The 57,671-nt window shown below is 51.8% G+C and carries 53 protein-coding genes and 1 riboswitch (2 of these 54 cut by a window edge); of the genes, 19 read left to right on the forward strand and 34 right to left on the reverse strand.

The window, feature by feature from the left end; translation table 11 throughout:
* From C6I21_RS00195 to putP, 9 genes are all read right to left on the reverse strand, one after another.
* Positions 1 to 142, reverse strand: partial view of a 5-oxoprolinase subunit C family protein gene (locus tag C6I21_RS00195; protein WP_105957409.1) — the 5' portion only. The gene continues 785 nt to the left of window position 1, outside the view; only the first 142 of its 927 coding nucleotides appear in the window; the start codon lies at positions 140 to 142; the stop codon falls past the left edge of the window.
* Positions 139 to 906 (reverse strand): LamB/YcsF family protein, encoded by a 768-nt coding sequence (locus tag C6I21_RS00200; protein WP_105957410.1) that lies wholly within the window; start codon positions 904 to 906, stop codon positions 139 to 141. Before C6I21_RS00200 ends, C6I21_RS00195 begins: the two co-directional genes overlap by 4 nt.
* A complete protein-coding gene (gene pxpB, locus C6I21_RS00205) occupies positions 881 to 1,585 on the reverse strand; it encodes a 5-oxoprolinase subunit PxpB (RefSeq protein ID WP_105957411.1) in 705 nt (234 codons plus the stop codon). Before pxpB ends, C6I21_RS00200 begins: the two co-directional genes overlap by 26 nt.
* Entirely contained in the window at positions 1,582 to 3,399 is a 1,818-nt protein-coding gene (locus C6I21_RS00210) for a sensor histidine kinase (RefSeq protein ID WP_105957412.1), read from the reverse strand. The genes pxpB and C6I21_RS00210 overlap by 4 nt, the downstream gene beginning before the upstream one ends.
* Complete coding sequence (locus tag C6I21_RS00215) at positions 3,396 to 4,412, reverse strand: BMP family ABC transporter substrate-binding protein (protein ID WP_105957413.1); 1,017 nt, start codon at positions 4,410 to 4,412, stop codon at positions 3,396 to 3,398. The genes C6I21_RS00210 and C6I21_RS00215 overlap by 4 nt, the downstream gene beginning before the upstream one ends.
* Before the next feature lie 735 nt (positions 4,413 to 5,147).
* Positions 5,148 to 7,913, reverse strand: coding sequence for a phosphoenolpyruvate carboxylase (gene ppc / locus C6I21_RS00220; RefSeq protein ID WP_425352463.1), 2,766 nt, complete (start codon positions 7,911 to 7,913; stop codon positions 5,148 to 5,150).
* Positions 7,914 to 8,249: 336 nt separating this feature from the next.
* Positions 8,250 to 8,702, reverse strand: a complete 453-nt coding sequence (locus C6I21_RS00225; protein ID WP_105957414.1) for a hypothetical protein — start codon at positions 8,700 to 8,702, stop codon at positions 8,250 to 8,252.
* Complete coding sequence (locus C6I21_RS00230; protein WP_105957415.1) at positions 8,702 to 9,496, reverse strand: DUF3100 domain-containing protein; 795 nt, start codon at positions 9,494 to 9,496, stop codon at positions 8,702 to 8,704. Before C6I21_RS00230 ends, C6I21_RS00225 begins: the two co-directional genes overlap by 1 nt.
* Before the next feature lie 85 nt (positions 9,497 to 9,581).
* The gene (gene putP, locus C6I21_RS00235) at positions 9,582 to 11,057 is read right to left on the reverse strand and encodes a sodium/proline symporter PutP (RefSeq protein ID WP_105957690.1); all 1,476 of its coding nucleotides are present in this window, start codon (positions 11,055 to 11,057) and stop codon (positions 9,582 to 9,584) included.
* 180 nt (positions 11,058 to 11,237) lie between these two features.
* Between putP and C6I21_RS00240 the strand changes: the two genes are divergently transcribed.
* Entirely contained in the window at positions 11,238 to 12,686 is a 1,449-nt protein-coding gene (locus C6I21_RS00240) for an aldehyde dehydrogenase family protein (RefSeq protein ID WP_105957416.1), read from the forward strand.
* Positions 12,687 to 12,741: 55 nt separating this feature from the next.
* On the opposite strand, the gene C6I21_RS00245 is transcribed toward C6I21_RS00240, so the two are convergent.
* Together C6I21_RS00245 and C6I21_RS00250 are read right to left on the reverse strand one after the other, a co-directional pair.
* Positions 12,742 to 13,422 carry an STAS domain-containing protein gene (locus C6I21_RS00245; protein WP_142393187.1) on the reverse strand — a complete coding sequence of 227 codons (681 nt, stop codon included), beginning with the start codon at positions 13,420 to 13,422 and terminating at the stop codon, positions 12,742 to 12,744.
* Between the two features lie 30 nt (positions 13,423 to 13,452).
* Complete coding sequence (locus tag C6I21_RS00250; protein ID WP_105957418.1) at positions 13,453 to 13,653, reverse strand: hypothetical protein; 201 nt, start codon at positions 13,651 to 13,653, stop codon at positions 13,453 to 13,455.
* A gap of 162 nt (positions 13,654 to 13,815) precedes the next feature.
* Here C6I21_RS00250 and C6I21_RS00255 point away from each other — a divergent pair, with 162 nt between their 5' ends.
* Positions 13,816 to 14,832 carry a glycerate kinase gene (locus C6I21_RS00255; protein ID WP_105957419.1) on the forward strand — a complete coding sequence of 339 codons (1,017 nt, stop codon included), beginning with the start codon at positions 13,816 to 13,818 and terminating at the stop codon, positions 14,830 to 14,832.
* A 131-nt stretch (positions 14,833 to 14,963) separates the two neighbouring features.
* Complete coding sequence (locus C6I21_RS00260) at positions 14,964 to 15,266, forward strand: hypothetical protein (RefSeq protein WP_105957420.1); 303 nt, start codon at positions 14,964 to 14,966, stop codon at positions 15,264 to 15,266.
* A gap of 75 nt (positions 15,267 to 15,341) precedes the next feature.
* On the opposite strand, the gene C6I21_RS00265 is transcribed toward C6I21_RS00260, so the two are convergent.
* Positions 15,342 to 16,310, reverse strand: coding sequence for an ROK family protein (locus C6I21_RS00265; RefSeq protein ID WP_105957421.1), 969 nt, complete (start codon positions 16,308 to 16,310; stop codon positions 15,342 to 15,344).
* Positions 16,311 to 16,437: 127 nt separating this feature from the next.
* On the opposite strand from C6I21_RS00265, the gene htpG reads away from it, so the two are divergent.
* Positions 16,438 to 18,318: a molecular chaperone HtpG gene (gene htpG, locus C6I21_RS00270; protein ID WP_105957422.1), complete on the forward strand. Its 1,881-nt coding sequence runs from the start codon at positions 16,438 to 16,440 to the stop codon at positions 18,316 to 18,318.
* A gap of 125 nt (positions 18,319 to 18,443) precedes the next feature.
* On the opposite strand, the gene C6I21_RS00275 is transcribed toward htpG, so the two are convergent.
* Positions 18,444 to 18,914 (reverse strand): VanZ family protein, encoded by a 471-nt coding sequence (locus C6I21_RS00275; RefSeq protein ID WP_105957423.1) that lies wholly within the window; start codon positions 18,912 to 18,914, stop codon positions 18,444 to 18,446.
* Positions 18,915 to 19,121: 207 nt separating this feature from the next.
* Here C6I21_RS00275 and C6I21_RS00280 point away from each other — a divergent pair, with 207 nt between their 5' ends.
* The gene (locus C6I21_RS00280) at positions 19,122 to 21,059 is read left to right on the forward strand and encodes a stalk domain-containing protein (RefSeq protein WP_105957424.1); all 1,938 of its coding nucleotides are present in this window, start codon (positions 19,122 to 19,124) and stop codon (positions 21,057 to 21,059) included.
* A gap of 125 nt (positions 21,060 to 21,184) precedes the next feature.
* On the opposite strand, the gene rbsK is transcribed toward C6I21_RS00280, so the two are convergent.
* The 10 genes from rbsK to C6I21_RS00330 all read right to left on the reverse strand — a co-directional run bounded on the left by rbsK (position 21,185) and on the right by C6I21_RS00330 (position 31,717).
* Complete coding sequence (rbsK, locus tag C6I21_RS00285; protein ID WP_105957425.1) at positions 21,185 to 22,102, reverse strand: ribokinase; 918 nt, start codon at positions 22,100 to 22,102, stop codon at positions 21,185 to 21,187.
* 12 nt (positions 22,103 to 22,114) lie between these two features.
* Positions 22,115 to 23,194, reverse strand: coding sequence for a substrate-binding domain-containing protein (locus C6I21_RS00290; RefSeq protein WP_105957426.1), 1,080 nt, complete (start codon positions 23,192 to 23,194; stop codon positions 22,115 to 22,117).
* Positions 23,195 to 23,211: 17 nt separating this feature from the next.
* Positions 23,212 to 24,174 (reverse strand): ABC transporter permease, encoded by a 963-nt coding sequence (locus C6I21_RS00295; RefSeq protein ID WP_105957427.1) that lies wholly within the window; start codon positions 24,172 to 24,174, stop codon positions 23,212 to 23,214.
* Positions 24,167 to 25,657, reverse strand: coding sequence for a sugar ABC transporter ATP-binding protein (locus C6I21_RS00300; RefSeq protein ID WP_105957428.1), 1,491 nt, complete (start codon positions 25,655 to 25,657; stop codon positions 24,167 to 24,169). The genes C6I21_RS00295 and C6I21_RS00300 overlap by 8 nt, the downstream gene beginning before the upstream one ends.
* 17 nt (positions 25,658 to 25,674) lie before the next feature.
* Positions 25,675 to 26,073 (reverse strand): D-ribose pyranase, encoded by a 399-nt coding sequence (rbsD, locus tag C6I21_RS00305; RefSeq protein ID WP_105957429.1) that lies wholly within the window; start codon positions 26,071 to 26,073, stop codon positions 25,675 to 25,677.
* Between the two features lie 72 nt (positions 26,074 to 26,145).
* Positions 26,146 to 27,159, reverse strand: coding sequence for a LacI family DNA-binding transcriptional regulator (locus tag C6I21_RS00310; RefSeq protein WP_105957430.1), 1,014 nt, complete (start codon positions 27,157 to 27,159; stop codon positions 26,146 to 26,148).
* 352 nt (positions 27,160 to 27,511) lie between these two features.
* On the reverse strand, positions 27,512 to 28,111 hold the full coding sequence (locus C6I21_RS00315) for a CHRD domain-containing protein (RefSeq protein ID WP_105957431.1): 600 nt from the start codon (positions 28,109 to 28,111) through the stop codon (positions 27,512 to 27,514).
* A gap of 503 nt (positions 28,112 to 28,614) precedes the next feature.
* The gene (locus C6I21_RS00320; RefSeq protein WP_105957432.1) at positions 28,615 to 29,973 is read right to left on the reverse strand and encodes a serine hydrolase domain-containing protein; all 1,359 of its coding nucleotides are present in this window, start codon (positions 29,971 to 29,973) and stop codon (positions 28,615 to 28,617) included.
* A gap of 246 nt (positions 29,974 to 30,219) precedes the next feature.
* The gene (locus C6I21_RS00325) at positions 30,220 to 30,951 is read right to left on the reverse strand and encodes a helix-turn-helix transcriptional regulator (RefSeq protein ID WP_105957433.1); all 732 of its coding nucleotides are present in this window, start codon (positions 30,949 to 30,951) and stop codon (positions 30,220 to 30,222) included.
* 286 nt (positions 30,952 to 31,237) lie between these two features.
* The gene (locus C6I21_RS00330) at positions 31,238 to 31,717 is read right to left on the reverse strand and encodes a competence protein ComK (protein WP_105957434.1); all 480 of its coding nucleotides are present in this window, start codon (positions 31,715 to 31,717) and stop codon (positions 31,238 to 31,240) included.
* A gap of 318 nt (positions 31,718 to 32,035) precedes the next feature.
* On the opposite strand from C6I21_RS00330, the gene C6I21_RS00335 reads away from it, so the two are divergent.
* From C6I21_RS00335 to C6I21_RS00345, 3 genes are all read left to right on the forward strand, one after another.
* On the forward strand, positions 32,036 to 32,536 hold the full coding sequence (locus C6I21_RS00335; RefSeq protein WP_181186001.1) for a sigma-70 family RNA polymerase sigma factor: 501 nt from the start codon (positions 32,036 to 32,038) through the stop codon (positions 32,534 to 32,536).
* A gap of 310 nt (positions 32,537 to 32,846) precedes the next feature.
* On the forward strand, positions 32,847 to 33,470 hold the full coding sequence (locus C6I21_RS00340; RefSeq protein WP_181186002.1) for a response regulator transcription factor: 624 nt from the start codon (positions 32,847 to 32,849) through the stop codon (positions 33,468 to 33,470).
* Between the two features lie 113 nt (positions 33,471 to 33,583).
* Positions 33,584 to 34,246 carry a helix-turn-helix domain-containing protein gene (locus C6I21_RS00345; protein WP_105957437.1) on the forward strand — a complete coding sequence of 221 codons (663 nt, stop codon included), beginning with the start codon at positions 33,584 to 33,586 and terminating at the stop codon, positions 34,244 to 34,246.
* Positions 34,247 to 34,404: 158 nt separating this feature from the next.
* Here C6I21_RS00345 and C6I21_RS00350 read toward each other — a convergent pair whose 3' ends face one another.
* Together C6I21_RS00350 and C6I21_RS00355 are read right to left on the reverse strand one after the other, a co-directional pair.
* Positions 34,405 to 35,391 (reverse strand): S-layer homology domain-containing protein, encoded by a 987-nt coding sequence (locus C6I21_RS00350; protein ID WP_105957438.1) that lies wholly within the window; start codon positions 35,389 to 35,391, stop codon positions 34,405 to 34,407.
* A gap of 102 nt (positions 35,392 to 35,493) precedes the next feature.
* On the reverse strand, positions 35,494 to 36,453 hold the full coding sequence (locus C6I21_RS00355; protein WP_105957439.1) for a calcium/sodium antiporter: 960 nt from the start codon (positions 36,451 to 36,453) through the stop codon (positions 35,494 to 35,496).
* 497 nt (positions 36,454 to 36,950) lie between these two features.
* Between C6I21_RS00355 and C6I21_RS00360 the strand changes: the two genes are divergently transcribed.
* On the forward strand, positions 36,951 to 37,979 hold the full coding sequence (locus C6I21_RS00360) for a copper amine oxidase N-terminal domain-containing protein (RefSeq protein ID WP_181186003.1): 1,029 nt from the start codon (positions 36,951 to 36,953) through the stop codon (positions 37,977 to 37,979).
* A gap of 90 nt (positions 37,980 to 38,069) precedes the next feature.
* Positions 38,070 to 38,711 carry a response regulator transcription factor gene (locus C6I21_RS00365; protein ID WP_105957441.1) on the forward strand — a complete coding sequence of 214 codons (642 nt, stop codon included), beginning with the start codon at positions 38,070 to 38,072 and terminating at the stop codon, positions 38,709 to 38,711.
* 70 nt (positions 38,712 to 38,781) lie between these two features.
* Here C6I21_RS00365 and C6I21_RS00370 read toward each other — a convergent pair whose 3' ends face one another.
* Positions 38,782 to 39,624: a GNAT family N-acetyltransferase gene (locus C6I21_RS00370; protein WP_181186004.1), complete on the reverse strand. Its 843-nt coding sequence runs from the start codon at positions 39,622 to 39,624 to the stop codon at positions 38,782 to 38,784.
* 336 nt (positions 39,625 to 39,960) lie between these two features.
* Positions 39,961 to 40,051: riboswitch (cyclic di-GMP riboswitch) on the forward strand.
* A 40-nt stretch (positions 40,052 to 40,091) separates the two neighbouring features.
* Between C6I21_RS00370 and C6I21_RS00375 the strand changes: the two genes are divergently transcribed.
* Positions 40,092 to 41,843, forward strand: a complete 1,752-nt coding sequence (locus C6I21_RS00375; protein WP_105957443.1) for an endo alpha-1,4 polygalactosaminidase — start codon at positions 40,092 to 40,094, stop codon at positions 41,841 to 41,843.
* Between the two features lie 698 nt (positions 41,844 to 42,541).
* Positions 42,542 to 43,561 (forward strand): UDP-glucose 4-epimerase GalE, encoded by a 1,020-nt coding sequence (gene galE / locus C6I21_RS00380; protein WP_105957444.1) that lies wholly within the window; start codon positions 42,542 to 42,544, stop codon positions 43,559 to 43,561.
* Here galE and C6I21_RS00385 read toward each other — a convergent pair.
* Positions 43,546 to 44,358, reverse strand: coding sequence for an endo alpha-1,4 polygalactosaminidase (locus C6I21_RS00385; protein WP_105957445.1), 813 nt, complete (start codon positions 44,356 to 44,358; stop codon positions 43,546 to 43,548). The genes galE and C6I21_RS00385 overlap by 16 nt on opposite strands.
* Positions 44,359 to 44,439: 81 nt before the next feature.
* Between C6I21_RS00385 and C6I21_RS00390 the strand changes: the two genes are divergently transcribed.
* The 5 genes from C6I21_RS00390 to pelG are packed head-to-tail and all read left to right on the forward strand — an operon-like array spanning position 44,440 to position 51,318.
* Positions 44,440 to 45,681, forward strand: coding sequence for a hypothetical protein (locus tag C6I21_RS00390; RefSeq protein WP_105957446.1), 1,242 nt, complete (start codon positions 44,440 to 44,442; stop codon positions 45,679 to 45,681).
* A complete protein-coding gene (locus C6I21_RS00395) occupies positions 45,668 to 46,645 on the forward strand; it encodes a tetratricopeptide repeat protein (protein ID WP_105957447.1) in 978 nt (325 codons plus the stop codon). Before C6I21_RS00390 ends, C6I21_RS00395 begins: the two co-directional genes overlap by 14 nt.
* On the forward strand, positions 46,597 to 48,441 hold the full coding sequence (locus tag C6I21_RS00400; RefSeq protein ID WP_105957448.1) for a DUF2194 domain-containing protein: 1,845 nt from the start codon (positions 46,597 to 46,599) through the stop codon (positions 48,439 to 48,441). The genes C6I21_RS00395 and C6I21_RS00400 overlap by 49 nt, the downstream gene beginning before the upstream one ends.
* Positions 48,438 to 49,865 carry a GT4 family glycosyltransferase PelF gene (gene pelF / locus C6I21_RS00405; protein WP_105957449.1) on the forward strand — a complete coding sequence of 476 codons (1,428 nt, stop codon included), beginning with the start codon at positions 48,438 to 48,440 and terminating at the stop codon, positions 49,863 to 49,865. The genes C6I21_RS00400 and pelF overlap by 4 nt, the downstream gene beginning before the upstream one ends.
* Positions 49,846 to 51,318 carry an exopolysaccharide Pel transporter PelG gene (gene pelG, locus C6I21_RS00410; RefSeq protein WP_105957450.1) on the forward strand — a complete coding sequence of 491 codons (1,473 nt, stop codon included), beginning with the start codon at positions 49,846 to 49,848 and terminating at the stop codon, positions 51,316 to 51,318. Before pelF ends, pelG begins: the two co-directional genes overlap by 20 nt.
* Positions 51,319 to 51,369: 51 nt before the next feature.
* Here the strand turns inward: pelG and C6I21_RS00415 are convergent, their stop codons facing one another.
* Together C6I21_RS00415 and C6I21_RS00420 are read right to left on the reverse strand one after the other, a co-directional pair.
* The gene (locus C6I21_RS00415; protein ID WP_105957451.1) at positions 51,370 to 52,041 is read right to left on the reverse strand and encodes a TMEM164-related integral membrane acyltransferase; all 672 of its coding nucleotides are present in this window, start codon (positions 52,039 to 52,041) and stop codon (positions 51,370 to 51,372) included.
* 34 nt (positions 52,042 to 52,075) lie between these two features.
* Positions 52,076 to 52,570, reverse strand: a complete 495-nt coding sequence (locus C6I21_RS00420) for a hypothetical protein (protein ID WP_142393190.1) — start codon at positions 52,568 to 52,570, stop codon at positions 52,076 to 52,078.
* Positions 52,571 to 52,678: 108 nt separating this feature from the next.
* Here C6I21_RS00420 and C6I21_RS00425 point away from each other — a divergent pair, with 108 nt between their 5' ends.
* Both C6I21_RS00425 and C6I21_RS00430 read left to right on the forward strand, forming a co-directional pair.
* Positions 52,679 to 53,419, forward strand: coding sequence for a Crp/Fnr family transcriptional regulator (locus C6I21_RS00425; RefSeq protein ID WP_181186005.1), 741 nt, complete (start codon positions 52,679 to 52,681; stop codon positions 53,417 to 53,419).
* Between the two features lie 215 nt (positions 53,420 to 53,634).
* A complete protein-coding gene (locus C6I21_RS00430) occupies positions 53,635 to 54,021 on the forward strand; it encodes a hypothetical protein (protein ID WP_105957454.1) in 387 nt (128 codons plus the stop codon).
* 84 nt (positions 54,022 to 54,105) lie between these two features.
* On the opposite strand, the gene C6I21_RS16740 is transcribed toward C6I21_RS00430, so the two are convergent.
* The 5 genes from C6I21_RS16740 to C6I21_RS00455 all read right to left on the reverse strand — a co-directional run.
* On the reverse strand, positions 54,106 to 54,234 hold the full coding sequence (locus C6I21_RS16740; RefSeq protein ID WP_280953425.1) for a hypothetical protein: 129 nt from the start codon (positions 54,232 to 54,234) through the stop codon (positions 54,106 to 54,108).
* 466 nt (positions 54,235 to 54,700) lie between these two features.
* Positions 54,701 to 55,582, reverse strand: a complete 882-nt coding sequence (locus tag C6I21_RS00435) for an ABC transporter ATP-binding protein (RefSeq protein WP_105957455.1) — start codon at positions 55,580 to 55,582, stop codon at positions 54,701 to 54,703.
* A 788-nt stretch (positions 55,583 to 56,370) separates the two neighbouring features.
* Positions 56,371 to 56,874 (reverse strand): ferritin, encoded by a 504-nt coding sequence (locus C6I21_RS00445; RefSeq protein ID WP_105957457.1) that lies wholly within the window; start codon positions 56,872 to 56,874, stop codon positions 56,371 to 56,373.
* A gap of 4 nt (positions 56,875 to 56,878) precedes the next feature.
* Positions 56,879 to 57,589 carry a class I SAM-dependent methyltransferase gene (locus tag C6I21_RS00450; protein WP_105957458.1) on the reverse strand — a complete coding sequence of 237 codons (711 nt, stop codon included), beginning with the start codon at positions 57,587 to 57,589 and terminating at the stop codon, positions 56,879 to 56,881.
* Positions 57,586 to 57,671, reverse strand: the 3' portion of a protein-coding gene (locus tag C6I21_RS00455; RefSeq protein ID WP_105957459.1) for a nitroreductase family protein. It continues 460 nt past the right edge of the window; the window shows 86 of its 546 coding nt (coding positions 461-546); the start codon falls outside the window, past its right edge — the gene reads right to left on this strand; its stop codon occupies positions 57,586 to 57,588. Before C6I21_RS00455 ends, C6I21_RS00450 begins: the two co-directional genes overlap by 4 nt.

The raw sequence follows: 57,671 nt of genomic DNA on the forward strand, positions 1-57,671 counted from the left end.
CATTGCCGCACGTAATATTCGCGAGCTGCAGCGACAGCGGATCCATCGCTCCGCCGGGCGAAATACCATTTTTTTGAAGTCCCGGCCGCCCGGTATCCTGGATCGTCGTCAGCAGGCCGGCTTTTCGAATGCATATCGTCATGAGAAACCTCCAGGTGCCTGAATGGACACCCCGTGCTGTTCAAGTGCGGAGCGCAGCTTTCCGGCAAATGCAGCTGCATCCGCACCGTCTCCGTGAATACAGATCGTATCCGCTTTTACGGACGCAGCCGATCCGTCTACGGCTGTCACTTCACCGGAAAACACCATCTGTTCCGCCTGACGGACCACATCCTCCACACGCTCAATGACAGCACCTTTTTCGCTTCTCGCGACCAGCGTGCCATCAGCATGATAGCGCCGGTCGGCAAATACTTCACTCACCGGCTTCAGCCCCGTTTCCTCCGCAGCCCTGATCCAGCAGCTGCCGCTGAGACCGTACACCAATAGGTCCGCCTGAAAATCCGCCGCTGCCCGGCAGACCGCACGAGCCGTTTCCAAGTCCGCAGCGCCCGTATTATACAGTGCCCCGTGTGCCTTGACATGCCGGAGCGGCACCCGTTCCACACGGCAGAACGCCTCCAGAGCACCGAGCTGATACAGCACCATGTCATACACTTCCTCCGGGGTCAGCGCCATGTTTCGGCGTCCGAAGCCCTGCAGATCCGGGTAGCCGGGATGAGCACCGATGGATACGCCGGCCGCTGCGGCACGCTTCACCGTCCGTCTCATCACTGCCGGATCGCCGGCATGAAACCCGCACGCCAGACTGCAGGACGTAATTTCTGACAAAAGCGCCTCTTCTCCGGTCATCTGCCAGCGGCCGAAGCTTTCTCCTGTATCACCATTTAAATCGACGTACACCATCGCTCTCCTCCTCCCATACCGGTACAGCTTCTTCATCGAACACCGTCTTTTTCACACGCACAAACCGGATCCGGTCCCCCGGAGCAAAAAGCACCTCCGGCCTCTCCCCCGGCGTATAGAGCGGCACCGGCGTCCGGCCGATAATATTCCATCCCCCGGGGGAAGCTGCAGGATACACACCGGTCTGCTCCCCGGCGATACCGACCGCCCCTTTCTCTACACGCGCTCTCGGTTTATCCAGCCGCGGCACCGCAATCGACGGATCCATACCCCCAAGATAAGGGAACCCCGGCAGAAACCCAATCATATACACCAGATACTCCCGGTCCGTATGCCTTTCGGTCATCTCCTCCCAGCTCATCCCGAGATACGACTCGATCCGCTCCCGGTCTTCCGAAAACGGCGCTTCGTAGCAGACCGGAATCTCCCATCGTGCTCCCTCCGCATCCATCCGATCTGCCGCTTCCGCCTCCCGTACCGCCTTCTCCAGCCCGTTCAGGTCCATTTCCGGATCGACGACGAGCGTGAGTCCTGTATAGGTCGGAAACCACTCCTTTATAAGTGGAAACCGGCCGGCGGACAGATAGGATCCTGTAAGCATAATTTTCTCATGAAGCGCAGGCGACGGCGTTTTTCCCAGAGTAACGTCGACCATCGTTTCGCTGATAAATGTGATCATGTACGCACTCCTTTCAGCGGAAATTCCAGACAGAACGTTGTACCGCTTTTTGAAGACTCCTGCAGAAACAGCCTGCCCTGATGATGATCCATGATTCTTTCTGCAATCGTCAGACCGAGACCGGTGCCGTTTTCCTTCGTCGTCGCAAATGGATCGAACATATACGCCTGATCGACTTCAGGGATGCCCGGACCGTTGTCTTTAATTTTCACACAGTATACGTGCTTCCGTTTCTCTCCGGTGACCTCAATCGTTCCTTCCCCGTTCATCGCTTCGGCGCTGTTCCGGATGAGATTATGAAACACCTGCTTCATCTGCCCGGCATCCAGGTGGAGGGGAACCGGCTCCAGGTCAATATGAAAGGCGATTTTCCGAAGCTCCTCGTGTTCTTTCAGCAGCGGAAGAATCTCTTCCACCACCGGCTCCAGCGCCCTTTCCTCGAGCGCCGGCGCCGCAGGCTTCGCAAGCATCAGCATTTCCTCGATAATCGCGTTGATCCGGTCTACTTCTTTCAATAAAAGCTCCAGCCGGAAGTTTTTTTGTTCCTCGTCCGGGAGCGACTGGTGCATAAGCTTTAAAAAACCATCCACTACGGCAAGCGGGTTTCGTATTTCATGGGCTGCGCCTGCAGCGAGCGAGCCGATGACTGCCAGCTTCTCTGTCTGACGGACCTGCTGCTCAAGTTCTTCTGTGTCTGTAATATCGATGAAGTAAAACACTTTTCCGATGACTTCATCGTCATGATCTGCAAGCCGGGCCTGTGACACAAGATAAACATGATCCTTGTCCACGGCAGGAAAGGTGACTTTCTCATTCAGGAAAAAATCCTTGGAGCCGAGCATTTCATAGAAACGGTGTTTTCCTTCCGCCTCCAGCTGCAGGGAAGGAAGATCTTCAGCTTTGAAGGAGGAGCCGATAACGCTTTCGGCCGCCGCATTCAGATCGACTTCCCCGGTCCGTTCATCGGAGGTGACGATACCGATCGGGAGGGAATCGAGAATCTGCTCGCGGTACTGCTTGTCGGAATAAACGATGTCAAACGAACGTTTCAGCTGCAGCGACATCGTATTGATGGAGCGGATAAGCGGCTGCAGCTCCACCTGCCCCTCCTCTTCCAGCGTATGGCCGTACCGTCCGGAGGCGATCGTACGCAGCTGGCTTTCCATTTTTTCCACCGGTCTCGTCAAACTCCGGCTCAGCTTATAGGAAACGATCAGTGCTCCGAGAATAACAAATGCCGTTACGAGCATAAGCAGGTCCACGTTTCTGGAAATGATGGCACCGAACCGGCTCTGTTCTGTCTGCAGCGATTCGTAGACGTCCATGCGGGCTTCATCCAGTTCGGTCTGAATCATGTTCAGCCGGTCCGTATACGTATTTTCAATGTAGTCCGCGGCCCCTTCTGTATCGTTTATTTCCAGCAGACCGGTGACATTATTTAATATCATAAAATCGAGCTCTTCCACCCGCGCTTCAAAGCTGGATAGAGAGTCCGGCGGATTTCCGTGCAGCCGCTGCATCGACTGCTGTCCGTCAAAGCGGAAGCGGTCATACCGGTCGAGAAAGCTGCAGCAGAATTCGGTTTCCACGCCGGTCTCGACGTATTCTTCTTTCATCCTCAGCTGCGTTTCCCAGTGGGAAAGCCACAGAAGCTCGGGCAGGTTGTCTTCAGTGATGGTTTCACTCACCTCATCCATTTCGCCGAGTGTATTAATGAATAAAAAGGAAAGGCTGCTCAAAACAGTGGTGAGCAGCAGCAGAACGACTAAAATTTTAGACCGGAGACTCCAATGGGCAGGACGCATCTTCATCATGTCTCACCTGCCTGTTTCTGCTTAAGGGACAGTTTCTTCCGGCATTCCTGGATGAACTGCTGCTCTTCTTCTGAAAACATCGGTCCAAACGGAGCAGTGGAGTAGGCGCCGTCAGCCTCAGTCAGCGTTACCGCCGTGCCGGAAAGCCCGCCTGCGGCGGAAGCATCCTCGATGATCCGTTCATAAATGGCCGGCATGTCGATGACGACACTGGTGAGAACGTGGTTTTCCGCCAGGTATGACTGATCAGAAATGAAGCCGACCGTGTAAAATCCATCCTTACGGGCCGCTTCCATCACATAGCGGTTAAAGGTGTTGCCCCTGCTGTAGATCACATCGGCTCCGGCTTCACGGAGGGCTTCCACTGCAGCCAGTGCTTTTTCTTTATCGTTTCGATCCTGTACTTCTTTATGTATAATCTCGACGTCCAGTGACAGCTCCTGGAGCGCAGCCTCTATCTGCTCCCGGCCTTCCCAGTCATCTTCCACATCCAGCACGCCGATTTTTTTCGTCTCGGATTTCACAGAGGCTGCGATAAACGCCGAGATTTCAGCTTCCGTAATATCAAATGTATACACCGTATGATTATCGGCCTCTGTTTCCCCGTGAATGCTTACGAAACGAAGTTCCGGATGGTCCGCCGCCTTCTGAGAAAAAACAGGAGCAAACTCCCTTCCGTGGCCGATAATGATATCGGTGCCTGCTTCCGCTTCCTTATCAATGCGGTGGAGTACTTGATTCTGCCGCTCCAGGTATGGGAAAAGCTCGACCTGCAGCGATGCCTTTTCTTCCAGGTGCACCTTGGCTTCATATGCCTGGCTTCCCCAGCTCTGATCACGCACCTGATCGGATGTCAGGATCGATGCCCGGCTCACTGCCGTCACCTGTCCCTCTTCTTCTTCCTCCGTTACGAGCACCTGGGTGGAAGATAAATAGAGAAGAAGCAGCAGCGTGAGCATCGCAGCTGTTCCGATACACAAAATAAAAAATGGCTGTCTGCTGTTTTCACTCACCACACCACCCCCTTCTTTTTTCCCCGCACGTGTCCAGTATCTTCTATTTTATCGAACAATGTGCCTCCGCGTCTATGAAAAGACGTAGAAAAGTCCTCACACCGGCTTCTGAGACGTGAAATTGTTCAGAAGCAGCGGGCTGCGGTGCATTCTCCAGCCTTCCCGTCCGCCGCATATGCTGATAGGTAACCTATTTCCTGTCTGCCCCTGCCGAATGCGGCATAGAAGAATTCGAGATTTACATTTTTTTGACCAAAGTACAAAAACGAAATCCTCGACCTGCTGGAAAAGAAAAAGCAGGAACGGGCGTAATATCCACACCCCCGGCCGGAAGCACAGACTTCCAGCCGGGGGATTTGTAGTTTGGGGAGCAGGCGGCTGCCGTTGTTTTCGGCTTTCGACGGCGGTTCTTCACCGGAGTCCCATATAGGCAGGGCTTATTCCCATAACGGCGGTCTGGAGTCCGATAACTCCGGCTGCCATTCCCATACCGGCCGGAAAGTCCAACTTCCGGCATCAAAATTCCTACTTCTCCTGCACGCATTCCCATAACGCACCGGCACATTCCCACTTCCTCCCCGCCCTCATCCACCGGCAGCCGCTGCCCCCTCTGCTCCGAACCTCACACAGCACGAAAGCAGAGGGCGGGCGTCACTCAGCCTGCGGTCACATCCTCTACAAAAACTAAAAAATCCGCAGAGAGATAATCCCTCTGCGGATAAGTGTTGTTTCTGATCAGCCTGTGTTCAGGAGCCCTGCAGCCACACCACTGATCGTAAGCAGTACATCCGTCAGAATTTCTTCCGAATGCTCGTCTTCTTCTGTTTCACGCAGTTTTTGAATCAAATCAACCTGCATGAAATTCAGTGGGTCGACATACGGGTTCCGCAGGTGCACAGAACCTTGAATGTTCGGTGTGAAGTCCAGAAGCTCACTGGATCCGGAAATCTTCAGAATCATTTCCTTCGTCCGGTTGTATTCATCGTAAATGTCTCCAAAGATCCGATCGCCGATTTCTTTATCTTCTACGAGCTGCACGTATTCTTTTGCAGCCATCATATCTGCTTTCATGAGTGCCATCTGCAGATTGTTGATTGTCGAATGGAAAAACGGCCATTTTTCATACATTTCCTGCAGCGTTTCCAGCGCTTTGTCTCCGCCGTTTTCCAGATAGGAAGCAAAGCCTGTTCCGGAAGCGTACCATGCCGGAATCATCTGACGGCACTGCGTCCAGGCGAACACCCACGGAATTGCGCGCAGGTCTTCAAACTTTTCGCTGCCCTTCCGGCTCATCGGACGGGAACCGATGTTCAGTTCACGCAGCTCATTCAGCGGTGTCGTCTGCTTGAAGTAGGTCAGGAAGTCTTTGTCGCCGAATACGAGATCCTGATATTTTTTCAGGGAATGCTCCGAAATCGACTCAATCGCTTCCTCCCATTCCGGCTTCAGTCCGGTTACCATCTCGCCGCCGGCATGCACGGTGGATGTCGCCTGAATCAGTGCAGAAGCCGCCTGCTCCAGGTTGCGGAACGCGATATCGCCGAGCATGTACCTCGAAGAAAGCACCTCGCCCTGCTCCGTGATTTTCACGCCGTCGCCGAGTGTTTCTGCCGGCTGGGACATAATACTCCGGTTCAGCGGCCCGCCGCCGCGGCCGAGAGAGCCGCCGCGGCCGTGGAAGAATTTCAGGCCGACATCAAATTCTCTGGCCATGTTATGAATTTCCTGCTGGGCTTTGAACAATTTCCAGTTAGCGGTTAGTGTGCCGCCGTCCTTACTCCCGTCGGAATAACCGAGCATAATCTCCTGATGGTCGCCGCGCTCTGCTACGTTGCGGCGGTACACATCCATACTGAAAAGCGTACGCATAATTTCCGGTCCGGCGATTAAATCGTCCACCGTCTCAAGAAGCGGAGCAACCGTAATGCTGCTCTCGACTGTGCCGTCCACGTGAAGACGGTAGATACCGGCTTCCTTTGCAAGGACGAGTACTTCGAGAAGGTCGCTTGCCGACTGCGTCATACTGACGAGGTACACTTCAATCGAACGCTTGCCGAACTCATCATGCGCGCTCTGAATCATTTTAAACACGTCGAAAATATTCTGCGTCTCTTCGGAATAATCCTCGTTCAGCAGCATGAGCGGACGCGGATCCTTCAATACTTTTTCCAGCAAATCGAGTTTCTCCTGCTCGGATAACGAAGCATAGTCCTCTGTAATTCCGACGACACGAAGCATTTCTGTAATCGCCGCCTCGTGCTCCCCGCTGTGGTTCCGTACGTCCAGCGTTGCCAGGTGGAAGCCGAACAGCTGCACCTGACGGATCATTTTATTCAGCTTTTTCAGCTTCGTTCCTTCAAGGTTATGTTCACTGGAAGCATCCTGAATCATCATCAGATCCTGAAGCAGTTCTTCTGCATGGTCGTAGGCATGTTTGGACTTGGAGCCGACCTGACGGAGCCGCTTCAGCATAACTGCAAACTTCCGGCGGTAGACTTCTCCTTCAATCTGCCACTTTTCACGGCCGACGAGATACTGCTTCTCCTGCTCTTCCACGTGGCGGATAAACTCCTCCGGGATATCGACACGAGTCGTGGACTGACTGAAACGCTTCATCAGTTCTGTCAGACCTTCATCGTATTTCTTCACTGCGAGATCGCGCTGAAGCTTCAGCGTTTCCCAGGTTACTTTCGGCGTAACGAACGGATTTCCGTCACGGTCGCCGCCGATCCAGGAACCAAAGTTCAGGAAGTTCGGCACTTTCCACTGTTTATTAACAAAGTAGTCATTCAGCTGATCCTCCAGCTCCTGATGCACGGCCGGCAGTACGTCAAACAGCGTCTGTTCGAAGTAGTAAAGGCCGTTTTTCACTTCATCAAGCACCGTCGGCTTCCGGTGGCGCAGCTCATCTGTCTGCCAGAGTACCGTAACTTCGTTTTTCAACGTCTCTTCCAGGTTGCGCCGCTTTTTATACGGCAGCATTGGATGATCAAGCTTCTGAAGAATGATGGAAATGCGTTTTTGAATTTCCAGAACCGTCCGCTTGGTCGCCTCTGTCGGGTGAGCTGTCATAATCAGCTCAATCGAAAGGTCGTCGATAATCTTCTGAACAGTCTCGTCATCATGATTGTCGCTTTTCAGCGCAAGAATGGCTTCCTGAACAGAGTGGCGCTGCACGTCGCTGTCCCGCTCCAGCCGGTAAAACTGGGACCGGCGGATCCGGTGGTTCTGCTCTGCAATATTTACCAGGTGGAAATAAATCGAGAAAGCGCGGATTACCTGCTGCCGCATGGATGGATCCACGGTTTCAATTTCCTTTTTCAGCTGGTTGTATTTTTCCTCATCATACTGATCCCGCACATCTTTAGCGAGTTCACGGATATCCTCTACTTTGTTAAAAAGAGTTTCTCCACCATGATTCTTAAGTACTTCACCGAGGATATTCCCCAGTTTCTTTACGTCATTGCGCAGCTGCATATTCTGATCCTGCGTTGCTGTCACACAAATCCCTCCCTAAGAACTGCATACGATGGCCCGATGGCCGGAACGACCGAAGTGGGACAGTTTATGTCCATGGTGACGTAAGCTGTCCCACCCGGGCCATACGTGTTTTGCATTGGTCATTAAACAACATAATAACAGAAGCGTTGATTAATAATCAATTTTTTCTTACTATTTTTACAACGCCGGCGCATTTGCGAGGAAAACGCTCTCTCCCGTTAACGATCGGCTCTAAGCCGGCGTATTCCTTCTTATTTACCCCGGATCCGGGCAGATCACACTTGCAGGATAATTATCCGGCAGCCCTGCTTTTCAGACACAGGGCTGCCTTCTGCTCTAGATGACCCCGGTAAATCGTAGAACGACCTCTGCGATTACAGCGGAGCCGAGAAAGGTACCGAGAAGCACGAGACTCGCTACGATAATCGTTTTCCACCCAAGCCTTGTAAAATCGGCCCAGGACCGTCCGATGGAAATCCCGGCGTAGGCAAGGATCGGTGTGGTGAGTGCAAGAAGCTCAACCTGCGATGTCCACGCAGCCACTACTTCAGTCCCCGGTGTCCAGGGCGTGGAAACGAGGATACCGATAATCGCAATGTAGGCAACGCTCGGAAACGAAAAAGGCAGAACACTGTTCAATATAAATCCGGCAAGGCAGATCAAAATAAGAATGATCATTCCCGGCACCGCATCGAGAACCGGAATACCGTAGCCGAGCCAATTTCCGAATAAAGACGAAATTCCGAAAATAACGAGCAGAAGTGTCCATTCCTGTATGTTTTTCAACATTATTTCTCCCCCTTCCGGCGCTCCAGCCAGCTGTACAGCTTTTCCGTAAGCGGCAGACCGATGAAAATACTTACATACAAACCGGTGGAGAGGGACAATAGGTTGCTTGCTCCGGCAAATGCAATAATACCTTCTTCCATTTCCGGAAACACCCCGATCAGCGAGCCGCTGGCTGCAGCCATCATGCTCCCGCTTCCGATTCCCGACGCCATCGCGAAGGAGTAAGGATGAAGCGGCGTGACGGATGCAATCAGACCGGCAATGAGACCCATAAATACAGCACCGAATACCGTACCGAATATGTATACGGCCATAACGCCGCGCCCTTCAGGGGAATCGATGCCGTAACGGTCCATAATCAGCCCGACGTTCGGCTCCCGCGCAACAGAGTGAGTCATTCCGACCGCCTCCCGTTTTAATCCGAGCCAGACGGCGATGGGAAGCGCAAGAAAAATGGTCCCCAGATTTCCGAGCTCCTGCAGAAGAAGCGCCGGCCCGGCGGCGATAATCTCCGGAAGGGAGGGACCAATAATGACACCGATTTTGGCGAGCAGCAGCGCTACACCGAGCACGAGAAGCGGTTCCGCATCGCGTGCATCCTGTTCTCCTGCAAGCGGCGAGAAAAACACGATGAGACCGATAACGATCGCATACAGCATCGGCAGAAGCAGCACAACGCCGGGACCGACGGAAAACTCAAACTGCCCGATCGATTCTGCCACGATAACAATCAAAAAAACGATCGTATGAAGTTTCCAATTCTTCCACAAACCATACGCTTTTTCCTTACTCATCCAATTCCTCCTTTAAAACGGAACTGGAGCTGACTCCTGTGTTTAAGGAGCAGCTCCAGTTTCCTTTTCATATCAGGTGTCGTTCTCAGGATCCTTTGTGCATCGCTTTCGCCTGTTCAAACGCTGCTTCCATATCCGGCGTCGGTTTCGGTCCAATTAAGCTGAAGAGAATGATCATCAGCGAGGAAATCACGAACCCGGATACCAGTTCATACAGGTCGAACAGACCACCGGAAAGGTTCACCCAGATAATAACGGTCAGACCGCCGGAGATCATACCGGCAAGGGCGCCGTTTCTCGTCATCCGCTTCCAGAATAAAGAGAAGAGGACGAGCGGTCCGAATGTGGCACCGAGACCGGCCCATGCGTAGCTGACAAGGTCCATTACCGTGCTGTCCGGATTCTGAGCCATAATCAGTGCGATACCCGCGATGAGCAGGACGCCCATACGGCCGACCATAACAAGCTCTTTCTGCGAAGCATTTTTGCGTATCATTCCTTTGTAAAAATCCTCTGCAAGCGCTGAGGAAGATACGAGAAGCTGGGAATCGATCGTGCTCATAATCGCTGCCAGAACTGCGGCAAGAAGCACGCCGGCTACGACCGGATGAAAGAGCACCTGTGTAAACATAAGGAACACCGATTCAGGGTTATCCAGCGGCTGATCCGCAAAGTAGGCAATACCGACGAGACCGGTAAATACAGCACCCGTCATCGACAAAAGTACCCAGCCGATACCGATACCCTGTGCTTTAGGCAGTTCCTTCATAGAACGAATCGCCATAAAACGGACGATAATATGCGGCTGGCCGAAGTAACCGAGTCCCCAGCCGAGAAGCGAGATGATTCCAATCACACCAACGCCGCCGAAGAGTTCCAGATTGCCTGGATCCACTTGTGCAACAGCGTCAAATGTCGGCCCGAAGCCGCCCAGTTCCATGATCGCAACGATCGGTACAATAATCAGCGCGAGGAACATCAGAATTCCCTGCACAAAGTCTGTCCAGCTTACAGCCAGAAACCCGCCGAGGAACGTGTAGGAAATGATAATAATGGCCCCCACCCAGAGTGCCACATTCTGATCCAGTCCAAACGAGCTTTCAAACAATACCGCACCGCCGACCAGGCCGGACGAAGTATAGAATGTAAAGAAAATAAGAATAAGTACAGCCGACACAATCCGCAGTGATTTGGATCTGTCACCGAACCTGTTTTCAAAGAAGTCCGGAAGTGTAATCGCGTCCCCGGCGACTTCCGTGTAAGCACGAAGCCTTCCGGCAACAAACATCCAGTTGATAATCGCACCAATGGCCAGACCGATCGCAATCCACGATTCGACAAGACCTGATGCATACAATGCACCTGGAAGCCCGATCAGCAGCCAGCTGCTCATATCCGATGCGCCGGCAGACAGTGCAGCAACACCCGCTCCGAGGCGCCTTCCTCCAAGTACATAATCTGATAAACTCGACGTCATCCGGTACGCGATGACCCCGAGAGCTAACATACCGACAAGATACACGATAAAGGTGATCACAATCGGCGTCACGTTTTCTGCCATCATTTGTAATTCCCCCTAATTAACATAATGTGTTATTTGTGTCAACGACCCTCCTCTTCTATAATATGAACATTTTGTAGCTAATCTTATTATAGTCGGAATGTCAGGGGTTGGCTAGATGTTAAATACGTTTCCGAATAAAAGAAACGGGAATAGCACCGTACACAAGGAGGTTTCACTATGACAAAATTTGAAAACCAATATATTAACGGAGAATGGGTCCAAGGGTCCAGCAGCAAAACGCTGACAAACGTCAATCCGTATTCACAGGAAACGCTGTTTACTATGCACTCTGCTTCCGAAGAAGATCTGGATAAAGCCTATCATGCTGCGCAGGAAGCTTATCAAGACTGGAGTACGAAACAGCCCGGCGAAATTCAGGCGGTTCTTTTGAAAGCAGTCTCCATCATGAAGAACCGAAAAGAAGAGATCGTCGAATGGCTTATGAAAGAAGCAGGCAGCTCCCGAATCAAAGCGGAAATAGAAACCGGTGCTGCCACGCAGATTACACAGGAGGCAGCTTCCTTTCCCTTCCGCATGAGCGGCTCGATTCTGCCTTCGGAGTTTCCAGGCAAGGAGAACCGGGTCTACCGCTCACCGAAAGGCGTCATCGGAGTGATCGGCCCTTGGAACTTCCCGTTTCACCTTTCCATGCGCTCGGTCGCTCCAGCGATTGCAGCCGGTAACACAGTCGTCCTTAAGCCAGCTTCGGATACAGTCGTTACTGCAGGTGCTCTGATTGCAGACATCTTTGAAGAAGCGGGTCTTCCAAAAGGCGTACTGAATGTCACAGCCGGACGAGGCTCGGAAATCGGCGATGCGTTCGTGGAGCACCCTGTTCCGCGCGTTATTTCTTTTACAGGCTCCACGGAAGTCGGCTCCCATATCGCTTCTCTCGCCGGGAAGCATGTCAAAGAAACAGCGCTTGAGCTGGGCGGAAACAATGCGTTTGTCGTTCTGGAAGACGCCGATGTCGATCAGGCCGTTTCCTCTGCCATATTCGGGAAGTTCCTGCACCAGGGACAGATCTGCATGAGCGTGAACCGTTTTCTCATTCACGACAGCATCTATGACTCCTTCGTCGAGAAATTCACCGCGCGGGTCAAAGAGCTTGCCTACGGCGACCCGTTCGATGAGGGTACAATCGTCGGTCCGCTGATCAAAGCGGAACAGACGGAGCGGATTCAAGAAGATATTAAAAAATCCGTTGAGATGGGCGCTGTTCTCCACTACGGCGGAGAAGCTGAAGGCACAAAAATGCAGCCGGCAGTCCTCACAGAAGTCACACAGGATATGCCGATCGCATCGGAAGAAATTTTCGGTCCGGCAGCTCCTCTCATCCGCTTCCATGATGAAGAAGAAGCACTTCAGCTGGCCAACGGAACACCATACGGTCTGAGCGGCGCTGTCCACTCCACCGACATTCACCGGGCTTCCCAATTTGCCCGGCGCATGGAAACCGGCATGGTTCACGTCAACGATCAGACCGTCAATGATGAAGCACACGTAGCGTTCGGCGGCGAAAAAGCCTCCGGTATCGGCCGGTTCGGCGGCGCCTGGGCGCTCGATAAATTCACGACCGAACAGTGGGTTTCCATTCAGACCGGAAAACGGGAATATCCGTTTTAATCAATAGGAAAGGCCGCTCCGATGACAAGTCGGAGCGGCCTTTCTCTTGGTCAGCCTACTGCTGTTCCTGTTCTTCTTTTTTCTGCTCTGCCTCTACCTTCTCCTGTGCAGAAGGCTCAAGCTCTTCGGCGGAAGTGGTGAGCTTCAGACCGATTCTCCGGAGTGCTTCCGGCATCGACGGAGCAATAGCCACTCGGTCAGCGCTTAAGTTCTGCTTATGCAGAAGCTGCGCCTGATCCGGACGCACCCCTGTAAGCACCGTCTCTGCTCCAACGAGAATAAGACACTCAATCAGATAAAGAAGCTTATCGGTCATTTCAGACTCTTCGGTAATTAGACCGGATGAATCAATAATCATGTAATCCACGTCTTCTTCCGCGCAGTAGCGGAGTACTTTATCCACAACAAGCCTTGCACGCTGCTCGCTGAATAGTCCCGTCAGCGGCAGAATTGTCACACCCTGCCCGAGCGGCACAAGCGGTACCGCCGCTGATTCCACGCGGCGCTGCTCGATATCAGCATCAATGACACTGCCGAGCAGATCCGCCATCATTTTAAACAGATGATGCTCTTTTCGTGTAAACTTGCGCGGATACAAATCCATGCCGCAGATCGTGCCGAAACTCTGGCTGTCCTGAATGTAAATCGGCGCTCCGATCACCGCACGTTCGCCGATGTCCTCTGTGATCCACATATCTTTCGTCCGTTCATCGGTTTTCAAATTCTCAATTTCCAACGGCTCCCGGCCGTGGTTGTCGACATGCTGTCAGTAGGAATCTTTATACGGCAGCACGAGCCCTTTTTCCAGAAGCGTTTCTTTTGCGTTGTATGCATAGGAAACCGTCATATCCCGGCGGTTGTTTTTTGCGATGTAAATGGTATTAATCCCCGTTAAAAAGTGAATCCGCTCCAGCACTCCGGCAGCCATCCGCTCCAGGCGCTTATACTGCTGATAATATACTTCCATCTGTCTCCACCCCCTTCTTTTCCTGCTTTATTCATTGTAACACCTGTCGGCGGACGCTGTCGCTCTGCCCCGCTGATTCTCTGTCTGAATTTCCGCTGAACGGGTATAGAGCCGTAACACGGACAGATTTCTTCTGTCACATTAGTTGAAGAGGTGCTTTCTATGACGATCTGTATCCTGACTGACTACCTGCATCCTGAGCTTTCCGCCCCGGAGGCTGCAGCTTTGATTGAGAAAACGATCCGGCGCCTGAAGCCGTCTGCCACGCTCCAGACGATACCGTTTACCGAAGGAGCCGGGGCTGCAGAAGCGCTCGCGGCTTCGATGAAAACGATGCAGTTTTATCCTTACACGGCAGAAGACGCGTTTGGATGCGCCAAAGACAGCGGCTGGTATATGGATGAAAACCGCAGAGCATACATCGATGCGGATGAACTTCTCTCCTATCAGGCTGCAGACGGAAGAAAACGGAGCGTCATGGAAACGTCCAGCTTCGGACTTGGACTCCTGATCGCCGCGGCCGCCTCCCACGCCTCGGAGGTCATCGTTTTCGCTTCCAGACCTGCAGCCGCTGATCTCGGCACCGGCATGGCTGCTGCGCTCGGTGCCGAACTCGTGACCGAGTCAGGCAGCGTCATCCACTACCCTAAGACAAAAGATATCTCTTCTGTGGCAGCCATTCACCCTATGGCCGGTCACGGTCCGGCTGTCCAGTTCTGGACGCCCGATGCCCCGCCGCTTTCCGGAAACCGGGGCACCGCCTGGCGCATATGCAGAGCCTTCGGCGAATCCGACAGCGTCATCTCTTTTCTGGAGAGTCAGCTTTCTGCGGCCGCTGAAAAATTCCCTGGTGCCCGTCTGCCGGATGCCGGTGCTGCTTCCGGAATAGGCGCTGTTTTTCCACTGATTGAAGCAGAACGCCGGGAAACACTGCCCGCGGTGGACGAACTGCTCGGTCTGGATAGAAGGCTTTCAGAGGCAGAGCTTGTCGTTACCGGCCAGCACCAGCATGACCCTGAAGACCCAACCAGCGGAGTAGTGGACTACGTCACGACATTGTGCAGAAAACACAACGTCCGTTCTACAATCCTCGAGCCGCCGACCGGACCCTGGGAGCCGGAGGAAGCGGAAAATGTCATGTATTCCCGTCTGCAGTCCTTTTTCACTCCCGATAAGTAAAGCACTTATTTACATCCATTAATTACCATAAAATACCGCCTATGATTTCGATAATAAGACTTTATTCCCTGATGAAAAGTGGTACAATTAAAGGAGTGAACTGAACCACCGTTCAAGAAAGGATGAGAAACATGGCGAGACTGCGATCTTTCCGCGGCAGGCATTACGACGGGACCCTGGTCATCCTGGATATTGCAAAAACTGCTGCTTCCGGAGATACATATTATTCAGGCGTTCTGCTTCAGGAGGAAGCCGATCCGGAATTCGAATGGATTCATGAAAAAGACCCGCGTATGACGGAAGGAAGAGAGAGCCACATGTATGTGAGCCCCTTCCTCAAACCATTCGGCGGGCGTGTCGGCCTCGGCACACAGCTCCGTGACATTCTGGAAAATGACGCACTGCCTCAGCAGTCGTCCTCCAAAACGTCCTGATTTACAGCAGCACCCTATTTTGCCGGCTAAAAAACCAGGCAGCCTTCCTTTTCCGGGAAGGCTGCCTGGTTTTATTTAGATTGAACGCCCAGCCGACGTTCCTGCTCCAATTCTCGGCACATGATCAAGTGCTGCGGCGCCGATGACGCCGGCCTGGTTTTTTAATTCCGCCGCATACAGCTGCACACCGCTGCGCATACTTTCATATACGCGGCTTTCCACTTCCCGCTGGAGTTCGGGCAGGATCTGCGCTGCCGCATTCATGACGCCGCCCCCGAAAATCACCGCTTCAGGATTCAGCAGGTGCAGCAGATTGGCCGTGCCGCATGCTGTATCCTCAATCCAGGAGGATACAAGCCGTGCCGCTTTTTGATTGCCGGAAGCCTGCTCACGAAATACTTCCGCTGCGCCGCCGGTCAACCCGATTTCTTTCTCCGCACGGATCCCGAGCGCCGTTCCGGAGGCGAGTGATTCCCAGGAACCAATATTCATACCCGGCTGCTCCGGACCTTCGGAGCGGATAATCATATTTCCTGCTTCACCTGCTTGAAACTGGGCTCCGGAAAGCAGTTTTCCATCGATAACAATACCCGCGCCGATACCTGTGCTGATCGTTACATATACGATATGCTGAAAGGATCGTCCCGCGCCGTACATAAATTCGCCGACGGCCGCTGCGTTGGCGTCGTTTTCCACGAGGCACTGCCGGCCCGTTTTGTCCTCCAGTTCATCCTTAAGCGAAAATCCATGCCAGCCGGGAAGATTCGGCGGATCCAGAAACCGCCCTTCCATCGTATCCAGCGGTCCCGGGGCGCAGATGCCGATACTGCCATCCGCTAAAGACATCCAGTCGGAGATGAGACGATGAATTTCCGCCGCTCCCTGCCTTGGATCATCGACAGGCGTTTCCACCGTCCGGAAATCAAGCACCGACCCTTCCTCCGTCAGTGCAGTTTTTATCGATGTACCTCCAATATCAATTCCTATGCTCCGCGTCATGCCGGTCACCACACCTTTCATCAAACATTCTTCTATAGTAGTCATTCGCTGAACACGTGCTCAAACCCTGCTTTTTCCGTTGACAAACGCCGCTGTTTCAGTAAAATAAAACGTGGATTAGCACTCTTCTCAACCGAGTGCTAAAATCAGACAACAAAGGAGTCCGATTTCGATGGTACAAAAGGAATTTAAAGCAGAATCACGACGGCTTCTGGAAATGATGGTTAATTCAATTTACTCCCAGAAAGAAATATTTCTCCGCGAACTGATTTCCAACGCGAGTGATGCGATCGACAAAATGTACTATAAAGCATTAACAGACGACAGCATGACGTTCAACGCAGATGACTTCTATATCCGTGTGCAGGCGGACAAAGCGTCCAGAACGCTCACTGTGGAAGACACCGGCATCGGCATGACGGAGGAGGAGCTGGAGAAAAACCTCGGCACCATCGCGGAAAGCGGCTCTCTTGCTTTTAAAAAAGAGCACGATGCTGAAGATGGACATGATATTATCGGCCAGTTCGGCGTCGGTTTTTATTCAGCCTTCATGGCGGCGGATAAGGTAACCGTGCTGACCCGTTCGGCGTTTTCCGATCAGGCGTACAAGTGGGAATCCAACGGCACCGATGGCTATACCATGGAACCTGCAGAAAAAGAAAAGCCCGGCACAACGATCACGCTTCATATAAAAGAAGACCAGGAAGAGGAATCCTACAGTGACTTCCTTGAGGAGCAGCAACTCCGCTCCATTATTAAAAAGTACTCTGACTTCATCCGCTACCCTATCCTCATGCTGACAGAAACAGAGCAGCAGAAAGAAGACAGCGAAGAAACCGAAACGGTCGTCGAAGAAGTCACTGTCAATTCGATGGTGCCGATCTGGAAGAAGGATAAATCCGAGCTGACCGATGATGACTATAAAAACTTTTATCACGAGAAACATTACGGTTTTGACAACCCGCTGAAGCACATCCACATCCGCGTGGACGGAACGATCCGCTACAATTCCATTCTGTATATACCGGAAACGACACCGTTCGATTTCTATTCCAAAGAATATGAGAAAGGTCTGGAATTATACTCAAGCGGCGTCCTGATCATGGAGAAAAGCCCGGACCTTCTTCCGGACTATTTCAGCTTCGTCAAAGGGATGGTGGATTCCGAAGATCTGTCGCTGAATATTTCCCGGGAAATGCTGCAGCATGACCGTCAGCTGAAAATGATTGCGAAAAACATTAAAACAAAAATCCGCAAAGAACTGGAAACGATGCTGAAAAACGACCGCAGCGGGTACGAAACGTTCTTCAAGGAATTCGGCCGCCAGCTGAAGTTTGGCGTGTACAATGACTTCGGCCAGCATAAAGAAGAGCTTCAGGATCTCATTCTGTTCTATTCCTCCAAAGACAAAGAGCTCACGACACTGAAGGAATACAAAGAGCGGATGCCGGAGGAACAGCAGTACATTTACTACGCATCAGGCGATTCCATCGACCGTCTTGAAAAACTTCCTCAGGCGGAACTGGTGAAGGACAAAGGTTTCGAACTTCTCTACTTCACCGAAGAAGTGGATGAATTCGCCGTCAAAATGATGCGCGACTACGACGGCACCGAGTTTAAGTCCGTTTCAAGCGGGGACCTGGATCTGGAAACCGAAGAAGAGAAAAAAGAACAGGAAGAAACGGCTGAAGCGTATAAAGAGCTGTTTGCCGGCATGAAAGAACAGCTTGGCAGCAGAGTGAAAGATGTGCGCCTGTCCAGCCGCCTCAAGTCGCACCCTGTCTGCCTGACAGCGGAAGGGGAAGTGACTATCGAAATGGAAAAAATTCTGGCTCAGATGCCGGAAAACCAAGGCGTGGAAGCAGACAAAGTGCTCGAACTGAACCATAAACACGACGTTTTCACATCCTTGAACGAGGCCTTTGCAGCCGGTGATGAGGAGACTGTATCACTTTACACGGATCTTCTGTACAACCAGGCACGCCTCATCGAAGGCCTTCCGGTGGAAGATCCGGTGGCGTTTTCCAACAACGTCTGCCGTATCATGAAATAACTGCGGAGGCATTCACGCCGCAAAGAGCGGCATGTGCAGCATAAAAGGGTCCGTCACTGCTGAGCGGTGACGGACCCTTTGTTTTTATAAAAACCGGCTGAATTCCAGGATATAACTCTGCCGCACTACCGGCCTGCCCGGCGAAGGGCTTCCGATTCATTTTCTGTTTCATCGGCGTTTCTCTTCCAGCGGGCCATCGTGAGAAGTGAACCGAGAATTCCTGCTGCAATCAGGACACCGAGCGCGTTCAGTCCGACGTCCAGTATTCTCGAATCCCGTGTGAAAAACTCCTGCATACACTCAATAAACGTCACGACTGCGAGGAGAAGAACCACTTTACTAATACGGATCCCCTGCCACCAGAAAAAAAGCAGTCCAAGAAGGACCGAACTTAACACGTGAGCGGTTTTAGAGAGCACAAGAAAGGAATCCTCCGAAAGATCCCCAACATATTCTGCCGAGAAAAACTCCGACCAGTCCGCCTGAGCCGTCAGCTGGATCGACACTACCGCTTTCTCCACAAGATCGGTCGAACTCTCCGTCCACATACCAAGTACATATAACGTCAGCCAAATACCAAAAAGAAACGCTGCCACCCTGTCCCCCGCCTTTTCTGCTTAATCGATTTCTCCAGTATAACAGAAATCCCTTTCCCGCCCGCCTTTTTTTGAAATGATTCTCGTATGTTTGAGCTTTCATTTTTCCTATCCAAAGGGAAAAGTATGGAAATACAGTCGGTGTAGTGCTATACTTTAGTCCTATACATACGTGTATGCACATTTTTGATGTAAGGTGGAGATGACATGATTTTTCGAACACTGCTTATCGTCTTTCTTCTTCTGTCCGTTTCGGTTTCTTCAGCCGGGGCTTCAGGCTGGTGGACACTTTATGAAGATGGAAAACGGGCCGTTGATTCCGGCCAGCTGGACCGCGGGATTACACTTCTGGAACGGTCTGCTTCGGTTTCTGAGAAGGCGAGTACATTAAGACTTCTTGCAGAAACATACGAGCAGAAAGGCGATTACGATGCCGCTTCCGACACGTATTACCGCGAAGCCGGAGTCTACCGCCGCATGGGGGATGAAACGACGTACCAGGCGGTAAAAAATATCGCCGACCGGCTGCGGACCGACATTGAGCTGTATGCCCGGGAAGACGGAACAGCGCAGGCAGGCAGCCGCGCGCTTCATGAACCGGCTGCCGGTATGTACGCCGGCGCCTATGTCGATGCGGAAAAAGAAGTTTCCAGTCACGACCGGTTCCGTGAATTCAACGAAACGACCGGGAAACAGCACGCCATTTTCTTCTCGTATCATTCTCTCGGCACACCGTTCCCTTCCGGTACAGCAGAGAAAATTAAGGAAGCGGGAGGAGCGATGCAGATTGCGCTCGAACCGAACAGCCGTCACCCGCTGTCGTCTGTTCAGGATAACGAGTACCTGCGGCAATTTGCTGTGGATGCGCAGAAAGCGGACATTCCGGTATTTATCCGTTTTGCGTCCGAGATGAACGGCTCCTGGGTGTCCTGGCATGGAGATCCTGCGCTGTACAAGCGCTCGTTCCGCACGATGGCTGAAGTCATGCACCGCGATACCGACAATGTCGCCATGGTCTGGTCGCCGGCAGCTTCCCCGGCAGAGCGGATCGACGCCTACTATCCAGGCGATGATGCCGTCGACTGGGTCGGGCTGAATATTTATGCCACGCCTTACTTAAACGCAGATTTGAATCAGGAAGCATTCAACAGGGATCCACTGGACAGACTGGCTCCATTTTACGAGAAATATGCACAATCCAAACCGATGATGATTTCGGAATTTGCGGCAAGTCATTTTACGGCTGCCGGCAGTCAGGACATGACAGCATATGGGACGATGCGGATGCGTGCTTTTTACCACGGGCTGCAGATGCGCTTTCCGAACGTTCATGCCATCCACTGGTTCAGCATGAACCCAATGGGCAATCAGAATGTGCCGGTGGACCGCCGAAGGAATAACTTCAGCCTTCTGGAGAACACCTCCATGCTGAACACGTACCGCAATATCATGAAAGATTCCTACTTCCTGCCGGAGGTGGCAGCATCCCAGGATACGGCGGTCGTTTCGCCGCTTGAGAACACGCGCGTCCACGACACGCTGCAGGTTCAGACGCACGCAAAAACGTACGATCCGTTCATTCAAAAAGTGTTCTACAAATTAAACGGCGAACGTTATCAGACGGCCGGTTCGTATCCTTACTCGATTCAGGTAAACCGCGGTGATTTACGCGAAGGCCGCAATGTGCTGGAAGCAGTCGTTTACGACAGTGCAGGACGTATTGCCGGACGCGAATCTGCTGTTCTTTATCAGGGGCCCGACCGCGGGTCGTTCCAGGAAAAGCAGCTCACCCTGTACACCGGTGACAAACGTGCCTACACGAAAACAGGCGCCGAGCAGCTTCTGGAAGCTCCGTTTATCGAAAAAGGAACGACGCTCGTGCCACTCCGCTTCATTTCGGAAACGTTCGGAGCGGATGTCGGCTGGAATCAGCAGGCGAAGCAGATTTCCATTTCCTCCGGAGAAAAGGAAGTTCTCCTGACTGCCGGAAGCCGCACGGCGCAGGTCAACGGCACTGCTGAAACACTGCTTCAGGCACCACAGATTCAGCGCGGCGTGACGTTTGTACCGCTGCGATTCATATCCGAGACCCTCGGGCACAGCGTCGGTTACGAAGCACCCGGAACCGTGCACGTCTACCCTTAACACGCACAGGCCGGCCGGGTGAGCCCCTCCCTGCCGCTTCATGAAAACGAAGACGAAAAAAGGATGTCCGAATGGGCTCAGGCCCGCGGACATCCTTTTTTGTTCTGCACGTATGAAGACAATTCCTACTTATTGCTCCAGGAAGCTACTTCTTCTGCACGGGCCATGGACGGCGCCGTACCGGCACGTGTAACGGACAAGGCTGCTGCAACATTCGCTTTGTAGCAGGCTTCTTCCACCGACGGCTCTGTGCCGAGGTAGTGGGCAAGTGCTCCGTTAAACGCGTCTCCCGCACCGGTCGTATCGACCGCGTCCACTTCGATGCCCGGAATCAGCCTGCCTTCCTGCCCCTGCTCCAGCAGATAGCAGCCTTTTTTTCCAAGTGTAATAATGACGTTTTCCACACCCATCTGCTGTATGCGGCGGGCAGCGTGGTCCGCAGTTTCTTTATCCGTAACGGTTACTCCGGTCATGCCCTCTGCTTCCGTTTCATTCGGTGTAGCATACGCTACTTTCTGCCAGACTGCCTCCGGCACCGGATGATAGGGCGCCGGATTTAAAATGACCGGCTTCCTATGCTCTCCGGCAAGCCGTACGGCTTCTTCGACTGCTTCGATCGATGTTTCCAGCTGCACGAGGACATAGTCCGATGACGCAATGGCGGCGTCCGCCTGCTGCACTTCATCTGCGGACAGCGTGCCGCATGCACCAAGCGTCACCACGATCATGTTCTCACCCTGATCGTCCACGGCGATGATCGCCGCTCCGGTCGCTGCATCCGGCGTCACTGCTACGTACTCACTGCGGATTTTTTCTGCCTGAAAATTGCGGACGGCCTCTTCACCGAAAACGTCTTTTCCTATTTTCGTCACCATCGTAACGTCCGATCCGAGCCGGGCAGCTGCCACTGCCTGGTTGCCGCCTTTTCCGCCCGGCCCCATCGTAAACGAGCGGCCGATAACGGTTTCCCCCGGCCGCGGGAGTTTTTCCGTACGGCCGGTTAAATCTGTGACATAGCTTCCGATCACCGTAATTCTGGCCATTGTACCACCTGCTTATCTGGTTTCAATTTCATCGACATTTTCTTCTGTAACGAGCTGATTCTCCAATGTTATCATTTCTTCTACTTCTTCTCCATTCAGGTGGTCGATCGCTGCATGCACTACATCGCGCCCGAGGAAGTACGGGGGCTCGGCGATCGTTGCTTCCATTCTGCCTTCACGGATCGCTTCCATGGCAGGGTCGATTGCATCCGTACCGATCAGGATCATTTCGTCCAGTCTGCCTGCTCCTTCAATCGCCGAGAGCGCACCCATTGCCATTTCATCATTTGCAGCATAGACAGCATCAATGGAATCGTTCGCCTGAAGGATATCTTCCATGACCGTCAGTGCTTCCCCGCGGTCAAAGTTGGCCGACTGGCTGGCGATAATTTCAATTCCGTCAAATTCAGATACATGCTCATTGAACCCTTCACTTCTGTCACGGCCGACGTTGGTTCCGAGAATGCCCTGCAGCTCCACAACATTTCCTTCCTCTTCAAGCGTATCTGTTACAAATTCTCCGGCGATGTTCCCGGAGCGGAGCGCGTCGAATCCGACGTGGGAGACAACTTCACCGCCTGAGGCCTGTCTGTCCACCGTCAGTACCGGAATGTCCTCATCGTTTGCCATCATGACAATCTGCTGGGCCGCATCGCTGTCCACCGGGTTCAGGATGAGTACGTCCGGATCCTGGATAAGGAGGTTTTCGACATCAGATGCCTGCTGGGCTGCGTCGCCCTGGGAATCCGACGTAATAATTTCCATTCCTTCTTCTTCCGCTGTCTCCACTGCCCCGTCATTTAAATCGACGAAAAATGGATTGTCGAGTGTATTCATCGCAAGCGCAATCGTGAAGTCTCCGCCGTCGGCTGCTTCGCCGCCGTTTCCTTCATTGGCTTCCGCATTTTCCTCCCCGGCATCATTTTCAGGAGCTTCTTCATTTCCGGCGTTCATTTCTTCCGTGTTTTCTGCATTACCGGCGCCATTGTCTGTGCCTGTCTGATCATTTCCTTCTCCGCCATTATCTCCGCAGGCTCCAAGAAGAAGCCCGGCTCCAGCTGCGATCGACAAAAGTCCAACTCTTTTTTTCATGGTAAATCCCCCTGTAATTATCGATTTAATTTTGCAAGCTTACTATCCAGCAGTACGGCTGCTAAAATGACGGCACCTTTTGCAATCTCCTGATAAAACGGCGATACGTTGGCGAGGTTCAAAATATTGTCCAAAACCCCCATGATCAGTGCACCGATCAGCGTTCCGATAACACCCCCTTTACCACCAGTCAGTCTCGTCCCGCCGATAATAACGGCGGCGATCGCATCCAGCTCGAGCATCGTTCCCGCATTCGGCTGGGCCGACATCAGTCTGGACGTATAGATCATGGCAGAGACCGCCGCAAACATACCCGTCAGACTGTATACGAATATCTTCACCCGGTCGACGTTAATTCCGGCAAGACGTGCGGCTTCTTCATTACCGCCGACGGCGTAAATGCTCCGCCCGAACGTCGTGTTTTTCAGCACCCAGTACATGATGAGGAAAATGACGCCCATAATCACGACCGGTACCGGAACCCCTAACAGCGTGCCGCTTCCAATCACACGGTAGGAAGCATCGTTAATGATCGTCGGGCTGCCCCCGGTTAATACGAGCGTGAATCCTCTGGCGATAACCATGACCGCCAGTGTCGCGATAAATGGCGGCACATTGCCTTTCGAGATTACGACACCGTTGAACGCCCCTATGATCAGTCCGGCAATCAGACAGACGAGAATGGCAATTGGAATCGGCATCCCCGCCGTCATCACACCGGCAACGACAGCTCCAGTCAGCGCCATCACCGAACCGACAGATAAATCAATTCCTGCCGTCAAAATGACGAGCGTCATACCGACCGCGATAATACCGACAATCGACACCTGCCTCATGACGTTAAACAGGTTTGTCACCGTAAAAAAGGCGTCGGATATAAAACTCGCAATGACGAGAAGCAGAAGGAAAATAATAAAGACACGGAACTTATCAACGATCAGCAGTACATTCACCCAGGAATTGCTTTGTGTTTTATCCATTGCTGCCACCCCCGATTGCATACTCGAATATCTTCTCCTGGGTTGCTTCCTGCCTGTCCAGTTCACCGGAAATCCGACCGTCGCTCATGACGAGAATCCGGTCCGCCAGTCCCAGCACTTCCGGCATTTCTGACGAGATGAGCACGATCGCCATCCCCTCCTCTGCAAGCCGTTCAATCCGCTTGTAGATTTCCGCTTTCGCGCCGATGTCTATTCCGCGCGTCGGTTCATTTAAGATGAGCACTTTCGGATTGGTCTGCAGCCATTTTCCGAGCACGACCTTCTGCTGATTTCCTCCGCTCAGCTGATTTACTTCCACCTGCGGCGAAGATGCTTTGATTGCCAGGTTGCCGAACCAGACATTCACAACTTCATTCAGCTGCTTTTTCGGAAGAACGCCCCTCTTTGACAATAGCCGGTAGTTCGGCAGAAGGATGTTTTCCGCCACCGATAAATCCAGAACGAGCCCTTCGCTTTTCCGGTCATCGGTAACGAGCGCCAGCCCTGCATCGATCGCGTCTTTCGGTGTCTGAATCGTGCTGCCGTTTACCTGCACCTTCCCACTCTCCAGCTTATACAGGCCGAACAGCGCCCTTGAGAGCTCCGATTTCCCGCAGCCCATCAGTCCGGCGATGCCGAGAATTTCTCCTCCGGCTACGGAAAAATGAATGTCTTCCAGCTGATGTTTTACATGGAGATGTTCCACCCGGAGAACTTCCTCTCCGGCATGATTTTTCTTCTCCGGAAACATATCCGTCAGTTCCCGGCCGACCATCATCGCAACGAGTTCATCCTGCGTCGTTTCCTCCACATGCTTCACGCCGATAAATTCGCCATCTCTCAGGATCACGGCACGGTCAGCGGCGTGCATGACTTCATTCAGCCGGTGTGTGATGAAAATGACGCCCATCCCTTTGTTCTTCAGCTCTTCCATCAATTGAAGAAGACGTTCCGTTTCCTCATTGTTCAGCGTGGCTGTCGGCTCATCCATAATCAGCAGTTCAGCATCAAATGACAGCGCTTTCGCAATTTCAATCAGCTGCTGCTCGGCAATGGAGCACTGCCGGATCGACGTCTCCGGAGCGAGATAACCGATACCGACACGCTCCAGAAGCGCCTTAGTCTTTTCCTTCATTTCATTCCACCGGACAAAACTTCCCCACTTCCGGGGCAGCCGGCCGAGAAAAATGTTTTCCATAATCGATATATCCGGCAGAAGGTTGAATTCCTGATGAATAATACTGATCCCTTTATGCTGCGAATCCGACGGCGAATCAATTGTTACTTCTTCTCCATCAAGATAGATACTTCCTGACGTTGGCTCGTGGACGCCTGCGATGATTTTCATGAGTGTTGATTTGCCGGCGCCGTTTTCGCCAAGAAGGGCTACAATCTCTCCCCGGTCGATTTCCAGGTCCACGCCGTGAAGAACTGGAACGCGGAAAAATTCTTTTGTGATATTTTTCATCGTTAATAGCGTCATGCTGCCGATCGCTCCTCTCAGTACACCACGCCTCCGCATAAAATCACGTTGGCATACGGGGTAAATTCGCCGGATCTGACCGTTCCCATCGCCGACTGCGTCCGTTTTTTAAATGAATCATGTGGAATATACGTTGTTTCCACCCCGGGAAACCGTTCCAGAATCTGTTTCTCCATCTCCGGGCTCGCCTGCTTAATTTCTTCCGCCAGAATAATCTTTTCCACTGAAAAGCTTTCCGTCACCCCGTCCAGAACGTCCAGAAAGGCAAGCTGCCCTTCTTTCAGTGCAAAATCGATATGATACGGCAGGTCCGGTGGTATCGGCAGCCCTGCATCGGTCACGACGATTTCGTCCGTATGTCCGGATGAGGCAATGAGTTTATTCAATTCAGGGTGGAGCAGACCTTCTTTTTTCATGGGGAATTCCTCCTTTAATAAGTAAACGAAGAAAATAAGTCCGGATCATGTGAAAATGTAAACGTTTAGATTTCAGCGCAGACGTTTACTGGAATCCCGGATAACGAGGGAAGGTGAGAGAATGTATTCTCTTTTCGCGCTTTCTCCCTTTTTCTCCATCCGGTTTTCAAGATACTGAAACGCGATGGCCCCGAGGTGCTTCATCCTCCGGGAAACGACCGTCAGCGCCGGTTCCATAAACGTTGCCACTTCAATGTCATCAAATCCTGCAAAGCCAATATCTCTGCCGATTTTCCAGTCCAGCTCCCGCATGGCTCTGATCGCCCCGAGACTCATAAAGTTGTTGCTCGAAAATACCGCATCCGGCTTTCTCTTCTGACTGTAAAGGTTCTTCACCTGCTCATAGCCGCTCCCCTGCATGAAATCGCCATCGCATACGAAGTCCGGCTGAACAGGGATTCCGTTTGCCTCCAGTGCCTTTACGTACCCTTTATACCGCTCCAGTCCCGGCGTTGTATTCTGCGGCCCGCGGATGATGGCGATATCTTTAAACCCCTCTTCAATCAGGTGGGAGACAGCTTCAAATGCTCCTTCACGATTGCCGGATAGAACCGTATCCACATCATACTGCTTCAACGGACGGTCTACGGCTACGACTGGAATCGATGACTTCATAAACTCATTTAAATGGGTGCCATTTTCCTGAGCAGTTGTAATAATCAGGCCGTCGATTCCTCTTTCCAGGTAGTGGGTTAATATCTGCTGCTCCAGCAGCAGATCCTCTCTCGTGCTCGTGACGATCGGAAAGAATCCCGCCTGGATTGCAGCCTCCTCCACGCCGGAGATGACCTGGGAGAAAAACGGGTTCGTGATATCCGGGACAATCACGCCGATCGTTTTTGTTTCTTTCCGCACCATACTTCTTGCAATCGCGTTGCGTACGTAGCTCAGCTCCTCGATCGCCTTTATAATACGTGCTTCCGTCTCCGGCTTCACTCCGCCCTGGGCATTTACCACCCGCGAAACAGTGGCGGAGGAAACATTCGCTTTTCTGGCTACATCCAGAATGGTTGCCTTCTTTTTCACTGCGTCACCTGCTTTAAAATGTAAACGTTTAGATTAAGCGCTTACATAAAGAGTAGCAGGGTCTTTCTAACCTTTCAAGTATTATTTTAAATTTTCTCACATTTAGGTCTTTTATATTGAAAGTATCTTTAGCTGAGACGCCCATCTCTACTCGTTCTTTCGTGGTATGTTTGTCACTCTCTGGACATAAAAAAGCTCCTCCGTTAGCAGACTTCGAGAAATATTTTCTCTGTCCACTATAGGAGGAGCACATGATGATAAGGGGCTCTTTTCGTTCTCATTCTGGTTCAGCCTCTGTGGTCTACATTTTAAAGAAAAGCGCTCAAGAGAGCTTTTCTTTGCTTGTAATTTACTATGCTGTTACTTTCTTTCGACGGCCGATCATCATAACTCCACCAGCGAGTGCCGTAAATAGGCCGATCATCGCGTAAAGCGGTCCGTTGGATGCTGTGTCTGCCATCTCATCGCCGTTCATTTCGTCAGCCATTTCCAACTGACCACGAATTTCTCCATCCGGGAACGTTTCTGTATGAAGGTTCACGTAGATGTTACCTCCTACGAGTGCCTCAGAAAACTCTTCCCAGCTTAAGTCGCCTACTAAATCATCTTCAGTTAATGTCCCTGAAGCAACTTCCCCGTCATAGTCCATTACTTCTTCATTTTCGAAGAGGAAAAGTTCTACAGGACCATCTTCTCCGCGCGGACCACTATGTAAGTGACCAGCGAGTGTATCAGTCAAACCGTGAGCTTCTACAGTAAAATCCAAAGATTCGCCATCGTCACTTACTTCGACATGGGCCTCTCCAGTTGCTTCACTGTCTACATCCATGACTTCTTCTTCCGGGCTCAGGTCAGCCATAAATTCCTGTCCCTCGTGTGCTGCCGATACTGCTCCTGTAAATCCTGCAAACGCTACCGCTGATGCCGTCGAGACTGCAAGCACTTTTTTCATTTTACCCGTTCTCCTCTCTATTCCAATAAATTTGAAAAGAAATTTTAGTTAAAAAATTCCTCTCCTATCCCAGCAAACGCAGAGAAAAGGAAAACGGATCACTTTTAACGCAACTTTTTTTAGGAATTAGAGGATGCGTTTAACAGATTATAGACAAAGTCGATTTTTATGCATAGTTATGACGTTTCGGTAATAGAAGCCTTCGCCGCTCTACTGCAGCAGCATGTGGCAGGCTCGTCTTCAGCACCTGGGAGCACTGTCCAGCTGCAGGTGCAGATCGAAGAAAGGCACTGAGCTCTGGAATTTTCAGTGGGTCCTGCGACAAAGCATGTATGGTGCAGAAATGATATTATCTGCACCTGGATAATGCTTCATGCCCGGCTGGAAAACGCTTCGAATTTTATACTTTCTAAAAAAAACATGCTTCCGGCGCCCTGTTCAGGGACATCGAAAGCATGTTTTCCATTCATTCGTCATTCATTTTGATTCTGCTGGTTCCTGCGTTACCGGATAATATCTTCGATCGTTTTACCAAGTGTGTTTAAGTATTGATCGCCAAGCTCCATGTTGCTTAACAGAACAACCGTATACGGCTGACCATCTTCACGCTTCAAAAAGGAGCGGAAGCCGGTCGTCGAGCCGACGAGCTGGGACACCCGGCCGGAGGAAGGGTTGTATACCTGCCATCCATACCCCCAGGTCCCGGCATGACGCTGGAGCATTCTCTCGACGGCATCATCACTGATAATCGTGCCGTCACGGATCGCATCATCAAATTTCAGCAGATCTTCCACGGATGCATAAAGCGAGCCGGAAGCGCCGCGGGCGGCGAAGTCACGGTTCACGGTGCGGAACCTTCCGTTATCCAGACGGTAGCCGACAGCCCGGCGGTAAGGGTGGACCGTATTAATATCAAATCCTGAATTCAGCATATCTGCACGCTCAAAAACATGCTCTTCAATATAATCCCCGTAGGACATGCCGGTCACCTTGGCGATAACGTCCCCCATCAGCTGGTAGCCGATATTGCTGTAGCGCTGGCCCTCCCCTGGTTCATAGACGAGTGTGCCGATCGTTTTATCGCCGTTCGGGTATTCCCACGGGTATCCCGACGTATGGGTGAGAAGCTGCCGCAGCGTTACTTCCTCGGCATATTCTACATCCGGAAGGTAGTCACCCAGCCTGTCATCAAGATCAATGCGTCCTTCCTCTTCCAGTTTCATCGCAGCCATGCCGGTCATGCCTTTCGTAACAGATGCAATGGCAAAGGAGGTATCTGTTCCGTTCCGTATGCTTCTGCTCCGGTCCGCATAGCCGTAGCCGTCAGCGGTAATGACGTCTCCCTCTTTTTTCACAGCAGCCGCTCCGGAGAACTGACGGCGCTCTGTCATACGCTCGAGGAGGGCATCGATCATCTGTCCTTTTTCTCCGTCCGTTATTCCCGGACGCATCAGGAATACATCGCCGGTAAGCTGAATCCAGTGAACGCGGTGGTTCAAAATCTGGGAAACTTCACGCAGACCGATCATGGAGCGGCCGTTAATAATTCTCGGCGGATTATCGAACCGCTTTCTCTGGCCATTGTACGTATATGTATCGCCATTAAAAGAGAAAGTCAGCATGCTCCCGTCTCCGGTGCAGGAGGCTGTTTTACTGGACTGCTGCCACCCGATCTGATAATCGAGCGCGTTACAGAGCCCGCGCAGCTCGATATAATTCGTTCCCCGGATCAGTACCGGATCCTCGTCAAACTGAGCGATCCCATCGTTTACAAACACACTTCGAGCCGCTGCATCCGCCTCTGTGCCATAGACAAAGGTAACGGTCATGACAGCGGCAAGAAGAGAGAAAATATACTTCACACTCAACCCTTCTTTCCACCTTCAATATATTGCAGAATAGATGCCTGCTTCTACCATTTTTTACTACCCTTCGTATTATAATTGAAAACCTGGTTTACGGCTATGACGTTTTACGTTTTGTGACAAAATGTAAGGCGTTTGTAATATACATTTTAGGAGTCTGCTTTCAACAGAGGAAAGAGGGAGTGTACCTGAAAGGTAAAATCACCCTGCAGAAGCGGAAACGCTTCGCTGCAGGGCGATTATTTACATATTTTCTTTAATAGCTGATACTGGTATACCAGCCGCGTGTTCGCTGCGGTACGGTTCCACCCAGCCATTTCTGATGGCATGGACGACGACGCCTGTACGATCCGTGGTCCCGATGACCCGGATTAAATTGCTGATATACCGCTTCACTGTTTTTACCGAATAATAAAGGTCATCGGCAATTTCTTTCGTGCTGCGTCCATCCAGGAGAAGCTGAAGAATGTTCAATTCAGCATCCCGGAGCGGCACATCCACCCGCTCCCGCTGGAGCAGAAACCGCTCCACGGGGGCAAGACGCTGCTTTTTCCGTTTCACTTCAGAAGCTAGAAGGTAGTTCAGCTCCGGTTCCAGAAGAAACGGGTAGTCTGCAAGAATTTCGATCGCACGCCCTGCATACAATAGAAATTTCTCGAGTGATACCAGGCCGGCGACCGGCGTATACAAAATGTCAGCCGATGCTTCCAGATTTTCCGCCGGTGTAATAAATACGATCTTTTTCGTCGACCAGTCAATCAGGTGTTCTCTCCGCTCTTCCTCTTCAATTAATCCAATCGGATCACAGCTGAATATAAACAGGGCATCAAATGTCGATGCATACGGTTCATTATCATTCGTTACGAAATCAAACTCGACGTTTTCCGGTGCTGCTACGCCTTCAAAATGGTGTGCATACGATTCTTCCCGGCACACTAATAATACCCGGCGTTTCTCTTCTGCTGCTGGTCCCATGCTGTCCCTCCCCGTGCCTGTACAATCATTAAACGTTTCTGTAACACTATTGTAAACATAGATGAATCGCTATTGCCAGCCGTTCGGCAGAAAAATGACGTGTTTTTCAAGTTTTCTTTCGTTTTTGTCACTTTTTTCACGTTATCTTACCTATCTGGGTTTGTCTGTCAGACAGCTTACATGCCGTTTTTCCTTTGCCGGGCAGCAAAAAACTGCCGCAGAAAGCAGTTTAAGCTTTCTGCGGCAGTTTCGTCCGGGTCTCCGGACAGGCAGCCGGCCTGCCTCGTTATCCTGTGAAATCTTTCGGTGTATACGTCATAATCTGCTTTGCAAACTGCAGCACATGCAGCGTCCGGGTATATTGATTCTGAACTGTCACCGGGGAAACCGGCAGATCCTCTGACGTGCCATCTCTCATCCACAGCCTGCTGATCCCGCCGGCGCGGTCCTCCACCTGATGAAGATGCTGGGAGATAATCCAGCAGCACTCTCTGCTCGTTGGGGAATGGGTCGGAAACGCGGCAATTCCTTTCTGCTCAAATAGAAGCACCGGAATCTTTTGGCGGTACTTTAAAAAATACATAACAGCTTTCACACGCCCTTCGTAAGACGCAAAGCCGTAATGGCAGCTCCGCCGGATGATGGCAAACGGGGATTCTTCCACGTGGAAAGTACGGCCTTTCTCCACCACCATGGTTCCTCCTTCCGGACGAGCGGCAGGGCGCAGCAGCTGGGTTGCATCAGATACAATATACAGTTTTTTCATCGTCAGTCTCCTTTTGTCAGTTTCAGTAGTAGGTTGTAGTTCTGCGATCAGTAGAATTGTAAGGAATAGACTGTACTGCCTTTTATTATCATAGCTAATCTCGAAATAAACTGCAATTCATTTTTTGAAAAATGAATTTTTTTAAATTGGCAGCAAACACTGTTTTTCCTCCGTGCGTATTCGTTGTTTCACTGATGAACCGGAAGCGTTTCTCCAGGCGGACCGCCTCGTTTACCGGTTCGCAGAATGCGGCCCGGCAGAGATATAGTCGTTTTACCGCGGAATACCGGAGCGGCCGCTCCTCTGGAGAGAAACACTGTGCATACTCTGTCATTTGAAGAAACGTTAAGTCAGTTTGAGCCGATGATTCATGAATTTATCCACCGTTACCGCCTGTACCGCCAGAAAGACGAGGCATTGCAGACAGCCCGAATTGCTTTGTATTATGCGTGGAATGAATTTAATCCGAAAAAAGGAGATTTCGCACCCTACGCCTCTTCTTATATCCGTGGATACCTCCGTCATCAGCTGACCCGCAGCACCCGGCTTCAGGAAAGAAGTGTGAGTATGGACCCGTTCACGATGGATATCCATACGGCAGAAGAAGACATCCTGCATTCCAGCATCGCTATACGAAGTGTCATTGACTCCTTACCAATATCCACCCGGGAAAAGGAGTGGCTTTCTCTCTATGTACTGGAGGGAGCCGGCCCTTCTGAAGCCGCCCGGCAAATGAACATCAAGCCGGGTACAGCCGCCTCGCTCCGTAAATCAGCGCTCGCAAAAATACGAAAGCCCTCGATTCAAAGTGATTTCTAAAGCTATTCTTTAAAGATAGAAGGGGAGGGAAACCGGCTTTCTTCCTAAAACAACAGCTGCCGGTACCATTCACCGGCCGCTGCTGTTTATTAAGCTGGGGAAAAGCAAGCGGCGGAGGCACTTGTTGCATCCTGTTAGTTACATAGGCATTTATGCATCGTTGTATTATTTTTTGTATGGTTCTATTGATGAATCCTCTCGTTTTTCCATAGTATTCAGAAAAATACCATGATAATTTGACATATATAATACTTCTACTTTTAAAGGAGGCCCTATGCTAGAAGCTGTCTCGCAGAAAAACGTTCTGCTCTTGTCCCGACATTCTGATACACCGGCACGGCTGCCAGAGCTGCCGCCGGAAATGAAGCTCCACACCGAGACTCCCGCGGATGAACCTGATATCTGTCTGGTGTACGCAGAAACGATCGAAGAAGCACTGGACTGGCTACATACGATTCAACAGACAACATCCCGCCCTCCAGTCCTTCTTCTGCCTCGTACAGACGAGCAGGAGGCACTGCTTTTAATGAAGAAACCTCTTGCTGGACTGATCACCCTTGATTGGCTTCATCAGGAAACCGACCGGATTTTCTCCATGTTGCACAGCGGTGAATTTCTGCTGGACCCGGCATTCTATCAGCCGCTTGTTAAAGCAACTATCCAGCTGCGGCGCAGAACACAGCCGATCACCCGCTTTTACCTCGATGAAGAGGCGGTGGATCCGGCACTGTCCAGAACGGAAAAGCAGATTCTTCTGCACCTCGCCAACGGCTGTAATACGGAAGCGATAGCTGAAGAAATGTTTTATTCACCAAAGACAGTCAAAAGTTATATCAGCCGCCTGATCCGGCACCTCCATGCACCGGACCGCACAGCTGTCGTACTGCATGCCATCCGCAGCAACTGGCTGATTGACGAGCGCGGCTCATCATGACAAAATCGCTTCCCGTTTCATCGCTGTTCTACTAAGATTTTCGAGACAGTGTGAACTGCTTAACAGTTTCTCTTCCCCCTCCCTGGCATACTTATGTCAGAGGAGGGATTTTTGTGGAAACGAATGCTGCTTTATATCACTCAACAAGCGCCCCTGTCCCTTTCATGAACTTTCCTGCATTCCCTGTGGATAATGCATCTGTGTCCTGCATCCGTGCGGACACCGTGGTACTTTTGTTTGCAGACAGCCAGAAACAGCTTGAACAGGATCTGGATGCTTTTGCACCGGATAAACCGGTGCTGGTCATCACCCCGGATGACTGTGCCGCCCAGGCATTCAGCTTTCTGCAGCTGCCGCTCAGCGGTCTGACTACCCTGACCTATTTCCAGCATCATGCAGAAGAGCTTCTCTACCAGGTTCAAAAATACGGCATGGCAGTAGAACCGCAGTTTGTACGTCATGCAGCCCGCGTGATTGACGCGGAACGAAAAGCAGCCCTTCCGATCGCCAGAATGTACCTGCATGCTGAAAAAGCAGCTTCCGTGTTCACCCAAAGAGAACAGAAAATGATCAATCTCCTGCTGAACGGCGTTTCCACGTCAGATATCGCCCGGGAGCTTCATTACTCCCCCCTGACCGTCAAACGCTATATCAGTGATATGGTTTCCCGGCTGAATGCCGGAGACCGGGTCAACTTCATCCGAATCCTCATGCTCCGCGGCTGGATTGTGCAGGAGAAAGAGTGGAACGGAACATCTTATGCATCAACGGACTAGGAAGTTTTCACATTCATGCTTCAATAGAGAATGCAGCATTAGGAGAAACACCACGATGTGAATGTCTGTCCATATGACGAAAACCAAAAAACCGGACGATCACGAAACGCTGAGCGCGTTTTATATGATCGTCCGGTTTTTTCATTCGAATGAAGACCTTATTTCTGAATAAACATCTGCACATAATACCGTTCGCCGTTTTCCTCATAGTAGCCGACGCCGATATGCGTGTAATCGCTCTTCAAAATGTTTTCACGATGACCGGTACTGTTCATCCATGCATCCACGGCGGTCTGCGGATCCTGGTAGCCTCTGGCGATGTTTTCCCCTGCGGACTGATACTCGATTCCATCCGCCTGAAGCATATCAAATGGCGAGCCGTATTCAGGGGACTCATGGGCAAAATAGTTATTAACATGAAAGTCTTCCGCCTTTTTCATCGCTGTCGCTTCGACAGCACGGTCACGCCCAAGCGGTTCGAGGCCGGCAGCCTCCCGTTCCGCATTTGTTCCTTCAATGACCGCCTCTACCTCTGCATTATAAAGAGGCGTTTCACCGCCGATCGCTGTGCCGTTTACTGCCCGGTCCAGGAAAACAGCTGTCTGGGCTCTCGTCACCGGCTCATCCGGAGAGAAGCGGCCTGCTTCTGTTCCGGCAGCAATTCCTTCCGAAGCCAGAATACTGATATAGTCCGACGCCCAGTGGGAATCGGGCACATCAGTGAAAGAAGAACTGCTGCTGCTCTGAATATCTAAGCCTTCGACCAGAATTTTCGCCATCTCTGCGCGTGTCAGTTCATCATCCGGACGAAACCGGGTATCTGCTGCGAATATGCCTTCTTCCACCAGTCCATAAACAAACGGCGCATCATTTCTTGATGTATCTACATCTTCAAATCGATGAGTTGTTGTTATTTCTCCACCCGTTCCCAGGTAGCGGCCGAAAATATAAGCACTCTCGCTCCGGCTCACTTCCCTTTCCGGCTGAAACGTGCCGTCCGGATAGCCTGTAATGACCCCTTCACTGCTCCACGTCTCCACTGCGCTGGATGCCCAGTGTCCGTCTGCATCGGAAAAAGAGGAAGCTTGTACGCCTGCTGGAAACAAGACAATACCTGCGGCCAGAATCGTCAATAACAGTTTCATTGTGATCCCTCCAGTCAATTGTCGGTTAGTATAACACAGGATCTGTGTTTTTCTATATGCTTAATGACACAGGAGGAAAAGCTCATTCACCCGCCCCTGCCGTCAATTTCGGATGATAATGTAAATCATATAAAGAAGATAAGCGAGAGCAAGCACAGCCCCTTCCCGCCTGCCGATCCGTAAGCCTGTCGAAGCAAATACGAGAAGCAGTGCGGTAATAACAAGCATAAAAATAATGTCCACTGCAATCTGCGGGCTTGTCACGAGCGGAGCAATCGTGCCGGCTGCCCCTAAAACGAAGAAAATATTGAAAATGTTACTCCCGACAATGTTTCCGACAGCTATGTCCGCTTCCTTTTTCAGTGCGGCAGTCAACGATGTTATCAGCTCCGGGAGCGACGTACCAGCCGCGACGATCGTCAAACCGACAAGCGTTTCACTCATACCGAGGTCAAGCGCGATGACAACGGCATTTCGAACGACGATGTCTCCACCGATCACAACCGCTGCCAGGCCGCCTATCGTTAACAGGCTCTGCTTCCAGAGTGGTCCTTCCGGAGGCGGCCCGGCGTCCGGTACCCCCTGCTCCGCACGGCCTTTTCTGGCTGTTTCAATAACATAATATAAGAACACCGAAAAGAAGAGCAGGAGAAGCAGCCCATCCCCCCGTGTAATAACAGTTTCCTCTGTCTGCTGCAGAAACCGGTCCCCGACCATGACAAGCAGAGCCGCTCCTGCAAGAAATGTGAAAGGAATCTCCTTTTTCACCGTTTCACTCTGCACGAGAAGCGGTGAAACAAGGGCGGTCACCCCCAGAATCAGAGCAATATTAAAAATATTGCTGCCGACTGCGTTACCGACCGCCACTCCGGCATTTCCTTCCAGTGCAGCGGAAATACTGACTGTCGCCTCCGGTGCGCTTGTCCCGAATGCTACAACCGTCAGCCCGATCAGGAGCGGAGATACACGAAGCCCTGCTGCAATCGAAGACGCCCCGCGGACGAAATAGTCCGCTCCCTTAATCAATAGTACAAACCCAACTGCCAACAGCAGATAGCTCATAACTGCCTCCTCTTATCCTTTTTCTTCTTATATCATAATCCAAAATAAGCCTTTCTGCTATTGCATTCAACGTGATTCGAATATAATACATATATTATACATATTTTTACTTCTGATCATGTATTTAGATGCTTTAATATAACATAAAATCCCTTTTATATTTTATTATGTAAACTAATGTTGATTTACGTTTCTGATATATAGTATATTTAAACTAGTTCTTTTCTGTTTACAGAGACTCCTTTTCACTCTGAGAAAAGCACATCCGGCGCTGTATTTCATGAAAAGGGGCCGCAGGTTTTCTATGGCCGATCATCTTTCCATTTCATCCAGTTTATTCGCTGCAAGGAATCACACCAGGATCTCAACCACCCCCTGCGCCGGGATTTTTTACTCCGCTCTCCCTCAGGACTTTTCTACCTTATCTTCCATTTCATCCAATTCTGCGTTTAAACCTGTGTTTCATGGAAATAATATTCCATAAGGAGGGGATGACGTTGAACCATTTCTGGAAATCTACGGCAGCAGGCCTTACTGCTTTCTTTATCGCCGGAACAATCACCTCGGCTTCCACACCTGCTGTCACAATGAATGACGACGTACTTTCGTTTGATCAGCAGCCATTTATTGAACAGGGACGGACGTTCGTGCCAATGCGGGCCATTTACGAAGCATTTGGCGCCGAGGTACGCTGGGATCAGGACAGTCAGACAGTCACTGCCTTGAAAGATGGGGAGCGGCTGCGTATGACTATCAGCGAACCTGAAGCATCTGTCAACGGGGAAACGGTATACCTTGACGCCCCGCCTCAGCTTACAGAGAAAAACCGCACGATGGTTCCGCTCCGTTTTATCAGCGAAACATTCGGTGCAGAGGTCCGGTGGGATGCGGAAGCAGGCATCGCCCGTCTGTATGAAGAGGACATTCCTTCACCGGACGCTGATTCCCTGGAAGAGAAGGGCCGCATGATTCAGGAAATCACTGCAGAAGCGGTATTTCTCGAAGAGCCCTTTGACCAGGCCGCTCAAGAGTTGAGTCCGTATGCCACTTCTTCCTACATCGATCAGGAGGCGGCCGCCTTCTATGAGGATGAAACGTTCTGCTATTCCTGCGATCAGCAGTATTTTCCATTCAATATTGCCGACGGCATTCTTTATGAGAAAGAATCTTCCGGAGAAAACGGCGTATTCATCCGGACGTATTCTGCTCCCAGCGAACTTCACCGCTCCGCTGTCTATGACTATGAGCTGATCCGTGAAGACGGCGAATGGAAAGTGGACTCGTTTGAGCCGGATTATGAGGCAGAGCTCACAAAAACATTGTCGATGGAAGAAGCACTCTATACGGTGAAAGACAGCTACAGCAAAACGCAGGATAACCTCCAGGTCTACTACCGCGGACAGGAGGAACGGGAGTCGCAGGTAACCGGAGAAACGACAACTCATTACCAGTTTGCTGTTTACAGCGAGGCACTGCAGCAGCCGGTATGGGTCGATGCGGCGACGGGGGCTTTTGATTATCGGTAAATTGCAAAAGAATGGTAGCCAGATTCCTTCACTGCCACTATACTGGAAAACAACACCAATGAAGTCTGACTGATACAGGAGGAACACCGGATGCCGCCGAAGATTTACATGATGACTGAAACAGACACCCCCGCTGCCGTCTTTCCCGTGGCTCCTCCGCTCCAGCCGGAATTGATTACCGGTCTGGAACAGCTTCCGGATGCTCCGGCTGTCCTTTTATGGCAGACACCGAAAGCGTCGGAACGGGTACACACCATTCCCGCTTCACTCTTTCAAAAACATGCAATCGTCATGCTGCCCGACCACCAGGACATCATGAAGCATACGGCCTGCCTTCACGCTCCAATAAAAGGGCTGATCAGCTGGCAGACGTTTCAACGGTGGCCGGGCCATTTCCTGGCCATCGTTCAGAGCGGCTACCCGCTTCTGGAACCGGAGATGTCTTTCTATCTGGCCCGAACGCTGTATGAATCTAAACGAAAGAACAGCCGCATCGTTTCTGTGCAGCTGCACCCGGACAAAGCACCGCCGGACCTCACGTATATTGAACGGCTCGTGCTGGAAATGCTCGTAAACGGCGCATCCACCAATGATATTGCCCATTCACTTTACTATTCGGTCAAAACGGTTAAACGCTACATCACCCGGCTTCTCCGGAAGACGGATTCCCCGGACCGCACGACCATGGTCGTCCGTGCCTACCGCGAAGGCTGGGTGAAAGCGACTGTTTAACAGAAATGGCATGCTTATATACGAACGGGAAGCAGCAGAAACCTGCTGCTTCCCGTTCGTTGTCTGCCTCCTATATCCGTTCGTAAAGAATCCACGAGGAATCGAGCTCCCACCGCTGTGTACTCGATGCGACCCACGGCTGATCGCCGTATTCATCGATCCAGACGATCGTTTCTGTCTCCAGCCGCGCATCCAGCGCTTCCTTTACAGGTGTGAGCGCCTTCCACAGGCCGGGCTGACGGTCCGCGTCGGTCCACGGATAAAGGACGTGCAGGTAGTCATTCCCTTTCTGATCGTGGACCGCTGCTGCTGCTCGTTTTCCGTCCGGATGAACGACGATGTGCCATTCGTTCGTATTTACCGACCGGAATAACGGCTTCTCAGGCGGAAACGGATAGTAGCACTCGACAGGCATATGCCGGGTCTCGTACATTTTCTCCAGCCAGCGCCTCTTCTCATCGGAATCATGCACTTCTTTCCACGGCACGGCCTCAGCCGGCACTTCGGGGAGTGTCTGCCGCTTCCAGATGTGAAATTCCGGACCTCCGATGAGCCCGGCCTGCTCCAGCACCCGCCGCGCCGGCTTGTTCTCAATCTCTGTGAAACCGCCGATCCAGTGCGCCCCCGTCTCCTGTCCAGCCAGAGCACGGACTTCCTCCATCAGCTTCCCTGCAATCCCCCGCCCTCTGAAGCGGACATCGGTCCGCAGCCGGCCGAGCATGGCAAACGTATCTGCAGTCAGACTCCATCCTGCCGTAGCTGCAAGATGTCCTTCTTCGAACCAGCCGTACATCCGCCCGGGGCTTTCTACCAGGCGGTGGTATACATCCCGTATGTAATCTCTTCCTGCACCAAGCTCCATCCCGCAGTAAAGGTCGTAATCTTCCTGCGTCAGTCTCCGGATTTCCGCCAAAATAGTTCCTCCTCTGCTCACAGTTCTATTCCTATGCATAATAAGCCAGTTTCGTGAAAAAATCGATTCATATGCATTTTTTCTTGCTGTAAACTTTCCCGCTATAGTAAACTGAAAACCGCTCCCGCCTCGCTAAAATTCTTCTCAACGTGACATTTCACGCTTGAATATGCATAAAGAACTATAACTTTTTCAAGAAAACAACTTTTCTCAAAAAAACCACCCTTCTTCCTGCGCCTGTTCCTTTCTTCACATTGCGTCATTTAGGACTATTCCCCTGTAGAGGTGTTAACTGCTAAGCTGTTAACGTACGCTGTCCGGACAGCGAACTGAACTAAATAAAATGGGCAGCCCTGCTGAAAAGCAGGTACGCAAAGATATGGGTCGTCGATGCTTAGATAAGCATACCGATCGCCAGTCTGCGTTTGTGACCCATTCCTACTTAATGTGCAGGAGGGTTTTTTTGTATGCGTAATTGGTGGAGTCTTGTGATTTTACTGGCCGCCGCCTTCAGCTTTCTTCTTCCGGGAAGCGCCGGCGCCGAAGAATGGAAGGTCAGTGACATGAACAACTATCAGATTTTCTTTAACAATCCGAACGACGAAATCATTGAGGACATGAAAAACTTTGACCTTGTGATTATCGAACCGCAGCACTACACCCCGGAGCAGATTGCTGAAATTCAGTCCGGCGGTACGCGGGTTCTCGGCTATATCAACGTGATGGAAGCCGATAACTGGAACACGGAAGTAATGAGCCAGATGCAGGATGATGACTTTTTCTACCGCGATGGCGGGCGGATCTACTATCCGCAGTGGGATTCCTACCTGACGGATATCACATCAGAGCGGGTTCATTCCATTCTGCTCGAGCAGATTGAACGCCACGTGCAGAACAAGCAGATCGACGGGATCTTCCTGGATACGGTCGGCAACATTGACAACGAACACAGCGGCAGCGACCTAAGCGAGCAGCGTGCCGGACTGGAGCAGTTCCTGCAGAAAGTCCGTGCCCAGGTTGGAGAGGACATGCAGCTCGTGCAGAACTGGGGCTTTGACACCCTTGCCGAAACGAGCGTTCCATACGTGGATGGCATCACGTGGGAAAACTTTGAAGTGTCGACGATTTCCCAGGACAGCTGGGCCCAGTCCCAGATCGAGCGCCTCCAGCAGCTGCAGCAGGATGAGGGCATCGCCGTCCTGACTGTTTCCTTTGAAGAGGAAGCGTCCTATGAGTACGCAGCAGAACTCGGCTTCATCCACGAGCATGACCCGGATTATTACAACGTCTGGACGTATGCCGATACGAAATACCTTCCGCAGGGCAGCCCGGAAGCGGAGGAAAACGACGCTTCTGAAGAGACAGCTCCGGAAGAAGACAGCTCCACTTCCGAAGACGCGAATGAAGAAACGGACAGCGGATCAGAGGCATCCGGAGAAGAACAGCCTTCTTCCTCCGAGGAGCAGGCCGAAGAGACTGCCGTCGACCGCACAGGTCAGCAGCAGCTGTTTGACGGCGAAGCTTCCTACCGGATGTACTTTTACGGTCCGAATGAAACGATGATGGAAGAAGCCGGAAACTATGATGCGCTGTTTATTGAGCCGACTCTTTTCACCAAAGAGCAGATCGAACAGATCCAGGCTCAAGGCACACTCGTTTTCGGTCAGATTACCGCAACACAGGTATCCAGCTGGCAGTCCGGCCTTGCTGATGCCATTGATGCAGACGATGTAGTGAAGAAACTGGACAGTGAAACATCACTGATGGATCTGACAAGCAGCTCCTATCAGACCGTACTGCAGAATCATATTGATACGCAGGTTCACGACAAAGGACTCGACGGTGTGTTCTTCTCCACCGCAGCTGACCTCGAGTGGACATACGATCAACAAGATCAGCAGGCGCAGCAGAAAGCATTCGCTTCCATCGCCAAATCGATGAAAGAGCAGAACTTGTTTGTTGTGCAGTCGGACGCGTTCGAAACGTTAAAAACGCACACGTCTTCTATTGTCGACGGCGTGATCTGGACACCGTTTAACTACTCCAGCGTCAACAGCGGCTGGGCAGCTTCCCTCGCAGAAGATCTGCAGGAGCTGCAGCAGAAGCAGAACCTGGATGTATTGACCTTTTCTTCAGAAGAAGAGCAGGCTACGCACGACTACGCCCGTTCCCTCGGGTTCCAGCACGCTCATGACACCGGCGGATTTGTCCGCTGGTAACAGTAACACCGCAGCCGGCTTCTGCCGGCTGTTTTTTTGTGCAGTAACACCATTCAGAGCCTGACTGATCTTAAATCAGCACGGTCTTTCTAATGGCACATCGTTTTCTGACCGCACTTGAGGCTAAACAACATTTCTCCGTAAAGAAGCGTGGCTCCTGGAAGCCCACTATCCTGCGATTCAAACCAATTGCCGTCTCCGCTCGCGCTTTCAGCCGTTTGGCGCGGTATCAGCGTTCTGGATCTCTACACACCTCCACCATTTCTGTACAATGGAACTTCAGAAAACAGCGGTCCATTTTCCCACATTAATACATAAGTCTTCGGAATTTTTTTATTGAAATAAATGGCTTATTTAAGTGTATTAGTACCTACATATCGGCTTATAACGAATCTTCCTTTATATGTAAAAATCAACCTTAGTTATATATACCCACACACCTGTATAGGTGCTCTATTTCTCTACGCCTCTCTAAACCCGCTCTCCTGCAGGAAAAACTCCCCTTTTACCTACAATCAACTGCATTTTTATTTCAGCCAGTTTTTCGAAATCTCCACAAAAATCTCCCGCTATCGGCCTTGTGGCATAAATGGTATTACCAGATTATACCCTTTTATCATACGTTAGATATATTATGAAGGCATCACCAGTTTTTTCGTCTGCCGGGACAGCAGAAAAAAAAGAAAGAGGGGGATTCTATGCACGTAGTATTAACTGGAGGCACTGGATTCATCGGGAGCCACACGTGTGCAGCACTTATGGAAGCAGGATACGACCCGATTCTCATTGATAACCTGAGCAACAGTACCTTGGAGGTGCACCGGCGCCTGGAAGAGATGACAGGAAAAAGGATTCCGTTCATTCAGGCCGATCTCCGGGATCCCGCTTCCTACGAAGACGTATTCACCACCTACAATGTTGGAGCTGTCATTCATTTTGCCGGATGGAAAGCCGTCGGAGAAAGCGTGGAGAAACCGCTTGATTATTACCACAACAACCTCTCCGGTACACTTCAGCTGCTGTCTCTCATGGAAAAATACAAGGTCACCCGGATGGTGTTCAGCTCGTCTGCGACGGTATACGGAACGCCTCAGATTACACCGATTCCAGAGTCCCATCCACTGGAGACACTGAATCCGTATGGCCGCACGAAGCTGATGCTGGAACAGATATTACTTGACTGGTTCCACGCCCTCCCATCCATGAGAATTGCTGTCCTGCGCTATTTCAATCCTGCCGGGGCTCACCCATCGGGCGCGATCGGCGAGGTACCAACAGGCACACCGGCCAACATCATGCCGTATATCACGCAGACAGCTGCCGGCATCCGGCCGAAACTGCGTATATTTGGAAATGATTATCCGACAGCGGATGGTACAGGGATCCGGGATTACATTCACATTCAGGATCTGGCTTCCGGACATGTCCGGGCTCTGGATCATATCAATGGCAGTCCACCGATGTACGACACGTTCAACCTGGGCACAGGCAATGGCTGGAGCGTACTGGAGCTGATCCGGACGTTTGAACAGATTACCGGCCAGACCATTCCGCATACGTTCGCTCCACGCAGACCCGGAGATGTCGCCGTCTGCTACGCGGATCCTTCCAAAGCGGAATCCGTGCTCGGATGGAAGGCGGTGCATACGCTAGAAGATATCTGCCGCGATGCCTGGAGGTGGGAAAGCCGGGAAGCCGAGCTTTACCACTCCAGATAGGACTGGTCCGTATAGAGATAACGGAAGTCCCGCTCTTCAGCCAGCGCTGCGCTCCGCTTTGGTTCATCAAAAATGACGGAATAAATATCGTCATTTTCCTCGGCCGCGGCTGCAGCTACAAGATCCAGACGTTCTTCCGACCAGTTATCTGTCGTCAGTTTGGAATAGTGGAATTCCTCCCACATGAGGCCGTCTACGTAAGGAGCCGTTTCGTGAATATACAAGTCGAGTCCCCAGTTCTGCACGAGATGCAGATCGGGGCCGGCTTCATTGGCAAACTCGTAAATATCGATCAGGCCGCGGAGCTGCTCCTCGTACGTATCGGAACCGCGGGCAAATTCATTGTCGATGTTACCGACCGTATCGAATAAGATGCCGTCGAGCCCTTTGTTTAGAATCTGTTCTTCAATATCGGCTTTGACGATGTTCCGGTAATTTTCAGAGGTCAGATCGGTAAGGTAGGAGTCCCACTGCGGATAGTAGACGCGTTCGCCGTTCCGGAGAAAAAAGTCGCCTTCTTCCAGACTGTTAAAGCGCTCTTCGTTCCAGCGGTCAATTTCCATGATATTGATGTAGCCGAGCACGCGTACGCCGGACGACTGGAGGAATTCGATATCCTCTCTCGAATAGTGAACCGGCTCGAGAATCACTTCGTCGGCTCCGGCCATCTGTTCGAGCGTTTCCTCGGACGGGTTGTTGTAGTAAATACGGAAATCGCCGCCGTACGCGGGATTCTCCATCACGATCACAGCGGCTGCCACTGCAAGAAGTGCCAAAATAGAAATCATTGTTTTCATAAGTCCCTGCCTTTCTTTTGTGTCTACCGCTTCTGATCCTCTGCACCTACGGTCACTTAAAACGAAAGGAGTCCGATTGGTATGTATTATAAACAGCCCAGCCACATTCGTAAACTAGTTGAGCTCGTCATTATGTTTGGAGGTCTCATTTTACTGGACCGGTTCGTTTTTGCTCCGGAGCTTCTTTACCATCCGCTGCAGCCGTTTCTTCTCCTGCTCGTCCTTTTCGCTGTCCGTTACGGCGTATACTACGGCGCTGCCGGTTTCTTCATCGTTCTCGCCTACCGGATGCTCAGCTACATGACGGGCGGCGGCGACATCTTCCTTCTTTTTTACGACCCGAACCAGTCGATGCCAATTCTCCTGGAACTGATTTCTACGATTCTCGTCGGCCTGTTCAGCTCTTCTTTCCGGGAACGCTACGATTCCCAGCAGTTCGTCAAAGATGAACTCCAGGAGGATAATGAAGAGATGCGGCGGACGCTGGAGCAGCTGAACCGCACACAGAAAACATTGAAGCAGAAAGTTCTCGAATCAGACTACTCGCTGCAGCGTATTTATCAGATCGGCCTCGCACTTGATCATGACCGTCCGGAACTGATCCGTTCAGAAGCGATGTCTCTCTTTGCCGGCATGCTGAAAGCAGAACGGCTGGCTCTCTATCACATGGACTCCTCCGGGCGTGCCCTCCGCCTGTCGAAACAGCGCGGCGAAAAAGGATCGTTTCCGCAGTCGATCCTGCTGGGTGAAGGGAATGATCCATTCAGCCGGGCCGCACAGTCCGGAGAAATTACGATCCGTACTGTCTATGACCCGCCGAATTCGCCGGGCCTTACAGCACCGGTCGTTGTCGATGGAAATGTGGTGGAGATTCTTGCAGTCGACGACCCGGATATTGAAACCATCCGTCCGCATGATCTGCACATTCTCGGTCTTGTGCTTGCCTGGATGGGAACTCGGCTTTCCAAAGCAGGAAAGTACATGGAGCGCGAAGAACAGCCGAAGCGCCACACAGGCACGTCCATGTATCAAATGCTGTACTTCGAAGAGATCGTGCAGCAGGAAGAAGAGAAAAACGCGGACGGCCTGCACCCTTACAGTGTCGTTACACTGAATGTGCCGACGGGAGCCGACTTTTCCGTTGTGGAACTGGATCTGGTGCTCGCTCCGCTCGTTCGTGAAGTGGACCGGATCGGCTATGACAGCACGAGCGGCAGACTGAGTATTCTTCTTCCGGGAACCTCTTCTGAAAATGCCGTTCTCGTCGAGCAGCGCATCTGGGATACGCTCGGCAGGAAGGGGGTTCTCCATGAGTCCAGCTGATGTAATGCCAATCTGGCTGATTGTCTTCTGGTTGATCCACGGTGTGATCGTCTACCTGCTCGGTAGAATCTGGATGAAGAAAAAAGAAGAGGAGGACCGAGGCCACATTTCAGCAGCGGTGCTGATGGCTATCGTCTTTCCTGTCATCGGTACGATCGCGGGACTGCTTGTCATTGCAGCCGCCTCCCGCTTTCCGGCAGAATCCCTGCTGGAGGAATATGAAAAATATATCTCCTACGAAGTAACAAATCTCGAAGCGCTCCGCACAGAAGCGGAATGGAGTGAGGAGCTTGTCCCGCTTGTCGATATGGTCACCGACCAGCAGGCGGAAAACCGGCGCCACGCAATCATGAGCCATATCACGCAGGATATCCGCGGCCAGGGCCGCTACCTGCGGATGGGCATGGACGGCGCTGATTCCGAAACAATCCATTACGCCGCGGCTACCATGAACAGCTTAAGCGGACGGTTTGAAAAAGCGGTCGAGCAGCAGAAAGCCGCCCACGACCCGGATATGGAGTCACAGGTGCTGCAGCTGCATCAAAGTTACCAGAAACTGATTGAGAGTGACCTTTTATCACCACTGCAGGCCCGTCATAAGCGAAAGGAATGGCTTTCCTTTTTAGAAGAAGCCCACACCCGCCATCCCGATGCATCCTGGATACTGACGGGCTGGGGGCAGGTGCTGGAACTGGACGGACAGCCGGAAAAAGCCGCGCGCCTGTATGAAGATGCCATCAGCCGTTTCCCACAGGAGGCGGAAGGATATGAGCGTCTCCTCCGTCTGTACTGGAAACAGCACGTGCCGGAAGAAGCCGTACCGGTCATGCAGAAAGCGTCCGTCTATCTGGACCGCAGCACGCTGACAGAAGATCAGAAATTTTTGTTCGACATGCTGGAAGGGGAGAGTTCCGAATGGCAGCCAACCTTAAATTTCCATTCATCATTGCTGCAGTCATCCTGATCCTCGGCATTTCCGTTCTTCAGTGGGGGCGGATGAACTCCCTCCACGTCGTCTTCCCGACAAACGAAACGGAAGCCGAAGAGTTTCAGGTCATGTCGAGCGCGGAAGCTGCAGAAAACGACCTCACCATTTACCTGCAGGAGCCTGAAGCAGGCGACACGCTCGGACAGGACACACTCGAGAATGTAAAATATACGCTCGATTACGCGCAGCTCGACTACGAGCTGATTCAGCCGGAGGAGGTGGCAGGGATCCCCCCTTCTCCCTGGCACATTCTCGTGCTGTCAGGTGAGCTTATAGAAACCTGGGATCACGATGCCGTCGATTCCTTTGTACTGGAAGGCGGAAGAGTGCTTGCAGCAAACCGTTTCCCGAGCGTCGAGTGGATGGATGTCATGGGTGTGCACGATTTCAATGACTACATCGATGACCAGAAAGGAATCACGTTTGAACAGGACATCTTTCCAGGCTATCCGGACCTGCCGCCGGAGTCGACGATGCTGACACACAGTATACTCGATCTTGAAATCGAGCCCGGAGCTGAGCTGATCGCTTCTGTCGAAGGCCACCCGCTTCTATGGGAATACGAATACGGCCTGGGAAAAGTCGTGTACTGGAACACGACCGTCACCAGTGAAAAAACGTCCCGCGGCCTTCTCTTAAACAGCCTGTCCCTTCTTCCGCCGGCCATGTGGATCAATCAGTCAGGTATGCAGATTTTTCATATCGACGATTTCCCGGCACCGATTCCGCTCGGTTCGCTCCCGGAAGGCGTGGATGATTCCTACCGCATGTCGGTGAAGGAATTTTACACATCGGTCTGGTGGGAGGATATGAAAAAGCTGAAAGACACGTACGAACTGCCGATGACCGGATACTACATTGCGACGTATGAAGACCAGTTCCGCATGCAGGCGGAGGATATTATCGAAGATGACGATTACTTTATGCTTCTCTTCGGACGCTCTCTCATGGATGAAGGCGGCGAAATCGGCCTTCACGGCTACAACCACCAGTCGCTTGTAACGGAAGATGAACCGATCGATCCAGAGCTCGGCTATGTGCCGTGGCGCAGCATGGATGCCATGGTGGATTCTCTCGAAGAAGCAGATGAGCTGTTTGACTACTTTTTTCCGGAACACCAGATGAGAAGCTACGTTCCGCCGTCCAACATTTTAAACGAGACCGGTATTGAAGCGATTGCGGAGGGACTGCCGGATGTCAACGTTATCTCCTCTATTTACGACGGGGAGGAAAAAGGCAGCCTGATTCAGGAATTTGGAACCGATGACCGGTTTGAACAGCTGTATCATTTCCCGCGGCTGACGAGCGGCTACTTCGGAAATACGGAAGAAGTATTCCGGCTTGTGGACGGCATCGCACACACCGGCATGATGGCACACTTTATCCACCCGGATGACGTGCTCGACCCGGACCGTGCCAAAGACCGCTCCTGGCAGGAGATGCACGACTCCCTCGAAGCCAGGCTCGAAATGGTAAATAACACGTACCCGCACCTTAAAGGCTACACCCAGCAGGACGCGCTGAATAAGTGGAAACTGTATGAACAGTCCGCCATTTACGCCTCTCCCGGAGAAAACGGCGTACAGCTCTCCGGCACCGAGGCGGTCATGCCTTCCACCGGCTACCTGCGCATCAATGAAGGACCGGGAGCTTCAGAAGGCAGCCTGACAAACGCCTTTGTTAATGAAGTGCCCGGCACAGCCGGCCTGTATCACATTACGGTAAGTGCTCCCGACGTGACTATTCCTTACGAAGAGGAGGGATCCCAGTGAGAATTGGTATTATTGCTGAAGGCAGCTACCCCTACGTCCGCGGCGGTGTCTCCAGCTGGATTCATACGCTGATCAACAGCATGCCCGATCAGGAATTTGTGCTGATCTCCATTATGCCGGACACATCACAGACGGAGGCAGATTACGTATATGAGCTCCCGGCCAACCTGACGGAAATCCGCACGTTCGGTCTTCTGCCGGAAAGACAGCGCCGGCGCCGGGTCAAGCCGCTCCGGGAAGATGAACAGGCCGCTTTAAAACGCTGGATCACATTCAAAGAAACAAATCCGGAAGCATTGACACTTATCGGAGAACGACTGCAGGACCCGCGCCGCTTTTTCCAGAGCAGAGCGTTTTATGATATCGTCCGCACCTGCTATCAGGATGACGGAGGCTCGGGTTCCTTCAACAGCTTCCTCTGGATGTTCCGGAGCATGACAGAGCCTGTGATTCAGCTCCTGCAGCAGGACTTTCCCGACGTGGATCTGGTGCACGCGGTCTCCACCGGATACGCCGGACTCGCCGCATCCTACATGGCGGAATCCCGGGGTCTCCCCTTCATTCTGACCGAGCACGGCATTTATCCGCGTGAACGAGAAGAGGAAATTCTGCAGGCAAACTGGATTGCACCGGCATACAAAAAGCGGTGGGTCGACTTTTACTATCACCTCTCCAGACAGACCTACCAGGCGGCCGATTCTATTATTACGCTCTTTGAGCAGAGCCGCCAGCACCAGATTATGGCCGGCGCTCCGGAACACGCAGCACTCGTGATTCCAAACGGCGTCGACTACGAAACGCTCAGCTCCCTGCCCCGCAAAGCACCAGGGGAAGAGCCGTTTACGATCGGCGCCGTCATCCGGATGGTACCAATCAAAGACATCAAAACGATGATCCACGCAGCACTCGTCCTGCGCGAACGCGGACGTTCCTTCCGCTGGATGATTATGGGGCCGCTCGAAGAGGATCCGGCCTATGCCGAAGACTGCATCGCCCTCGTTCAGCAGAACAACCTGGAGGAAAACGTCGTTTTCACCGGGAATGTGAATATTAAAGAATACCTTCCGGAAATCGATGTCGGCGTCCTATCGAGTATCTCCGAAGGACAGCCGCTCGCCGTACTGGAGGGGATGGCTGCCGGCCTCCCGTTTGTGACGACCAACGTCGGAAGCTGCAGCGAGCTCATTAACGGCATCGGAGAGGACCACTTCGGCCCCGCAGGATTCGTCGTTCCGCCGGTGGACCCGGAAGCAATGGCAGACCGGATCGAGTGGCTGATGGATAATCCGGTCGAACGCCTCCGTTTTGCCGGCAACGGCCAGCGCCGGATCGAAGCCTATTATCAGCTGCCGCAGGTAACCGGCGCGTACGAACATATGTACAAACAAAAAGGAGGGGTTTCCATTGGCCGGAGTCGGGTTTAGACTGCAGAAACTGTTTCAGGAAGACTATTTCTCCTCCAGACTGAAAGCCTACTTGTATGCCGGCCTCGTCACCGCCGGCCCGTGGCTGATCGTCATTTTAACCGTTGCCATTATCCGGTGGCTGTCGATGAATGTGCTGAATGCCCCATTTGAAGAGCGGACGCTGTTCAACCTGTCTGTCTCGTATGCGTTTATTTTTTCCCAGGTGGTCCTCGGGCTGCAGCAGCTCGTCGTAACGAGGTACCTTGCGGATAAGTTTTACGGGAAAGAATTCGATGATATTTTCCCAGCGTTTCTAGGCATGACGAAAGTGACACTCGCCGCTGCCTTTGCGCTCTGGCTTGTCTTCACGATTGCCACACCGCTCAACTTTTTGTACAGCGTCGTCCTCTTCCTTCTGTTTGCGGCGATTAATATTATCTGGGTGCTCTTCCTGTTTCTCAGTGCCGCGAAGTTTTACCAGGCGGTGGCGTACAGCTTTCTCGGCGGCGGGCTTCTCGCGGTCGGCAGCGTGTTTCTCGTCGGACGGTTTGCCGACACGCTTCTTACCGTCGGCTTCACACACAGCTTCTGGCTTCTGTCCGGGTTTACGTTCGGAATTCTAGTCACGCTGTTCGGACTGCTTTTCGCCCTGTTTGCAACGTTCCCATCGAAAAAAACAACCGGCCAGTTCAGCTACTTCAGCTACTTTGACCGGTACCCGGCGCTCTTCTGGATCGGTATTCTATATAATACCGGCATCTGGGTGTGCAACTGGGTCATCTGGTTCGGCGAAGGCCGGGAAATAATCGGGTCGTCGTTTATGTATAACTCCGTCTATGATACGTCCGTTTTCTGGGCGTACCTGACGATTATTCCAGCGCTGATACTGTTCGTTGTTTCTGTCGAAACGCGGTTTTATGAGCGGTACCGGGTATTTTACGGCTTCATTAATTACGGGGGAACGTTGTCGCAGATCGCTTCTGCTATGCAGCGCATGACGAAGGTGCTCCGGGAGGAAATGGAGCGTCTGATGCGGAGTCAGGGGCTTATCACGTTCCTGTTTATTCTTTTCTCCCCGCTCATCATCGCCTGGATGGGCATCAGCGGACCGATTGAATCGATTTTCCGCCTCACCGCGATCGGGGCATTCTCCAACGTGATGGTGCTCGTCATCACCCTGCTGCTTCTGTACTTCGAGGATCAGAAGGGCGCTGTCTGGACGGCAGCACTGTTTTTCACCGCCAACCTGTCGCTGACGCTCTTCCTGCTTCCGATGGGCATGCAGTGGTACGGTGTCAGCTTTGCCGCAGGCGCCACGCTGACATTCATGTTCGCTGCCGGGCGGTTAATCTACTTCCTCAAATCGGCGGACTATTTCTCCTTCTGCCCGGCCGAATACGGCTATCTGGCACGGGGAACCCACTTTTTTACCGGAATCGGTGAGCGGCTGAATAAAGTCGTCCGCTGGTAGACGGCCAGGACAAAAAAACGCTTCCGTGGACAGTGTCCCGGAAGCGTTTTTCTATGAAGCGGAAGACGGCTGTTTTCTGCGGAAAAGCAGCCAGGTGACAGCGAACGCTGCTGCAGCCAGCAGCTCCAGGTTCCAGAAGTACCACGGGTGCGCTGCAGCAACCAAGTACAGCGATGCCTCCGGCGGCGGTGTCTGTAAAAACATATAGTTGCTTTGAAACAGCCAATTCGCTCCGGCTGCCAGAAGCGCCGCAGCCTGAAGCAGCAGAAACGCATACAGTGCATCTTTTTTATCCGGATACCACCGGAAAACACGGAGTACATAATAAAGAGCGGCGTAAATCGCCGTATGCTGCACGAAAAAACGGAAGTAATCCGGGTGCGGGAATGCCTGATCCGGAACCGGCGTCACAAAGGCCAGAAGCACAGGAAAAAATACGAAAAAAGGAAGCAGCCGACCGGGCGCTGCTGCTGGAAACAATAAAAGAAACGCAGCTCCGAGTGAGGTAAGAGAGCACAGCTCGAGTGGCAGATGCGACGAAAAGCTCCACCTGCCTTCTATTACTGCAAGCATCTGATAGACTCCTTCACTTCCAAGGAGCACAGCTGCAAGTGTGTAACGGACATACGAATGTCCACGGGACGGGAGAGCGAGCATAAACAGAGCAAGTCCCAGAAACGAAACGGCGAGTGTCGCCAGGTGAAGGGAAGAAAAAGGGGTCATGACCAGCCTCCCGTGCCGACAGCACCTGCCGGTTTTAAAGTGTTCGTGCCATTACTTCTCTTTCTTCCCTTTCCACCTCCGCAAATCCTTTTTTCTGAAACATTTTCCGGATCCGTTCATCGTGATTCGGCTTCGGCGTCACGTATTTCGGCATGACGCCGACACAGCATATTTCCATATAGTCGAGGGAATCGAGGATTTCCTCCAGAAAGCGGGTGCCGTACCCTTTCCCCTGATGTTCCAAACAGATCTCAAAGTGCTGCATGACAGCGACCAGCCCGTGTGTATGGCTGTCTGCGTAAGTGTGCTCGAGTGTGCCGATCGTATTCTCCACATCAAGTGACAGATCTTTGGCCGCTTCCTGTACTTCTTCCCATGTATGGCGCCGTGTATTAAATAAAAAAACCGTTGCCCGGCCGAGGTAATGATCCTCCTCTTTTCCAGCTTCCCTCCACTCCAGATCGAGCTCTACATACCCTTTTTCCGGGTGCCTTGTCGTATGTCCATGCATCCAGACAACGTCATTCATGTCACATTCTCCTTTCAATCAGTAGGTATAATAATCGTGATTTATTCCATTTATCCCCTTTACCTGCTATACTATTTTTACCATTCAGATGGCGCAGGAGGTGCAGGCATGTACGAAGAACTCATTGATACCCCATTTTTCCAGGGCTCCCTCCCCGAAAAAGAGCGGGACAGGCTGGAAGGGCTCGCCCGGAAACGAACGTACTTAAAAGGACAGGCCCTTTACTTTGAAGGGGACCCCGGTGACCGGATGTACATCGTGCAGCAGGGCGTGCTGAAGATTTTCCGGGAACATCACGGCCAGCAGATTGTTCTCGGCCACCAGTTCCCCGGCCAGGCCATCGGCGAGCTGGAAATGTTTCATTATGAAAAACGCCGGACCGCCGGAGTTGCCGTTCTCGAAGAGGCTGTACTCTGGAGCATCGACCGGCCTGTTATGCAGCGGCTCGCCTCCCTCTATCCCGATCTTTTGTACAAAACCATCTACATATTGAGCGAACGCCTCACACAGGCCGACAGGAAACTGGAGTATCTCGCCTTTCTTGATGTCAAAGTCCGTGCAGCAAACCTTCTGCTGGACCTTGCCGCCAATAAAGGGCGGGCCGTGAAAAAAGGTGTCCAGATCGACTGGAAAATCACCCAGCAGCATGCAGCGGATATGATCGGTGCATCCAGGGAATCCATGGCCCGCTGTCTTCAGGATATGCAGAAAGAAGCCATGATTCAGCTGCAGGGGCGTACAATTCTCATTACCGATATGCCTGCGTTGGAGCAGATGACCGCAGCTGCCTCCACACTGCCGAGAGACTGGCACCTGACGGATGCATACAGTAATGGAAATAAACGATGATTCTAAATATATGTTTACTGTACCGATTCTCAACTTTTGTTTCTGTGACAGCCGTCACATTTTGCACGGGACTTTTTTCTTTACTTTTGTAAGTAAGATACTTTTTCCTGCATTGATATAGAAGCAATTTGAGGAGTAATCCCGTTAGCAATAATATGTTTTCTTTATGGACACATGTTTAATTCCAGCACTGCAAAAACCTTCAGGAGGTATATATGAAGAAAATGACGTCGATGTATGTAACGATTCTATTCTTCTTTTCAGCCGCCTGCAGTCACAGCGGCCTGTCGACATACAATGACATGATGGCAGAAAGTGACGAGGAATTTACGTATCAGCCCCTGCTCGCCGAAACGGAGGGCCATTATTCCACGTATGCGGTCGTAAAAACCGAGCAAGAAGTAAGAGATATGAAAGAAGCTTTTCAAAACCCTTTAGTTGAGACTTCAATCACCTCTCAAGAAAATGATGTGGAGGACATTAAATACGGGGGATTGAATGTCTCTCACCTGCCGTCCTATTATGTATTTGATACCGAAACGCTCCTCTTTGAGACACATGACAAAGAGGAATTTCTCTCCTATCTGGAGGAACTGGAGTAGTTTTTTCACTGCACTAAGTGCTGCAGCTTTTTCTCCGAAAAAAAGAGGCAGAAGCCTGATCGGCTTCTGCGGGATATGTAATCATCATTTTTGATTGTTTTCTTCCATCCACGTTGTCATCAGCTGGATCATGTCCTGGACACTTACATCATCGGACTGCTCTGCGTGCTCTTTCGCAGCCTGCAGCAGTGAAGCAACATCCTTATCATCCATATGCCTTTCTCCTCCTCCCTGATTTATAGGACCATTATTGATATTATCCTAGCACAGGAAAAGCGCAGATGATGTAGAACGGTGTCGAATAGACAAGTTCTTCTTTGATTGGTTCTTCTCGGTCAGAGGTTCATTAGATAGGTTACCGCCTGAGCCGGTCGTCTCATAGCTTCAGCCGGTTTCGTAGCGGTGTTCGTTCAAGACGTGGCAGTGTTTCGGTGCACCGTTGCGGTCTTTGACGCCAGTGTGGCGATCTTTTGCTCCCGCATGGCGGTCTCTTCGTGGTATGGCGGTCTTTTTCCTTCCCGTGGCGGTCTGACACGCTCGTGTGGCGATCTTGAACACTGCCGCTGCGATCCTGGATCCTCTGCAGTACTTCTCCGATCCCGGCGCTTCTGTAATTATAAAAAAATCTGCCGGAATATCCGGCAGATTTTTTAAGAAGAAGTTGGCAGGCAGAGGGGTATCAGGAAGTGGAAAGACGCTGCGGCGCTGTTTTGGTCCGCAGGTTTGAAGCGGTCTCCGCTTTGGTCAAAGGCGTTACTTTCTCTTCCTTGTCCGGATTTTTCATGACATTGTAGGTCATACAGACAGGCTTTCCGGTCCATGGATCCTCCGTTACAAGTGCTTCAATCTGGAACACTTCACGGAGCGCCTCCTGGGAGATGACACATTCCGGGCAGTCCTGGTAGCAGATCGAGCCCTGCCGCATGGCAATGATATAGTCCGAAAAACGGGACGCATGATTTAAATCGTGCAGCACCATGACGATCGTCCTGCCGTGCTCGCGGTTCAGCCGCTCCAGAAGCTCCAGCACCTCCATCTGATGAGCCATATCCAGATACGTCGTCGGCTCATCGAGCAGGAGAAGGTCGGTCTCCTGCGCAAGGGCCATCGCAATCCAGGCACGCTGGCGCTGGCCGCCGGAGAGGGCATCCACCGGACGGTCGGCAAGCTCCGTCAGCTGCGTGTCAAACAGGGCCCGTTCAATCGCTTCATCGTCCTCTTTGCGGCGGCCCATAAACCGGCGCTGGTGCGGATAGCGGCCGTAGGCGACGAGCTCTTTTACCGTCATCGCTCCGGGAAGATCCGGCGACTGGGACAGCAGCGCCATCTCTTTCGCCACATCTTTCGACTTCATCTGGTGTATATCTTTCCCGTTTAAATACGCGGTCCCCTGTGCCGGACGCATAATTCTGGAGATCGTTTTTAACAGCGTTGATTTCCCGCAGCCGTTCGGGCCGATGATTGAGGTGATCTGCCCTTCCGGTATTGAAACGGATAAGTCTTCAATAATATTGTGATTGTCATACCCTACGTTTAGATGCTCTGCCTGCAGATGACTCATGAAGACACTCCTCTTTTCCTTCGAACTGAAAATCATTATCAATCACTAGTATACAATGAGAATATTCTCAATACAAGCACTCATGTAAAATCAAGCCGTTCGTCGGAGAAATAGTTGTCTGACTGCGGCTCCGCTGAAAACAGTTCCCCGCTGCCTGCCAAGAGTTTCCGGCGTGCAGGCCGGCAGTGAAAATCTCTCTTTCCGGCATTACCAGCACAAAATAAACCAGGCAGAAACCGCCTGGTCTTAAAAGAAAAGAGAGGTCTATTGAAGAGGTTCCCGCTTTCTGCCTGCACCTGCAGCCGTACGCGTTCCGGAGGGAACGGGCTCAACTAATTCCTTCCTCCTTCCGTCTGAAGGAATGGATTTTCGCCTCGTTCGGATCCTCCCGGAGTCGACGGCCTCCGGTTTCGGCAGAGGAAAGAAGTGCTTTGACTAGCAGGTTGTTTCTTCTACCGTAAAAGCATTTTTTCGTTTGCATATTTACTATCCGCTATCCAGTTTATCCATCTATTCTCCAGATCGAAGCTTCCGTCTTTCTAAACGTAATACTGTGCTTCGGAGCGTTCGGCAGAGACGCCGGTGGGATTTGCTCTTTGTTTGAAGACAAGCCCACGGCAAGCTTCTGCCGAAAAGCGGAGAAGCTCCATTAACAAAAACAAGCGGCACATAGAACAGAACGTTGACATGCTATAACCCTTGCCATTCCTGCTCGGAAGAGGCTTCGAATTTTATACTTTCTTGTACTTCAAAAAAGCCGGGAGAAAGATTCTCCCGGCTGCGCTAGATTATTCCCCCGGTTTAAATGACCGGCCGGCAAGCTCCCGGTCGAGCATTTCAAGCGCGTGGCTGTCGGACTCCATCCGCTTCACGCGCTGGATCAGCGTGTCAAACGAGGCTTCCTCTTCCACCTGCTCATCAATAAACCAGTTTAAAAATGTCATTGTTGCGTGCTCGCGCTCGTCCAGCGCAATGTCTGCAAGCTGGTAGATCCGCTTTGTCACTTCTTTTTCATGGTGCAGCGAATCTTCAAACGTCTGCTGAATGCCGGAAAATGTATTCGAAGGCTCCGGCATACCCTTAATGACGGCACGTTCTCCCATGTCATTGATAAAGTCATAAAACTTCATGGCGTGGAAGCGCTCTTCCTCCGCCTGCACGAGAAAGAAATTTGCAAAACCGTCCAGGCTCTCTGCGGAACAGTAGGCAGCGGTTGCTAAATAGACGTGGGCGGAATAAAATTCGTAGTTCATCTGCTCGTTCAATGCATCTGTCAACTTCTGACTCAGCATGCAATCATCCCTTTCTCCATTCTTTTTCAGCAGCAGCTACAGCTCCCGGAACCCGCTGATGATAGCGGAGTCCTTCTTCTGTTTCCACTGCCTGCCAACAGTATAACCCGGATTCACGAAAAATTCGATTGATTTCCGCTGCCGGCTGTCCGTGAAGCGACTCCTGGTACGCCGCTGCCGCTGTCTGACCGCGGTTGAGAAGATGGGCAGTCATCTCAACCGCGGTATAGGTGTGCTGCTGCATCATATAGATAAGCCGGCCGTTTTGAAATCCTGCACGTTTCAAGGAGTCAAGAATCGGTCCGGAAGGCGTCTGCTGCGGCAGGAACCAGCGGAATTTTCCGCGGGGTTTCATGACGCGGAATGCCTTTTCGGAAAAATCTCCGTCCCCTTCTGCGCCGCTGTGCACAAGTAAATGAAATGATTCCTCCCGAAAAGGCAGCTGCTCCGGAGAACCACAGACGAATCTGGCTCTGCTTCCGTGGACACCTGCCGCCTCTTCGGCATACTGCGTTTGTTGAAGCGTCGGCGTCACGCCGATGACATCCCACTGAAGCGATTCCAGCAGAAAGACGTTTTCACCGCCGCCCGCACTGGTGACGAGTGCCTGCCCCGGCCCCTGTCCGCAGATCGATTCCAGCCACATTCTCCGCGACGATAAACATTGATTCGTAAACAGCGGCTGTCTTCCTCCATTGCCTGCCGGATGTGTCATCGTGAGTCCTCCTTACGATCTTTATTGAAGAAAAGTGCTTTCTCCTCCTGTGTGGCTGCCGGATACCAGCCGGTGTGCACGA

This window comes from Alkalicoccus urumqiensis, from assembly GCF_002993335.1.
GTDB lineage: Bacteria > Bacillota > Bacilli > Bacillales > Salisediminibacteriaceae > Alkalicoccus > Alkalicoccus urumqiensis.

Bases quoted from the DNA above. Each gene is read 5' to 3' on its own strand.
- C6I21_RS00300 (WP_105957428.1), bottom strand. From the start codon at position 25,657: ATGACGCTATTAACGATGAAAAATATCACAAAAGAATTTTTCCGCGTT.
- C6I21_RS00355 (WP_105957439.1), bottom strand. From the start codon at position 36,453: ATGAGCTATCTGCTGTTGGCAGTTGGGTTTGTACTATTGATTAAGGGA.
- C6I21_RS00315 (WP_105957431.1), bottom strand. From the start codon at position 28,111: ATGAAAAAAGTGCTTGCAGTCTCGACGGCATCAGCGGTAGCGTTTGCA.
- C6I21_RS00395 (WP_105957447.1), top strand. From the start codon at position 45,668: ATGAGTCCAGCTGATGTAATGCCAATCTGGCTGATTGTCTTCTGGTTG.
- C6I21_RS00390 (WP_105957446.1), top strand. From the start codon at position 44,440: ATGTATTATAAACAGCCCAGCCACATTCGTAAACTAGTTGAGCTCGTC.
- C6I21_RS00225 (WP_105957414.1), bottom strand. From the start codon at position 8,702: ATGTTGAAAAACATACAGGAATGGACACTTCTGCTCGTTATTTTCGGA.
- C6I21_RS00295 (WP_105957427.1), bottom strand. From the start codon at position 24,174: ATGGATAAAACACAAAGCAATTCCTGGGTGAATGTACTGCTGATCGTT.
- C6I21_RS00290 (WP_105957426.1), bottom strand. From the start codon at position 23,194: ATGAAAAAAAGAGTTGGACTTTTGTCGATCGCAGCTGGAGCCGGGCTT.
- C6I21_RS00325 (WP_105957433.1), bottom strand. From the start codon at position 30,951: ATGGGACCAGCAGCAGAAGAGAAACGCCGGGTATTATTAGTGTGCCGG.
- C6I21_RS16740 (WP_280953425.1), bottom strand. From the start codon at position 54,234: ATGGATGATAAGGATGTTGCTTCACTGCTGCAGGCTGCGAAAGAGCAC.
- C6I21_RS00420 (WP_142393190.1), bottom strand. From the start codon at position 52,570: ATGAATGACGTTGTCTGGATGCATGGACATACGACAAGGCACCCGGAA.
- C6I21_RS00265 (WP_105957421.1), bottom strand. From the start codon at position 16,310: ATGACTACTATAGAAGAATGTTTGATGAAAGGTGTGGTGACCGGCATG.
- galE (WP_105957444.1), top strand. From the start codon at position 42,542: ATGCACGTAGTATTAACTGGAGGCACTGGATTCATCGGGAGCCACACG.
- C6I21_RS00415 (WP_105957451.1), bottom strand. From the start codon at position 52,041: ATGACCCCTTTTTCTTCCCTTCACCTGGCGACACTCGCCGTTTCGTTT.
- C6I21_RS00430 (WP_105957454.1), top strand. From the start codon at position 53,635: ATGAAGAAAATGACGTCGATGTATGTAACGATTCTATTCTTCTTTTCA.
- C6I21_RS00200 (WP_105957410.1), bottom strand. From the start codon at position 906: ATGGTGTACGTCGATTTAAATGGTGATACAGGAGAAAGCTTCGGCCGC.
- C6I21_RS00400 (WP_105957448.1), top strand. From the start codon at position 46,597: ATGGCAGCCAACCTTAAATTTCCATTCATCATTGCTGCAGTCATCCTG.
- C6I21_RS00385 (WP_105957445.1), bottom strand. From the start codon at position 44,358: ATGAAAACAATGATTTCTATTTTGGCACTTCTTGCAGTGGCAGCCGCT.
- C6I21_RS00330 (WP_105957434.1), bottom strand. From the start codon at position 31,717: ATGAAAAAACTGTATATTGTATCTGATGCAACCCAGCTGCTGCGCCCT.
- C6I21_RS00375 (WP_105957443.1), top strand. From the start codon at position 40,092: ATGCGTAATTGGTGGAGTCTTGTGATTTTACTGGCCGCCGCCTTCAGC.
- C6I21_RS00250 (WP_105957418.1), bottom strand. From the start codon at position 13,653: ATGGAAGTATATTATCAGCAGTATAAGCGCCTGGAGCGGATGGCTGCC.
- C6I21_RS00260 (WP_105957420.1), top strand. From the start codon at position 14,964: ATGGCGAGACTGCGATCTTTCCGCGGCAGGCATTACGACGGGACCCTG.
- C6I21_RS00445 (WP_105957457.1), bottom strand. From the start codon at position 56,874: ATGCTGAGTCAGAAGTTGACAGATGCATTGAACGAGCAGATGAACTAC.
- C6I21_RS00230 (WP_105957415.1), bottom strand. From the start codon at position 9,496: ATGAGTAAGGAAAAAGCGTATGGTTTGTGGAAGAATTGGAAACTTCAT.
- C6I21_RS00365 (WP_105957441.1), top strand. From the start codon at position 38,070: ATGCCGCCGAAGATTTACATGATGACTGAAACAGACACCCCCGCTGCC.
- C6I21_RS00240 (WP_105957416.1), top strand. From the start codon at position 11,238: ATGACAAAATTTGAAAACCAATATATTAACGGAGAATGGGTCCAAGGG.
- C6I21_RS00435 (WP_105957455.1), bottom strand. From the start codon at position 55,582: ATGAGTCATCTGCAGGCAGAGCATCTAAACGTAGGGTATGACAATCAC.
- C6I21_RS00280 (WP_105957424.1), top strand. From the start codon at position 19,122: ATGATTTTTCGAACACTGCTTATCGTCTTTCTTCTTCTGTCCGTTTCG.
- C6I21_RS00255 (WP_105957419.1), top strand. From the start codon at position 13,816: ATGACGATCTGTATCCTGACTGACTACCTGCATCCTGAGCTTTCCGCC.
- rbsD (WP_105957429.1), bottom strand. From the start codon at position 26,073: ATGAAAAAAGAAGGTCTGCTCCACCCTGAATTGAATAAACTCATTGCC.
- C6I21_RS00425 (WP_181186005.1), top strand. From the start codon at position 52,679: ATGTACGAAGAACTCATTGATACCCCATTTTTCCAGGGCTCCCTCCCC.
- htpG (WP_105957422.1), top strand. From the start codon at position 16,438: ATGGTACAAAAGGAATTTAAAGCAGAATCACGACGGCTTCTGGAAATG.
- rbsK (WP_105957425.1), bottom strand. From the start codon at position 22,102: ATGGCCAGAATTACGGTGATCGGAAGCTATGTCACAGATTTAACCGGC.
- C6I21_RS00350 (WP_105957438.1), bottom strand. From the start codon at position 35,391: ATGAAACTGTTATTGACGATTCTGGCCGCAGGTATTGTCTTGTTTCCA.
- C6I21_RS00210 (WP_105957412.1), bottom strand. From the start codon at position 3,399: ATGATGAAGATGCGTCCTGCCCATTGGAGTCTCCGGTCTAAAATTTTA.
- C6I21_RS00450 (WP_105957458.1), bottom strand. From the start codon at position 57,589: ATGACACATCCGGCAGGCAATGGAGGAAGACAGCCGCTGTTTACGAAT.
- putP (WP_105957690.1), bottom strand. From the start codon at position 11,057: ATGGCAGAAAACGTGACGCCGATTGTGATCACCTTTATCGTGTATCTT.
- pxpB (WP_105957411.1), bottom strand. From the start codon at position 1,585: ATGATCACATTTATCAGCGAAACGATGGTCGACGTTACTCTGGGAAAA.